49 protein-coding genes, 3 tRNA genes and 3 pseudogenes are annotated in these 50,813 nt (G+C 70.9%); 32 read left to right on the forward strand and 23 right to left on the reverse strand.

What is annotated here, in order from left to right; translation table 11 throughout:
* The first annotated feature begins 52 nt into the window (after nucleotides 1–52).
* From VQ03_RS22900 to trpC, 3 genes are all read left to right on the forward strand, one after another.
* Nucleotides 53–688: an anthranilate synthase component II gene (locus tag VQ03_RS22900; RefSeq protein ID WP_048453217.1), complete on the forward strand. Its 636-nt coding sequence runs from the start codon at nucleotides 53–55 to the stop codon at nucleotides 686–688.
* Between the two features lie 45 nt (nucleotides 689–733).
* Complete coding sequence (gene trpD / locus VQ03_RS22905) at nucleotides 734–1,747, forward strand: anthranilate phosphoribosyltransferase (RefSeq protein ID WP_048453218.1); 1,014 nt, start codon at nucleotides 734–736, stop codon at nucleotides 1,745–1,747.
* A gap of 204 nt (nucleotides 1,748–1,951) precedes the next feature.
* Nucleotides 1,952–2,743, forward strand: a complete 792-nt coding sequence (trpC, locus tag VQ03_RS22910) for an indole-3-glycerol phosphate synthase TrpC (protein ID WP_048453258.1) — start codon at nucleotides 1,952–1,954, stop codon at nucleotides 2,741–2,743.
* Here the strand turns inward: trpC and VQ03_RS22915 are convergent.
* Together VQ03_RS22915 and VQ03_RS22920 are read right to left on the reverse strand one after the other, a co-directional pair.
* Nucleotides 2,734–3,612, reverse strand: a complete 879-nt coding sequence (locus VQ03_RS22915) for an alpha/beta fold hydrolase (RefSeq protein ID WP_048453219.1) — start codon at nucleotides 3,610–3,612, stop codon at nucleotides 2,734–2,736. The two genes, trpC and VQ03_RS22915, sit on opposite strands and share 10 nt — an antisense overlap.
* A gap of 628 nt (nucleotides 3,613–4,240) precedes the next feature.
* A complete protein-coding gene (locus VQ03_RS22920; protein ID WP_048453220.1) occupies nucleotides 4,241–5,221 on the reverse strand; it encodes a PfkB family carbohydrate kinase in 981 nt (326 codons plus the stop codon).
* A gap of 56 nt (nucleotides 5,222–5,277) precedes the next feature.
* On the opposite strand from VQ03_RS22920, the gene VQ03_RS22925 reads away from it, so the two are divergent.
* Nucleotides 5,278–6,057 carry a GntR family transcriptional regulator gene (locus VQ03_RS22925; RefSeq protein ID WP_048453221.1) on the forward strand — a complete coding sequence of 260 codons (780 nt, stop codon included), beginning with the start codon at nucleotides 5,278–5,280 and terminating at the stop codon, nucleotides 6,055–6,057.
* On the opposite strand, the gene VQ03_RS22930 is transcribed toward VQ03_RS22925, so the two are convergent.
* The 7 genes from VQ03_RS22930 to VQ03_RS22960 form a co-directional block, all read right to left on the reverse strand.
* Entirely contained in the window at nucleotides 6,033–6,695 is a 663-nt protein-coding gene (locus tag VQ03_RS22930) for a helix-turn-helix transcriptional regulator (RefSeq protein WP_048453222.1), read from the reverse strand. The two genes, VQ03_RS22925 and VQ03_RS22930, sit on opposite strands and share 25 nt — an antisense overlap.
* A 558-nt stretch (nucleotides 6,696–7,253) precedes the next feature.
* Nucleotides 7,254–8,363 (reverse strand): hypothetical protein, encoded by a 1,110-nt coding sequence (locus VQ03_RS22935; protein WP_053078704.1) that lies wholly within the window; start codon nucleotides 8,361–8,363, stop codon nucleotides 7,254–7,256.
* Between the two features lie 118 nt (nucleotides 8,364–8,481).
* On the reverse strand, nucleotides 8,482–10,137 hold the full coding sequence (locus VQ03_RS22940; protein ID WP_048453223.1) for an acetolactate synthase large subunit: 1,656 nt from the start codon (nucleotides 10,135–10,137) through the stop codon (nucleotides 8,482–8,484).
* Between the two features lie 178 nt (nucleotides 10,138–10,315).
* On the reverse strand, nucleotides 10,316–10,936 hold the full coding sequence (locus tag VQ03_RS22945) for a hypothetical protein (protein ID WP_048453224.1): 621 nt from the start codon (nucleotides 10,934–10,936) through the stop codon (nucleotides 10,316–10,318).
* The gene (locus VQ03_RS22950; protein WP_048453225.1) at nucleotides 10,926–11,825 is read right to left on the reverse strand and encodes a ParA family protein; all 900 of its coding nucleotides are present in this window, start codon (nucleotides 11,823–11,825) and stop codon (nucleotides 10,926–10,928) included. The genes VQ03_RS22945 and VQ03_RS22950 overlap by 11 nt, the downstream gene beginning before the upstream one ends.
* A gap of 175 nt (nucleotides 11,826–12,000) precedes the next feature.
* Complete coding sequence (locus tag VQ03_RS22955; protein ID WP_048453226.1) at nucleotides 12,001–12,840, reverse strand: hypothetical protein; 840 nt, start codon at nucleotides 12,838–12,840, stop codon at nucleotides 12,001–12,003.
* A gap of 133 nt (nucleotides 12,841–12,973) precedes the next feature.
* Nucleotides 12,974–13,606 carry a 2OG-Fe(II) oxygenase gene (locus VQ03_RS22960; protein WP_048453227.1) on the reverse strand — a complete coding sequence of 211 codons (633 nt, stop codon included), beginning with the start codon at nucleotides 13,604–13,606 and terminating at the stop codon, nucleotides 12,974–12,976.
* Nucleotides 13,607–14,077: 471 nt separating this feature from the next.
* On the opposite strand from VQ03_RS22960, the gene VQ03_RS22965 reads away from it, so the two are divergent.
* The 3 genes from VQ03_RS22965 (at nucleotide 14,078) to VQ03_RS22975 (ending at nucleotide 16,217) form a co-directional block, all read left to right on the forward strand.
* Nucleotides 14,078–15,868, forward strand: coding sequence for an ABC transporter ATP-binding protein/permease (locus VQ03_RS22965; protein WP_048453228.1), 1,791 nt, complete (start codon nucleotides 14,078–14,080; stop codon nucleotides 15,866–15,868).
* 70 nt (nucleotides 15,869–15,938) lie between these two features.
* Nucleotides 15,939–16,013, forward strand: a tRNA-Val gene (locus tag VQ03_RS22970).
* Nucleotides 16,014–16,142: 129 nt separating this feature from the next.
* Nucleotides 16,143–16,217 (forward strand) — tRNA-Val (locus tag VQ03_RS22975).
* 157 nt (nucleotides 16,218–16,374) lie between these two features.
* On the opposite strand, the gene gph is transcribed toward VQ03_RS22975, so the two are convergent.
* On the reverse strand, nucleotides 16,375–17,079 hold the full coding sequence (gene gph / locus VQ03_RS22980) for a phosphoglycolate phosphatase (protein ID WP_048453229.1): 705 nt from the start codon (nucleotides 17,077–17,079) through the stop codon (nucleotides 16,375–16,377).
* A 197-nt stretch (nucleotides 17,080–17,276) separates the two neighbouring features.
* Between gph and VQ03_RS22985 the strand changes: the two genes are divergently transcribed.
* The 5 genes from VQ03_RS22985 (at nucleotide 17,277) to gor (ending at nucleotide 21,911) form a co-directional block, all read left to right on the forward strand.
* On the forward strand, nucleotides 17,277–17,699 hold the full coding sequence (locus VQ03_RS22985; protein WP_048453230.1) for a hypothetical protein: 423 nt from the start codon (nucleotides 17,277–17,279) through the stop codon (nucleotides 17,697–17,699).
* Nucleotides 17,700–17,958: 259 nt separating this feature from the next.
* Complete coding sequence (gene rpiA, locus VQ03_RS22990) at nucleotides 17,959–18,669, forward strand: ribose-5-phosphate isomerase RpiA (RefSeq protein WP_048453231.1); 711 nt, start codon at nucleotides 17,959–17,961, stop codon at nucleotides 18,667–18,669.
* A gap of 64 nt (nucleotides 18,670–18,733) precedes the next feature.
* Nucleotides 18,734–19,291: a DUF2059 domain-containing protein gene (locus VQ03_RS22995; RefSeq protein ID WP_048453232.1), complete on the forward strand. Its 558-nt coding sequence runs from the start codon at nucleotides 18,734–18,736 to the stop codon at nucleotides 19,289–19,291.
* Nucleotides 19,288–20,508: an O-antigen ligase family protein gene (locus tag VQ03_RS23000; RefSeq protein WP_048453233.1), complete on the forward strand. Its 1,221-nt coding sequence runs from the start codon at nucleotides 19,288–19,290 to the stop codon at nucleotides 20,506–20,508. The genes VQ03_RS22995 and VQ03_RS23000 overlap by 4 nt, the downstream gene beginning before the upstream one ends.
* A gap of 5 nt (nucleotides 20,509–20,513) precedes the next feature.
* The gene (gene gor, locus VQ03_RS23005; protein ID WP_048453234.1) at nucleotides 20,514–21,911 is read left to right on the forward strand and encodes a glutathione-disulfide reductase; all 1,398 of its coding nucleotides are present in this window, start codon (nucleotides 20,514–20,516) and stop codon (nucleotides 21,909–21,911) included.
* A gap of 93 nt (nucleotides 21,912–22,004) precedes the next feature.
* Here the strand turns inward: gor and VQ03_RS23010 are convergent, their stop codons facing one another.
* Complete coding sequence (locus VQ03_RS23010; RefSeq protein ID WP_048453235.1) at nucleotides 22,005–22,832, reverse strand: helix-turn-helix domain-containing protein; 828 nt, start codon at nucleotides 22,830–22,832, stop codon at nucleotides 22,005–22,007.
* 442 nt (nucleotides 22,833–23,274) lie between these two features.
* Here VQ03_RS23010 and VQ03_RS32165 point away from each other — a divergent pair, with 442 nt between their 5' ends.
* The 9 genes from VQ03_RS32165 (at nucleotide 23,275) to VQ03_RS23050 (ending at nucleotide 31,073) form a co-directional block, all read left to right on the forward strand.
* A complete protein-coding gene (locus tag VQ03_RS32165; protein WP_083468172.1) occupies nucleotides 23,275–24,006 on the forward strand; it encodes an AzlC family ABC transporter permease in 732 nt (243 codons plus the stop codon).
* Nucleotides 23,991–24,311, forward strand: coding sequence for an AzlD domain-containing protein (locus VQ03_RS23015; protein WP_048453236.1), 321 nt, complete (start codon nucleotides 23,991–23,993; stop codon nucleotides 24,309–24,311). Before VQ03_RS32165 ends, VQ03_RS23015 begins: the two co-directional genes overlap by 16 nt.
* Before the next feature lie 24 nt (nucleotides 24,312–24,335).
* Complete coding sequence (locus VQ03_RS23020) at nucleotides 24,336–25,094, forward strand: alanyl-tRNA editing protein (protein ID WP_048453237.1); 759 nt, start codon at nucleotides 24,336–24,338, stop codon at nucleotides 25,092–25,094.
* Nucleotides 25,095–25,261: 167 nt separating this feature from the next.
* Nucleotides 25,262–26,644: a class II 3-deoxy-7-phosphoheptulonate synthase gene (locus tag VQ03_RS23025; protein WP_048453238.1), complete on the forward strand. Its 1,383-nt coding sequence runs from the start codon at nucleotides 25,262–25,264 to the stop codon at nucleotides 26,642–26,644.
* Nucleotides 26,645–26,931: 287 nt separating this feature from the next.
* A tRNA-Glu gene (locus VQ03_RS23030) sits at nucleotides 26,932–27,007 on the forward strand.
* A 273-nt stretch (nucleotides 27,008–27,280) separates the two neighbouring features.
* Entirely contained in the window at nucleotides 27,281–29,407 is a 2,127-nt protein-coding gene (locus VQ03_RS23035) for an Ig-like domain-containing domain (RefSeq protein ID WP_280948503.1), read from the forward strand.
* A gap of 116 nt (nucleotides 29,408–29,523) precedes the next feature.
* Nucleotides 29,524–29,787: a hypothetical protein gene (locus VQ03_RS23040; RefSeq protein ID WP_048453239.1), complete on the forward strand. Its 264-nt coding sequence runs from the start codon at nucleotides 29,524–29,526 to the stop codon at nucleotides 29,785–29,787.
* Nucleotides 29,788–29,872: 85 nt separating this feature from the next.
* On the forward strand, nucleotides 29,873–30,544 hold the full coding sequence (gene deoC, locus VQ03_RS23045) for a deoxyribose-phosphate aldolase (RefSeq protein WP_157064215.1): 672 nt from the start codon (nucleotides 29,873–29,875) through the stop codon (nucleotides 30,542–30,544).
* Nucleotides 30,545–30,677: 133 nt separating this feature from the next.
* Nucleotides 30,678–31,073 (forward strand): hypothetical protein, encoded by a 396-nt coding sequence (locus tag VQ03_RS23050; RefSeq protein ID WP_048453241.1) that lies wholly within the window; start codon nucleotides 30,678–30,680, stop codon nucleotides 31,071–31,073.
* A gap of 75 nt (nucleotides 31,074–31,148) precedes the next feature.
* On the opposite strand, the gene VQ03_RS23055 is transcribed toward VQ03_RS23050, so the two are convergent.
* From VQ03_RS23055 to croR, 6 genes are all read right to left on the reverse strand, one after another.
* Entirely contained in the window at nucleotides 31,149–32,360 is a 1,212-nt protein-coding gene (locus VQ03_RS23055) for an ABC transporter permease (protein ID WP_048453242.1), read from the reverse strand.
* The gene (locus VQ03_RS23060) at nucleotides 32,357–33,340 is read right to left on the reverse strand and encodes an ABC transporter ATP-binding protein (RefSeq protein ID WP_048453261.1); all 984 of its coding nucleotides are present in this window, start codon (nucleotides 33,338–33,340) and stop codon (nucleotides 32,357–32,359) included. Before VQ03_RS23060 ends, VQ03_RS23055 begins: the two co-directional genes overlap by 4 nt.
* A 60-nt stretch (nucleotides 33,341–33,400) precedes the next feature.
* Complete coding sequence (locus VQ03_RS23065) at nucleotides 33,401–33,823, reverse strand: DUF2141 domain-containing protein (protein WP_048453243.1); 423 nt, start codon at nucleotides 33,821–33,823, stop codon at nucleotides 33,401–33,403.
* The gene (gene crtI, locus VQ03_RS23070) at nucleotides 33,820–35,391 is read right to left on the reverse strand and encodes a phytoene desaturase family protein (protein ID WP_048453244.1); all 1,572 of its coding nucleotides are present in this window, start codon (nucleotides 35,389–35,391) and stop codon (nucleotides 33,820–33,822) included. Before crtI ends, VQ03_RS23065 begins: the two co-directional genes overlap by 4 nt.
* A gap of 247 nt (nucleotides 35,392–35,638) precedes the next feature.
* A complete protein-coding gene (locus VQ03_RS23075) occupies nucleotides 35,639–36,439 on the reverse strand; it encodes a TrmH family RNA methyltransferase (RefSeq protein ID WP_048453245.1) in 801 nt (266 codons plus the stop codon).
* A 66-nt stretch (nucleotides 36,440–36,505) separates the two neighbouring features.
* Complete coding sequence (croR, locus tag VQ03_RS23080; RefSeq protein WP_048453246.1) at nucleotides 36,506–36,967, reverse strand: 3-hydroxybutyryl-CoA dehydratase; 462 nt, start codon at nucleotides 36,965–36,967, stop codon at nucleotides 36,506–36,508.
* Nucleotides 36,968–37,398: 431 nt separating this feature from the next.
* Here croR and VQ03_RS23085 point away from each other — a divergent pair, with 431 nt between their 5' ends.
* Complete coding sequence (locus tag VQ03_RS23085; protein ID WP_048453247.1) at nucleotides 37,399–39,069, forward strand: methyl-accepting chemotaxis protein; 1,671 nt, start codon at nucleotides 37,399–37,401, stop codon at nucleotides 39,067–39,069.
* A 3-nt stretch (nucleotides 39,070–39,072) separates the two neighbouring features.
* Here the strand turns inward: VQ03_RS23085 and VQ03_RS23090 are convergent, their stop codons facing one another.
* Complete coding sequence (locus VQ03_RS23090) at nucleotides 39,073–39,390, reverse strand: hypothetical protein (RefSeq protein WP_048453248.1); 318 nt, start codon at nucleotides 39,388–39,390, stop codon at nucleotides 39,073–39,075.
* A gap of 225 nt (nucleotides 39,391–39,615) precedes the next feature.
* Between VQ03_RS23090 and VQ03_RS23095 the strand changes: the two genes are divergently transcribed.
* Nucleotides 39,616–40,236 (forward strand): cation efflux transmembrane domain-containing protein, encoded by a 621-nt coding sequence (locus VQ03_RS23095; protein ID WP_425350085.1) that lies wholly within the window; start codon nucleotides 39,616–39,618, stop codon nucleotides 40,234–40,236.
* 1 nt (nucleotide 40,237) lies between these two features.
* Here VQ03_RS23095 and VQ03_RS23100 read toward each other — a convergent pair whose 3' ends face one another.
* Nucleotides 40,238–40,744 carry an RrF2 family transcriptional regulator gene (locus VQ03_RS23100; protein WP_053078708.1) on the reverse strand — a complete coding sequence of 169 codons (507 nt, stop codon included), beginning with the start codon at nucleotides 40,742–40,744 and terminating at the stop codon, nucleotides 40,238–40,240.
* A gap of 351 nt (nucleotides 40,745–41,095) precedes the next feature.
* On the opposite strand from VQ03_RS23100, the gene VQ03_RS23105 reads away from it, so the two are divergent.
* From VQ03_RS23105 to VQ03_RS23125, 5 genes are all read left to right on the forward strand, one after another.
* A complete protein-coding gene (locus VQ03_RS23105) occupies nucleotides 41,096–41,332 on the forward strand; it encodes a DUF6894 family protein (RefSeq protein ID WP_048453250.1) in 237 nt (78 codons plus the stop codon).
* A 147-nt stretch (nucleotides 41,333–41,479) separates the two neighbouring features.
* A complete protein-coding gene (locus VQ03_RS23110; protein WP_280948504.1) occupies nucleotides 41,480–43,363 on the forward strand; it encodes a glycoside hydrolase family 15 protein in 1,884 nt (627 codons plus the stop codon).
* A 127-nt stretch (nucleotides 43,364–43,490) separates the two neighbouring features.
* Nucleotides 43,491–45,053, forward strand: coding sequence for a methionine--tRNA ligase (gene metG, locus VQ03_RS23115; RefSeq protein ID WP_048453252.1), 1,563 nt, complete (start codon nucleotides 43,491–43,493; stop codon nucleotides 45,051–45,053).
* Nucleotides 45,050–45,862, forward strand: a complete 813-nt coding sequence (locus VQ03_RS23120; protein ID WP_245292176.1) for a TatD family hydrolase — start codon at nucleotides 45,050–45,052, stop codon at nucleotides 45,860–45,862. The genes metG and VQ03_RS23120 overlap by 4 nt, the downstream gene beginning before the upstream one ends.
* 13 nt (nucleotides 45,863–45,875) lie before the next feature.
* Complete coding sequence (locus VQ03_RS23125; RefSeq protein ID WP_048453253.1) at nucleotides 45,876–46,682, forward strand: MBL fold metallo-hydrolase; 807 nt, start codon at nucleotides 45,876–45,878, stop codon at nucleotides 46,680–46,682.
* A 109-nt stretch (nucleotides 46,683–46,791) separates the two neighbouring features.
* On the opposite strand, the gene VQ03_RS23130 is transcribed toward VQ03_RS23125, so the two are convergent.
* Nucleotides 46,792–47,172 carry a cupin domain-containing protein gene (locus VQ03_RS23130; RefSeq protein WP_048453254.1) on the reverse strand — a complete coding sequence of 127 codons (381 nt, stop codon included), beginning with the start codon at nucleotides 47,170–47,172 and terminating at the stop codon, nucleotides 46,792–46,794.
* Nucleotides 47,169–47,369, reverse strand: coding sequence for a hypothetical protein (locus tag VQ03_RS23135; RefSeq protein ID WP_048453255.1), 201 nt, complete (start codon nucleotides 47,367–47,369; stop codon nucleotides 47,169–47,171). Before VQ03_RS23135 ends, VQ03_RS23130 begins: the two co-directional genes overlap by 4 nt.
* Before the next feature lie 211 nt (nucleotides 47,370–47,580).
* On the opposite strand from VQ03_RS23135, the gene VQ03_RS23140 reads away from it, so the two are divergent.
* Nucleotides 47,581–47,778: a hypothetical protein gene (locus VQ03_RS23140; RefSeq protein ID WP_048453256.1), complete on the forward strand. Its 198-nt coding sequence runs from the start codon at nucleotides 47,581–47,583 to the stop codon at nucleotides 47,776–47,778.
* Between the two features lie 270 nt (nucleotides 47,779–48,048).
* On the opposite strand, the gene VQ03_RS32170 is transcribed toward VQ03_RS23140, so the two are convergent.
* Nucleotides 48,049–48,879 carry an FkbM family methyltransferase gene (locus VQ03_RS32170; protein WP_083468175.1) on the reverse strand — a complete coding sequence of 277 codons (831 nt, stop codon included), beginning with the start codon at nucleotides 48,877–48,879 and terminating at the stop codon, nucleotides 48,049–48,051.
* Between the two features lie 184 nt (nucleotides 48,880–49,063).
* Between VQ03_RS32170 and VQ03_RS23145 the strand changes: the two are divergent.
* Nucleotides 49,064–49,514: pseudogene (locus VQ03_RS23145) on the forward strand (helix-turn-helix domain-containing protein); the annotation flags it as partial.
* 5 nt (nucleotides 49,515–49,519) lie between these two features.
* Nucleotides 49,520–49,735 (forward strand): annotated as a pseudogene (locus VQ03_RS34745) (helix-turn-helix domain-containing protein); the annotation flags it as partial.
* Here VQ03_RS34745 and VQ03_RS23150 read toward each other — a convergent pair.
* On the reverse strand, nucleotides 49,730–50,641 hold the full coding sequence (locus VQ03_RS23150; RefSeq protein ID WP_053078707.1) for a YbdK family carboxylate-amine ligase: 912 nt from the start codon (nucleotides 50,639–50,641) through the stop codon (nucleotides 49,730–49,732). The pseudogene VQ03_RS34745 and the gene VQ03_RS23150 overlap by 6 nt on opposite strands.
* Here VQ03_RS23150 and VQ03_RS23155 point away from each other — a divergent pair.
* Nucleotides 50,589–50,813 (forward strand): annotated as a pseudogene (locus tag VQ03_RS23155) (glutamate-cysteine ligase family protein); the annotation flags it as partial. The gene VQ03_RS23150 and the pseudogene VQ03_RS23155 sit on opposite strands and share 53 nt — an antisense overlap.

Here is a 50,813-nt window from a genome sequence, read left to right on the forward strand (position 1 = left end):
CCCTTGACCTGCCGCCACCCCAAGCCCCACACCGCGCCCGCGAGAGGCGCCCATGTCCGACATCCTGGTCATCGACAACTACGATTCCTTCACCTGGAACCTCGTCCACCTGATCGGGCCGCTCGCCGGCTCGATCGAGGTGGTGCGCAACGACGCGATCACCGTCGAGGAGATCCGCCGCCGTGCGCCGGATGCCCTGGTGCTGTCGCCGGGCCCTTGCACTCCGAGCGAGGCGGGGGTCTGCCTCGACGTCGTGCGGGAGTTGAGCGACGAGATCCCGATGCTCGGCGTCTGCCTCGGCCTCCAGGCGATCGGCCAGGCCTTCGGCGGCGACGTGGTCCGGGCGCCCGCGCCGATGCACGGGAAGGTCTCGCAGGTGCAGCATCGGGCGACCGGGCTGTTCCGGGGCATCAACGGGCCCTTCGCGGCGACGCGCTACCACTCGTTGATCGTCGAGCGGGCGACCTGCCCGGCCAACCTCGTGGTGACCGCGGAAGCCGACGGGTTGATCATGGCCCTGGAGCATGCGGAGCGGCCGGTGCACGGGGTGCAGTTCCACCCCGAGAGCATCCTGTCGCAGCACGGTGCCACGATGGTGCGTAATTTCCTCGACCTCGCTTCGGCCTGGAACGCCGATACCCGGAATGTGAAGGCCCGGGGTGACAAGCACGGCCGAGATGTGCATTGACGGGACCGGCCCGACACCCGCGCTGAGATCAGGCTCGTTATCGTCATGGACTCGTTCAAGCCCTACCTGGCGAAGGTCGCCACGGGCGCCGCGCTGACGCGCGAGGAGGCGCGCCGCGCCTTCGACCATCTGCTCTCCGGCGAGGTGACGCACGCCCAGGCCGGTGCCTTCCTGATGGCCTTGCGCGTCCGCGGCGAGGCGGTGGATGAGATCGCCGGCGCCGCCGGCGCTCTGCGCGAGCGCATGACCCGCGTCGCGGCGCCCGACGGCGCGATCGACATCGTGGGGACCGGCGGCGACCATTCGGGCAGCTACAACGTCTCGACCCTGGCGGCGATCGTCACCGCCGCCTGCGGCGTGCCGGTGGCCAAGCACGGCAACCGCGCCGCCTCGTCCCGCTCCGGCGCCGCCGACGTGCTCGCGGCGCTGGGCGTCGGCATCGGCCTGACGCCGGAGCACCTCGCCCGCTGCCTCGCCGAGGCGGGCCTGTGCTTCATGTTCGCCCAGTCGCACCACGCCTCGATGCGCCACGTGGCGCCCGTGCGGGTGGAGATCGGCACCCGGACGCTGTTCAACGTGCTGGGACCGCTGTGCAACCCGGCCGGGGTGTCGGCGCAGCTGCTCGGCGTGTACGCCCCCTCCCTCGCCGAGCCGATGACCCGGGTGCTCTCCGAGCTCGGCAGCCGCCGGGTCTGGACCGTGCACGGCTCGGACGGGCTCGACGAGATCACCACCACGGGTCCCACCGCCGTGGTGGCCCTGGAGGACGGCGCATTCCGTCACTTCACCATCGATCCGCAGGAGCTCGGCCTGCGCCTCGCGCAACCGGAGGAACTGCGCGGCGGCGATCCGGCCCACAACGCGAGCGCCTTGCGCGAGGTGCTGGACGGCGCCCGCACGCCCTACCGCGACATCGGTGTGCTGAATGCCGCGGCGGCCCTGATGGTCGCCGGGCGCGTTGACAGCTTGCAGGACGGCGTCGCGCGCGCCGCCCAGGCGATCGACACCGGCGCGGCCAGGGCGGTCCTGGAGCGCCTGGCGACCGTCTCCAACGCGTGATCACCCCGCCTCGCGGCGGATTTCCGATACCCGAAGCGACCCCCGACACGCTCCCGAGGGGAGGACACGGCCTTGTCCGACACCGAAACGACCTCCCAGGATTCGACGTCCCAGGATTCGACCTGCCAGAGTTCGACCTCCCAGAGTTCGACCTCCCAGAGTTCGACCTCCGCCGGGGGCGAGGCCCGGCCGCGCCCGGCCGACGTGCTCGCCCATATCGAGGCCTATAAGCGGCGCGAGATCGCCTCGGCGAAGCTGCGCGTGCCGCTCGCCGAGCTGGAGAAGCGCGCTGCGAAGGCGGATCCGCCCCGCGGCTTCGCCGACGCGATCGCGGCCCATCTCGCGGAGGATCGCTTCGCGCTGATCGCCGAGATCAAGAAGGCCTCGCCCTCCCGCGGCCTGATCCGCGAGGATTTCGATCCGCCGGCTCTGGCCTGCGCCTACGAGGCGGGCGGCGCCACCTGTCTCTCGGTGCTCACCGACGAGCCCTCCTTCAAGGGCAAGCCCGAATACCTGACCGCGGCCCGCGCCGCCTGCTCCCTGCCGGTCCTGCGCAAGGACTTCCTGTTCGAGCCCTACCAGGTGGTCGAAGCCCGGGCCTGGGGCGCCGACTGCATCCTGGTCATCATGGCAAGCCTCGACGACGACGAGGCCGCCGCCCTGGTCGAGACCGCCCACGACCTCGGCATGGACGTCCTGGTCGAGGTGCATGACGAGGCGGAGCTGGCCCGCGCCCTCCCCCTCGGCACCCGGCTCATCGGCGTCAACAACCGCTCCCTACGCACCTTCGAGGTGTCCCTCGACAACGCCGTGCGCCTGAGCCCGCTTGTGCCGCCGGATCGGATCCTCGTCGGCGAGAGCGGCATCGGCGGCCATGCCGACGCGCAGGTCCTGGCCAAGGCCGGCATCCGCACGATGCTGGTCGGCGAGAGCCTGATGCGGCAGGACGACGTGACGGCGGCGACGAAGCGGCTGCTGTTCGGTGATCAGGCCTGAGCTTCGGCGGAGGCGGTCAGGAAGCCGATCAAGGCCGCGTTGACCGCTTCCGGCTCCTCGTGCTGGAGCCAGTGGGTGGCGTCGGGGAAGTACCGCACCGCACCCTGCGCGCAGAGGCGCAGGCTCTCGGCGGCGAGGCCGCGCTCCAGCGCCGTGTCCCGTTCGCCCCAGAGCACCAGGACCGGCGGCAGGATCGGCGCCGGCGCGGGCTGCCGGGGCAGGCGCAGCGCCCGGTACCAGTTCAGCATCGCGGTGATCGCCCCGGGGCGCCGCCAGGCGGCCGCGTAGAGATCGAGGTCGTCGGGCGAGAAGGCGCCGGTCCGGCTCGACGAGGTCAGGGCGCGGCGGAGCGCGGCGCAGTCGCCGGCCCGCAGCAGGGCTTCCGGCAGGCCGGGCAGCTGGAACAGCCCGACATAGAAGCTCCGCAGCGCCTGGCTCGGATGCCGGCGCGCATAGGCGCCGAAGACGTCCGGATGCGGCGCGTTGAGGATCGCCACGCGCTCGAGACGGTCCGGATGGTGCGATGCCACCCACCAGGCGACGAGGCCGCCCCAATCGTGCCCGACGAGGCGGATCCGCTCGTGCCCGAGGGCGTCGGCGAGGCCGATCACGTCGCCGGCGAGGCGGTCGAGGTGGTAGGCCTTGATTCCCTCCGGCCGGCTCGACAGGCCGTAGCCGCGCTGGTCCGGCGCCACGACCCGCAGGCCGGCCGCCGCGAGCGGCCCGATCTGGTGGCGCCAGCCCGACCAGGTCTCGGGAAAGCCGTGCAGCAGCACGGTGAGCGGCCCGTCCGCAGGGCCGGCCTCGGCGACGTTCAGGGTCAGGCCGCGGACCGGGATGCGCCGCGTGGCGGGCTCGATGGGCGTCATCGCGGCGGCTCCTGTGAGTCTGTCTCGACGGACGAGAGCGAAACGCGGTGGCCGTGAGCCGGGTCCGATCGACTGACGCAACGTGAACTGTTGCGCCACGGCATCACATGCGTCGTCGATGCCACAACAGGCGGGCGGGCCCTTGCCAGCTGAGCAGCCAGCGCGTAATTCTAGACCTGCAACGCGGCGATGGCGTCGCGGCGTTGCTGCCCTCTTTGGGCGTTTCCTCCCTAGACTTGGGCCACACCTCGCGTGTGGCCTTTTTTCTTCGGTGCGCGTGCATCTGTCAACGGCCAAGCCGGCCGGAACGGCAGCCGATTCACGCCGTTCTCGCATCCCGACAGGACCTTGCACCCTGCCCGGCGAGCGCGGGGCAGTCCCGGGACAGCAGCCTTTACGATCTATCAAGCAAAGGTGCGAATGCGCACTGCGCGGCGCCACCCCGAGCCCTACACGTCGCCCCGTCACGCGACGAAGGAGGTGCGGCGATGATCAGGGAAAAACTCGACGACATCCGCTTCATCGTGACCCTCGCGGCCGTCGCGATGCTGGGTAGCCTGCTCGCCGGGCTGTTCGGCTGAGCCGCCCCACCCGATTTCTTGCAGGAAGACTTGTGCCGGGGCGCCCGTCACGCGAGCAGGGCAGCGACGGCGTCGCGATCCGGGAGGGCGTCGAAGACGCCCTTGCGGCAAACCACGCAGGCACCGCAGGCCGCGGCCAGGCGCAGGCTCTCGGCGAGCGGGCGCCCCTCGGCAAGGCCGACCGCCAGGCCCGCCGTGAAGGCGTCGCCGGCGCCGAGGGTGTCGACGGCCGCGACCGGGAAGGCGGGCTGGACCAGGGCGGGATGACCGGCCTGGAAGGCGAGCGCCCCGCCCGCCCCGACCGTGACCACGACGAGGGCCGGCCCGCAGGCGAGCAGGGCCTCGGCGAGGGCGCCGAAGGCGTCCGGCTCCGTCCTGCCCTCCGGCGAGTCCAGGCCGAGGGCGGCGGCGAATGCCGCGGCCTCGACGGCGTTGACGACCAGGATCGTCGTCGCGGCCAGAATCTTCGAGGCCCGGATCTCCTGCCCCGGCATCCGGAACGGCGACGGATTGAGCAGGGTCCGCACGCCCGCCGCGCGGGCGATCCGAAACGTCTCCGCGATCGCGGCGTCGCCGACCTCGAACTGCGCCAGGACGAGGTCGGCCCGGGCGATCCGGTCCGCCACCCGCCCCACCTCGGCCGGCCCGAGCCGGGCATTCGCCCCCGGATGCACGGCGAGGCAGTTCTCCCCCGCCGCGTCGGTGAAGCCGATTCCCGCCCCGGTCGGCCCGGGAAATCCGTGCAGCATCGCGGCCGGCAGGCCCGCGCGGTCGAGCGCCGGCCCGGCGAGGGCCGCCAGGGCGTCGTCGCCAATCGCCAGGAGGCCGTCCACCGCGGCGCCAAGGCGCCGGGCCCCGACCGCGAGGTTGAGGCCCTTGCCGCCCGGCTCGACCAGGAAAGCCTGTGCTTCCAGGGATTCGCCCGCTCGCGGCAGGCGCGCAACCGTGGCAGAACAGGCCACCACGAAGCTGCCGAGAACGAAGAGAGCCGGATTGGCCGCCATGCTGACGCTCATCTCGACGCTCATGCCGCATCTCCGTCCCGCCTCGCCGGCACGCCTGTCCCGGACCGGCTGACGCGCCGATGCCCGAACACCCGCCCGGGCCCGGCCCAGGCCACCCTGCGCTCCCGAGCCTGGTCCGGCTGCGCCACGATACCGCGAAGCCGCTCTACCAGCAGCTGGAAGAACAGCTCCGCACGCTGATCGAGGACGGCACGGTGGCGGGCGGCACGACGCTGCCCGCCGAGCGGCCCTTCGCGGAGGCGCTCGGCGTCAGCCGCACGACGGTGCAGCGCTGCTACGATTCCTTGCGCCGGCAGCATTATCTCAGCGCCCATGGCCGTCACGGCTTCATCGTCGCGGCCGGGCGCACCCGGCTCAGCCCGGGCATGGACCGGCTCAAGGGCTTCACCGAGGAGATGCGCGAGCTCGGCCGCGTGCCCTCGACGCGGATCGTCGAGCGCCGCGTGGTCCAGGACCGCTCGATCGCCTCGCTGTTCGGCCTGCCCTCGACCGCGCCGTTCCTGAAGCTGGTCCGCATCCGCTGCGGCGACGGGATGCCGCTGTCGCGGGAGGTGGCGTGGTACGACCTCACGGCGGTGCCGGCCCTCGCGGAGGGCGATCTCGACGGTTCGGTCTACGCGTTCCTGGGCGCTCACGGGGCGGCCCTGGTGCGGTGCCGCCAGACCATCGAGGCCGCGACGCCGGACGAGACCGAGTGCGCGGTGTTCGGCTTCACGCAAGCCCTGCCCTGCCTCCTGATCAAGCGCCGCTCCTATGCCCGGGACGACCGGATGATCGAATATGTCGAGGGCCTCTTCCGTGGTGATGCCTACGCCTACCGGCTCGACCTGAGGGCGTGAGTCGGCGCCGCCTCTGCTTCGTAACCGGCCACCGGCAGCTGCACCGCCGCCACCAGGGCGACGAGCTGGCTCTGCTGGCGGGTGCCGGTCTTGAGGAAGATTCGGGCCACGTGGGTCCGCGCGGTGGTGACGCTGATGCCGAGCGCGGCCGCGATTTCGGCCAGGCAGCCGCCGCGGGCCAGCGCCGCGCCGACCTGCGCCTCGGCCCGGGTGAGGCCGAACAGGGTGCGCAACTGGACCTCGGTCCGCCCCTGCGCCCGCAGCAGGCGGGCGACCACCACCGCCCGGCCCGGCGCCGCGGCATCGATGAGCGGCGAGACGCAGACCGAAACGCCCGGCTCGTCCGGAGTGCCGCCTTCGAGCTGGAGGAAGCCTCCCGCCTCCCCGTGCCTGTCGTCGCACGCCGCCTGGATCAGGGCGAGGAGTCGCGCTCTGCCATCCGCGTGTCGGGCACCCAGATGCCGGGTGACCTGGCAGCCGCCGGTCGCAGGCCGGCCGGAGAGCGCCCCGTCGGGCCGCTCGATGAGGTCCGTCGCCTCCCGGTTCGCGTGGAGGATGTGACCCTGCCGGTCGACCACCAGCACCGCGAGGGCGAGTGCGTCGAGGGCGGCCGCCGCCGCCGGCTGCCAGGCGGTCACGGTGCCGTGGTCCCGGTCACGCGGCTGCGCCGCCGCCCGTCATCCGTCCGCGGGGTTCCGCGCCGGCCGCGCCCGCCCCACGGGAGCCTCCTCCATGAGCACGCATGCATCGTCTGCCCCCCGGCGACTCTCCGTGATTGAGCGGGCCGTGACCCGCCTGAGTCCATATAAGTACCAAAGCCTCATCCACACAAGACTGTTTTTGGACCGAGTGCCGCGCGGTCTAGATCTGTGATGATTGTTTCCTGGTGCCACAGATGCTTGTGTTCGGTATCGATCGTGGCCGCGCGGTCGGGATTGGCCTCATCCTTTCGGAGGGTGTGCGCGAGCGATGGGCGTCCGTCGCGGAGTATCGACGCAGGTCCGGTCGTGGAGGCTGGCGACGCGGCTCCCGTGTCGCGCCGATCCCTATGACATCCGAAGGACGAGCCGAGACGAAGGCGGGTGATCCATGAAGAGGATCCGCCATGAACCCAGCGGAAGGCGGCGATCGTCGTCGCGGCGGCGTCTGGCCGGGAGGTCCGGTCTTCGCTGCGCTGCAGCGAGGCGACAATGCGGTCAGGCGGCAGCGTCTGCCGGCCGCAGCACCGGTCGCCGGGGCCGGCGCCAGATCATCCGGCCGAGAGCGGTCCCGGCGCGGCGGCAGAACAGGGCGGCGGCCAGGAACCAGGCGAGGCCGAGCCACAGCCCTTGCAGCACCGCCAGGAGGCCGGATCCCAGCACCAGGGCGCCACGGCCGAGCAGCGCCAGGACCGCGCGGGTGCGCCCGCCCAGGCCTTCAGACAGGCGGGCGACGCGGCGCAGGTCGTCGGCGTTCTCCGCCACCGACAGCGCCTGCAGCGTGCCGCGGGCGCCGAGCCGCGCCTGGATCCGGGCCGATTGCTCGCCGACGCCGCGGATCTCCCGGAGGGCGCCCGGTCGCAGCACACCCTTCGCTCCCTGGCGCAGCGCCGCGAGGTCGAGCCGGCCGGCGGCCGCCGTGGCGAGGGCCAGGGCGTCCCGGTCCACGGCGGCGCCGACGCTGCGGGTGAGCCGCGCGGCCAGGGGCCGGGACAGCTTGCCGGTACGGGCGGCGAGCTTCAGGGTCGTGGTGCCGGCATGGACCGGTACACTACTGCCGAGGGAGACGATCGTGGCGCCGGTGAGCGCCAGCCCGGCGGTGGCCAGCCCGAGGAGCAGCGGGTCGTAGGCCTCGCCGCGAGCGAGCCGTCCGCCCTCGCGCCACAGGTCGCGCAGGTCGCCGTAGCCGACGAGGTCGCCCGCCACGGCGCCGGCGAGGCCCGCCATGCCGGCCCCCTCCCCGCTGACGAAGCCGGTGGCGGCCTCCGCCAGGGCCCGGCGCGGCGCGCCGTCGGCGAGCGCCGCCACGGCCGCTCGCCGCTCCGGCGAGACCGGCACGCCCCGCTCCCCGGCGAGCGCCAGGAAGCTCCGGGCCAAGTCCTCGTCGCCTGCCGCCACGGCCGCGTCGAGACCGGTGCCGATCCGCTCGGAATCGGCGACCGATGCCAGGCGCAAGGTGGCGAGCGCCGCCGGGTCGTCGGCGGCCGCGCGCAGGTGCCAGGCATGGGCCCACTCAGGCAGCACGACGGGCGCGGCCAAGGCGATGCCGGCAGCGCCGAGCAGCATCAGCATCCCGCCCGCGCGCCAGCGCCAGCGCGGATCCGGCACGGGAACCCTCACGGCCCGAAGCAGACTTGCGTCGGCAAGCCAACGCTTCGTCCGCTCAGGTTCTCGTTCGGTCGCAGGTTCTTGTCGCAAAACCGGCTGCCACTTTTGCGAAGTCTGCTTAGCCCGGCTCGACCTGCGGGGCCTGCCCGCCCAGCTCGTCGACCAGGACGCGGGTGTTCTCGGAATAGTCGATCGGGACCGCGACGAGGTGCACGCCGCCCGCCGCGAAGGCGGCCTCCAGGGTCGGCGCCAGCGCCTCCGTCGAGGTCACCCGGTGGCCCTTGGCACCGTAGGATTCGGCGTAGGCGACAAAATCCGGGTTGCCGAAAGTCATCCCGTAATCGGGGAAGTGGTCGACCGCCTGCTTCCAGCGGATCATGCCGAAGGCGCTGTCGTCGAGGACCAGCACCACGAGGTCGAGCTTGAGGCGCACCGCCGTCTCGAGCTCCTGGCTGTTCATCATGAAGCCGCCGTCGCCGCAGACCGACAGCACCCGGCGCTCCGGATGGACGAGCTTGGCCATCATCGCCGAGGGCAGCCCCGCGCCCATCGTGGCGAGCGCGTTGTCGAGGAGCAGCGTGTTGGCGACGTGGGTGCGGTAGTTGCGGGCGAACCAGATCTTGTACATGCCGTTGTCGAGGCAGACGATCCCGTCCTCCGGCATCACCGCGCGGACGTCGTGGACGAGTCGCTGCGGGGTGACCGGGAAGCGGTCCTCCTCGGCCCGGTCGTTGATGCGGGCGAGGATGTGCTGGCGCATCTTCAGGAGGCCCGGCTCCGGATCGAGCTTTCCGCCGAGCCGGTCGGCGAGGGCCGTGACGGTGGCGCCGATATCGCCCACCACCTCGGCGTCGGGATGGAAGACCTCCTCGACGCTGGCCGAGACGTAGCCGATATGGATCACCCGCGGCCCGCCCGCGACCCGGCCCATCAGGAAGGGCGGCTTCTCGACGGTGTCGTGGCCGACCGAGATGATCAGGTCGGCGCTGTCGATCGCCTCGTGGACGTAGTCGCGCTCCGAGAGGGCGGCGGTGCCGACATAGAGGTTCGAGCCGCCGGTGACCGCGCCCTTGCCCATCTGGGTGTTGAAGAACGGGATCTGCGTGCGGCGCACGAAATCCGACAGTGGTTCGACCAGGCGCGGCCGGTTGCCGGCGGCGCCGATCATGATCAGCGGGCGCCGGGCCTGCAGGATCATCGCGGCGGCGCGCTCGATGGCGGCGGGGTTCGCCACCGGCCGGTCGATCGGGTGCGACGGCACCAGGGCGACGTCGGCCTCCTCGGCCGCGACGTCCTCCGGCAGTTCGAGATGGACCGGGCCGGGCCGCTCCTCGGTGGCGACCCGAAAGGCGTCGCGCACGATGGTCGGGATCGAGGCGGCCGAGACGATCTGGCGCGTCATCTTGGTGAGCGGGCGCATCGCCGCGATCACGTCGACGATCTGGAACCGGGCCTGGCGGGCGCTCATGATCGGCTTCTGGCCGGTGATCATCAGCATCGGCATCGCGCCGAGATGGGCGTAGGCGGCGCCCGTCGTGAAGTTGAGGGCGCCGGGCCCGAGGGTCGAGATGCACACGCCGGGCCTGCCTGTGAGCCGCCCGTGGGTCGCCGCCATGAAGGCCGCCGCCTGCTCGTGCCGCGTCAGCACCAGCTCGATCTTCGAGGAGCGCAGGGACTCGACGACGTCGAGGTTCTCCTCGCCCGGGATGCCGAAGATCCGGTCCACGCCTTCGTTCTCGAGGGCGGCCACCAGCAGATCTGATCCTTTGGACATGTCATGCTCTCTCGGACATTGCTCGTCTTCTGAGACGTCGAAAAGCTCACGATGTGCCGAGCGGACCCTTGCGGGATCTCACCTGTGGCGTCATCGCCGCATTCCGTCACGACAGCCGCCCACGGTCACGATTGTTCACGCCGATCGGCCCTTCAGCCCCCTCATTCCTGCAACCCTCTCATTCCTGCTGGCGCGGGCGCCGCGGCGGGCGGGCCGCCATTGCGGCGGAGGCCAGGGCGTCGGCGGGCGCTGCCTGGCCGGCCGGCGGGCGCGCCTTGGCGGGGGCCGGATCCGGCACGGCCGCGACGGACGCCGGGGCGACCGGCTGCCGAGCCGATTCCTCGGTCGGTTCCTCAGTCGGTTCCTTGGCCGGCTCTTTGTTCGGCTCCGGCGCGATTCTGGGTGCGGCCTTGGCGGCGGGCTTCGCCTTCGGCGCCTTGGCCGGCTTCGGCTTGGCGGCCGGCGGCGCCACCGGGTCGAGCGCGGCGGCGAGCGCCATCAGGTGCCGGCGATGCGCGACGGCCGGCCCGTCCTTCAGGTCCGGGTGGTGCTTGTCGAGGCGGGTGACCAGGGCCTTGACCTCGGCGTCCTTGAGCCCGTCGACGATCAGCGCCAGGGGCTGGGGGCCGAGCGCCTCGCGCACCGCGCGCAGGCCGGCCAGGTCGAGGGTCTTGGCCTTCAGCTGCTTCGTCACCAGCGCGTGGGCGGCCTTGGTGACGTCGCTGCGGATCGCCGGGAAGGCCTCCGGCGCTTCGGCGATCGCGCACAGGACCGCGAGGCCGTCGATCTCAAGCGCCATCCAGGGCCTCCCTCAGCTCGGCCACCACCGGCGTGATCACCTCGCCGATCAGGTCGCGGCTGGCGTCACGATACTTGTTGGCAAAGGTCTGATACTCTAGGGTGAGCGCGTTCGCCAGGGCCGCCGATTGCGGGACCCGGGTCTTGAACAGTCGAAACCGCGCGTCTTCCGCTGCGGCGCTCTGCTGGAGGGTGGCGTAGGTCGTCGCCTGCTGCTTGGTGTTCTGCCAGCGGGTGATCAGCACGTGCGGCGGGCGCTTGGGCGCCAGCATGCTCTCCGAGGCGCTGCCGACGCCCCAGATCGTCTCGTAGAACGCCTTGAGCCCGTAGGTGGAGAGGAAGTCGGCAATGCAGGCGACCACCACGAGGTCGCTCGCCCGGATCGCCACTTCGGTCATCGGCGAGATGCCGGGCGCGCAATCAAACAGCACGTAATCGTACTGGTCGCGCAGGGGAGCAAAATCCTCCTGGAACAGCTTCCACAGGTGGCCCTCGATGGCGTGCATCGAGTAGTTGCGCTTGGTCAGCGCGTAGATGATCTCGCGCTCGACGATGCGCAGGGACGGGCCGGAGGCGATGAGCGAGATCGGCAGCGGCTCGCCGAGATGCGTGGTGCTGCTGACGTAGTCGCGGATGAAGTCCGGCAGGGAGGCCTTGTCGCGGTCGACGATGCGCAGGCCGAGATAATAGTCGAGGGTGCGCCCTCCGGTGATCATCTCGGCCAGGATGCCGTCGCCGGCGAAGCACACCGAGGCGCTGGCCTGGGGGTCGAGGTCGATCACCAGCACCGAGGCGCCGCCGGCGGCGAGGGCGTCGGCCAGCATCACCACGCTGGTGGTCTTGCCGACGCCGCCCTTCATGTTGGCGACCGCGACGAGCTTGCCGGTCATGCGCGCGATCCCGGTCGCGATCCGGCCCTCGGCCGCGGGGCGGGGATCCGCAGCGGCGACGCGGCGGGTGGGCGGAACGGGGCCATCAGGGCTCTCTTCACGGCGGGCTCCCTTTCCACCACCGCTGTTTGCGGCAAGTCAAGGCCGGTTGCAGCAGGCCGCTGCGCCCGCGGCCTCAGCCGTCGGAGCAGCGGATGTAGGTGGTGGCGCCGCGCCCGCTCGCCCAGGTCAGCCGGCTTCCCGTCACGGTCAGGCGAACCCGCGAGGTCCAGCGGCGGCCGGCGCTGTGGCAGGATGCGGTCACGGTCCAGGAACGTCCCTCGCGCCGCCTGTCCCGGAACTGGCACAGGGTCTTGCCGGCCCGGGCGCCGTCCGCCCGAATCACCGCCGGCAGGAAGCCGCGGCGCGCCGACCGGCTTTTGGCGCAGGCGGCGGCGCTCGGCCCCCACACGCCCGCATAGGCCGGCGCGGCCTCCTCGTCGCCGTCGCCCTCGGCCTGGCGCGGGGCCTCCCGCGCGGGCGCCTCCTGCCCGGCCTGGGACGCGCCGGCGCGAGTCTCTTGTCGGGTTTCCTGCCGTGTCGGCGGCGCCGCGGCCCGGGCCGGCCGGGGCGGGGCCGCCGGCCGCTCCTCCGGGTCGTCGTCGGGCGCGAGGTCGTGGGCGGGGGCGGCCTTCACCGGGCCGAAGCCGGAATCGCCCGGAGCCTCCTCGCGGGGGGCGCCGCGCAGGGAGGCGGTGCCACCGTCCTGCGGTGCGCCGTCGCGGGCGCCGACCCGGCCGGGCGGCTCGCGCCAGCCGCCCGCCGGCGGGCCGGCCTCCGGCGGCGCGGCGTCCGGCGGCGGCCGGCGGCGGAAGATCGGGATCGAGGAGCGGTAGGGCTTCGACAGCACCGGCGGGTCGGCGGGCATCTCGAGGTCCGACTGCGCGACGGCGCGGCCGGGCCCGACCGTGCAGGCCGCGCCGGCCAGCACGAACAGGCCGGCCATCAACAGGCCCGCGCGGTGAAACGCCCTCATGATGCCCCCAGCGTCCCCCGGTCGATGCCGGTGGTCAAGTCTTAGAGCGCACGGGCCGGTGTGGACACCGGTTCGCGGCCGATCCCGGGCCCGGGCGCGCTTCGCGGCGCCGGTGTCACCCAGCGGGCACGGCCTAACGGCCGAAGATCCCCTTCAGGAACTGCGCCGTGCGGTTGCGCTTGCGCTTGCGCTCCAGCTCGGCCGCGTCCTTCACCCAGGCGACCTGCACCACGCGGCGCTCGCCCTCGAACGGCCGGTGGCCGTGCCAGGAATTGTCGGCGCGCAGGAAGGCGAACATCGTCCCCATGGTCGGCGGCACCTCGACCGCGTAGGGCTCGAACCGCTCGCCGTCGTAGAGCACCCTCAGGCGCCCGGCCTCCGGCGCGTCCCACTCGTCGTTCATGTAGACGAGCAGCGTCATCACCTTCGACGGGCCGTCGGTGTGGATCGCGCCGTATTTCGGCTGCGAGCGGCGCATGATCGTGGTGAGCCGCGGGCAGGAGACCAGGTCGATGCCGAACTTCTCGCTCAGGACCTGCGAGAAGGCGTCGCTCTCGAGCTCGTCGATCAGGTCCTTGAACCGGCCGGTGAGCTGGACCTCGTCCACCGTGAGGTAGCCGGGCTTGGCGATGGCCGGGAAATCGCGCTTGAGCGCGTCGATGGCATCGGGCCGCAGAACCTGCCGACCCAGGAAGTAATGGTAGGGATCGTGCGCGAGCGGGGCGGCGCGTACGGCATCGACGTCGAGGATCGAGAGGGACGACATGGGCTGATCGCACTCGTCAAGTCTGGCGGCGGCAGGTCTCACGGCCGTCAACGGGTCCACGGGACATCGGCGGACCATCGGGGCGGATTGCGGCGGCGGCGGGGCACCGCGGCCCATGAGGCGTCGGCCTCCCGGCCGTTTCGGCCTGCGGCGCCGCGCGGCGCGACGGGATCGCGCGTTCACGTCTCGGCGAGCGTGCGGGGATCGCGCCTTGCCGCAGGTGAACGGGGTTTAACTTGCAACGGCAACGGCGCCATGGTCCTGCCACGGGACTGACCCATGGCGGGTGGGAAGGCCACGGGCTCCTGCCGCATCTCGCGAGGCTCCCGCCGCGCTGCAACAGCGTCGACCGGGCGTTTCGTGAGACGGCATGCCAAGCCCGGCGCGCACTCGACCGCCACCGAATCACCGGCCCGCCACGGACAGGCGGGCCCGCTTGAGGCCCGCCCGCCGGGCGGCCCGGAGACCGCGATGCACGGCTTGAAGCAGGCCCTCCTGCAGATCTGGCGCCTGGCCTATCCCTACTACACGACCCGCGAGGTCACGACGGTGCGGCTGTGGCCGCTGCCGGCGGTCCAGATGCAGGAGCGCTGGGTGGCCCTGACCATGGCCGCCCTGGTGATCGGCATCGAGTTCGCCCAGGTCGCCATCAACGTGCGCCTGTCGTACTTCAACCGCGACTGGTTCAACGCCATCCAGGGCAAGGACGCCGCGGCGTTCTGGTCGCTCCTGTTCTCGGTGTTCTGCCTCTGGGCGGCGGTCTACGTGGCGAGCGCGATCATCCAGTACGTGATCCAGTCGTTCCTTCGCATTCGCTGGCGGGCCTGGATGACGCGCCACTACGTCGACCGCTGGCTCGGCAACGACACCCATTACCGGATGGGCTTCTCCGGTGCCCAGGCCGACAACCCCGACCAGCGCATCGCCGACGACATCGACCAGTTCACCCAGACCACCCAGTCGCTGACCATCAGCTTCCTGTCGGCGGTCTCGAACCTGATCTCGTTCTCGGTCATCCTGTGGAACATCTCGTCCGCCTTCACGGTGCCGGGGACCGATTGGCACGTGCCGGGCTTCCTGGTCTGGGGCGCGCTGATCTATTCGGCCCTCGTCACCTGGATCACCCATCGCATCGGCCGGGCGCTGGTCGGGCTCAATTTCGAGCAGCAGCGCCGCGAGGCGGATTTCCGCTTCTCGCTGGCTCGCCTGCGCGAGTACGGCGAGCAGGTGGCGCTGCTGGGCGGCGCCCGGGCCGAGAGGGTCTCGCTCGGTGACCGCTTCGGCGCGCTGATCCAGAACTTCTACGCCATCGTCGACCGCCGCAAGAAGCTCGCCGCCTTCACGGTCAGCTACCAGCAGGTCAACGTGGTGATCCCCTACATCCTGGTCGCGCCCTACTACTTCACCGGCCAGATCCCGCTCGGGGTGATGACGCAGACTGCCGGCGCGTTCTCGCGGGTGGAGAGCACGATGTCGTTCTTCATCACGTTCTACGTGACGCTGGCCGACTACAAGGCGCAGGTCGACCGGCTCACCACCTTCGACGCCGCGATGAACCGGGCCGACGCGATGGCGGCATCGAGCGCGCTGGCGGTCGTGCCGGCGGCGGGGGGCGGCCTGCACCTCAAGGGTCTCGCCCTCGACCTGCCGGACGGACGGCGCATCGCCGAGGCGCCCGCCCTCTCCTTCCGCCCCGGCGAGACGACGCTGCTCACCGGCCCCTCGGGCTCGGGCAAGTCGACGTTGTTCCGCGCCATCGCGGGCATCTGGCCCTTCGGCGAGGGCTCGGTCACGACGCCGGAGGGCGCGCGCCTGATGCTGCTGCCGCAGCGGCCCTACCTGCCGATGGGGACCTTGCGCGCCGCCGCCACCTACCCGGAGCCTGCCGGGCGCCACGACGACGCGGCGGTCCGGGCGGCCCTGGAGGCGGCGCGCCTCCCCCACCTCGCCTCCCGCCTCGACGAGGAGGCGCCCTGGGCCCAGGCCCTGTCCCTCGGCGAGCAGCAGCGCCTCGCCGTCGCCCGGGCGCTGCTCGCCAAGCCCGACTGGCTGTTCCTCGACGAGGCCACCGCCGCCCTCGACGAGCCGACCGAGGCCGCGCTCTACCGCATGCTGCGCCAGGAACTGCCGGACACGACGATCGTCTCGATCGGCCACCGCTCGACGCTGACCGCCTTCCACGACCGGCGGATCGACATGACCCGCCGCGAGGATGGCCGCTTCGTGCCGACGGACCTCGTCGCGACCGTGCCGGCGCAGTAGCCGCCCACCTCCGCGGGAGCGACGAAGCGCCTTGACGCGCTGCGTCGCCCCGCCTAGAAGCCGGCTCACAGGGCGCGTAGCTCAGCGGGAGAGCATTCGCTTCACACGCGAAGGGTCACAGGTTCAATCCCTGTCGCGCCCACCACCCTTTTTGAGAGTTGGACGGTTCGAGTTCGTGGCTTCCCGGCGCCACGCAGCCTCGATCGTCGAGAGGTTCGGTCCGCGATGCGGTGGCCCAAGCGCCCCGCATCACCCCCGCACGGGACCGATCATCGGGCGCGTAGCTCAGCGGGAGAGCATTCGCTTCACACGCGAAGGGTCACAGGTTCAATCCCTGTCGCGCCCACCACTCCTTTCTACCTCAGATCGTCTCTGCCCAAGATCGTCGGCTGTCGTCGGAGAGTGTCTGTCGCTCACGACGCATCTGGCACGTTCCGGGCCATCCCGGGGCTGCAAGAGCGGAGCCCGGGATGACCCTGAGGGTGTCAGTGCCGTCGCGTCGACGGTCAGGCCGCGCCCGGATCCAGCCGGCGCACCGCCTCGTAGAGCGCATCGAAGTGCTGGATCACCACGTCGGGCTCCAACTCCTCCACCGGCACGTCGGTATAGCCGAACGGCACGGCCACCACCGGAATGCCGGCTGCCTTGGCGGTGGCGACGTCGGTGCGGGAATCGCCCACCATCACGGCCCGGGCCGGATCGCCGCCGGCCCGCGCGATCGTCTCGGTGAGGTGGCGCGGATCGGGCTTGAAGTACGGGAAGGTGTCCCGCCCGCAGATCGCCGCGAAGCGGTCCTTCACCCCGAGCAGCTCGAGGAGCCGGACCGAGTGGTCCTCCGGCTTGTTGGTGCAGACTGCGAGCCGGTAGCCCGCCTCCTCCAGCCGGTCGAGGGCGCCGGCGACGCCGGGAAAGAGGTGCGACACGTCGCACAGGTGCTGGCCGTAATGGGCGAGGAAGACCCGGAAGAGCACGTCGAGCCGGGCCGGCGTCAGCTCGCGCCCGCCGGCCGAAAAGCCGCGCTGGATCAGCGCGCGGGCGCCCGCCCCGATCAGCTCCCGGGCCTGCGAGACCGCCACCGGGGGCAGGCCCTCCTGCTCCAGGATGACGTTGAGCGTGCCGATGAGGTCGCCCGCGGTCTCCGCGAGGGTGCCGTCGAGGTCGAACACGACGATGGGCGGCAGGGCATCCGCGGCGGGCGTGGGGGTGGGCATGGGCTCTCGCTGGCTCGCATGGGGGAAAGTGCCTCCCATACAGGGGGGGGCCGCGCCGGGCCAAGCGCGGAGCCGCGCCTCCGACAGCAAGCCCCGGACAAGCGGCGCTGAGCTATAACACCGGGCGATGGGCGATTCGGCCGCCGCGCCGACGGCGCGCGGACCGTCGTCGCGATGGTTTCGAGGAGCGGCGCGCCATGCGTGCGAGAGCGGGTGTTCGGGTCAAGGGGGCCGGGCTGGCGGCCGGTGTCGCGGCGGGCCTGCTGGTCTCCGGCGCGGTGCAGGCCGCGTCCTACGAGTTCGTGCCGGCCCCCCAGGCCGACCTCAACCGGGTCTACCGGGTCGACAAGGCGACCGGCGAGGTCATCTCCTGCCAGTACGGCCTGCAGGAGAACACCATCGGCACCACCCTGTGCTTCGGTCCCGGCGAGGGCGCCGGGCCGCAGGCCCCCTCCGAGTACAGCCTGGTGGCCTCCCGCCACCTGCGCGAGGCCGGCGTCTTCCGGGTCAACCAGCGCACCGGCGCGATGAGCATCTGCTACGTGCTCGACGAGGCCGTGGTCTGCACGCCGCAGGGCAATGCCGGCAGCGTGGGGCCGGCGCCGGCGGGCAAGCCCTAAAGCCGGCAAGCTTCGAGGCCCCGGGCGGACGATCCTCCGTCACCGGGCCTGCCACCGGCCTGCCGCGACGCGGCGGCGTCTCGGGCGAGGCCGGATGGCCGCTTCCGCCTCCCCCGGCCGCGTGCTACGGGGCCTCTCGATCTGCGGGGCCGGCCGCCAGGACGCCCCGCCTGTCCGCATGTCGCCCGGCTGCGGGTGGACGAGAGAGACGAGACACCATGCCGATGTCCCAGATCCGTACGTCCCGCGGAGGCCGGCGTTGAGCCCCGCCGAGCTCAAGCGCGCCGCCGCCGCCCAGGCGGTCGGGCTGGTCGAGGACGGCATGCGCCTCGGCCTCGGCACCGGCTCGACGGCCACCCTGTTCGTCGATCTCCTCGGTGAGAAGGTCCGGGCCGGGCTCAAGGTCGTCGGCGTGCCGACCTCCGAGGCGACGCGCCGGGCCGCCGAGGCGGCGGGCATCCCGCTCACCACCCTCGACGAGACGCCCGACCTCGATCTCACCATCGACGGCGCCGACGAGATCGACCCGCAGCTGCGCCTGATCAAGGGCGGCGGCGGCGCGCTCCTTCGCGAAAAGATCGTGGCGGCGGCGAGCCGGCGCATGGTGGTGATCGTCGACGGCGCCAAGCGGGTCGATACCCTGGGGCGCTTCCCCCTGCCGATCGAGGTGGTGCCCTTCGGCCTCGTCGCCACCACCCTGGCGGTCGCCGCGGCGATCCGGTCCGCCGGCTGCGCCGGGCCGCTCTCCGTGCGCAAGGGCGCCGACGGCGCGCCCTACCTGACCGATGGCGGCCATCTGATCCTCGATGCCGGCCTGACCCGCATCCCCGATCCGGAGGCGCTGGCCCGCGCCCTCGTGGCGGTGCCGGGCGTGGTCGAGCACGGCCTGTTCATCGGGCTCGCCACCGGCGCGATCGTGGCGGAGGCGGCGGACGGCCAGCCCCGCATCGTCACCCTCGGGGCGGCCTGACGCGCCGCCTGCTTGTCCTCGTCCCGCCCGCCCCGCGCGGGCGCCGCCTTCCGGAGCCAACCGAATGTTCCCGCGCCGTCCCCGTGCCCTCCTGGCGGGCCTCCTCGCCGCGTCCCTCTCCGGCCCGTTCCTCGGCGGCCCGGCCCTCGCCCAGCCGAAGCCCGCCGCCCCCGCGGCGCCGGCCGCGCCGCAGCAGGCCGCGATCACCCCGAGCCACCTCGCGCTCGCCAAGGAGGTGATGCTCTCCTCCGGCATCGCCCGCTCGTTCGACTCGATCCTTCCGGCCTTCGGAGAGCAGATCAAGCAGGCGGCGGTCACCCGGCCCGAGCTGACCAAGGACCTCAACGAGGTTCTCGAGAAGATGCAGCCCGAGCTCGAGCTGCAGAAGCAGCGGATCATCGACACCGCCTCGCGCATCTACGCCACCAAGCTCACCGAGGCGGAGCTGCGCGACATCGCTACCTTCTTCCGCTCGCCCTCGGGCAAGCGCTACGTCGAGACCCAGCCCCAGGTGCTCGACGACATGGTGCAGGCGATGCAGACCTGGACCCAGGAGGTCTCGGAATACATGATGGTCCGGGTCCGGGCCGAGATGGGCAAGCGCGGCCACCAGCTGCAGTGACCGCCCGCACGGCCGGAAAGCGGGCAGCCGGGCTCGATCGTCTCGGCGCGATCGTCATCGCCGCCCTGCCGGCCTGCATGGCGGTGGCGAACCGGTCGAGCCCGGTGGTGGTCGGCCTCGCCGGGCTCCTGCTGCTCGCAGGAAGCGCGGCGGCCGGTCGCCCGCTGCGGGCGCTCCTCGTCGCGCCGCTGGCGACCCCGGTCGGGATGGCCGCCCTCGCCTTCCTGGCCTGGTGCTCGTTGAGCCTCGCCTGGAGCCCGCTGCCGGGCCTGTCGCTCCGTACGCTCTCCGAGTTCCTGCCGGCCCTCGCCGGCGCCTATCTGGTGGCGCGCCTCGCGCCGCCGCACCTGGCTTCCGTCGCCGGGCCGGCGGCGTGGATGCTGGTCGCGACCTGCGCCTACGTGGTGGCGGACCTCGCCTCCGGCCTCGTGATCCGCGAGGCCTTGGGGCAGCGCGTCGCCGCCTTCGCGTTCAACCGGCCGCTCCTCGTCATGATGCTGCTGGCCTTTCCCCTGGCGGCTTTCCTCGCGGCGAGCGGCCGGCGCGGCCTGGCGGCGCTCGTGGCGGCCTGCCTCGCGGTGGCGGCCTGGCGCTCGGTCAGCGGCGCGACGGTGCTGGGCCTCGCCACCGGCGCCCTCACCGTCTGCGCGTTGCGCTGGCTGCCGGCCCGGGCCGGGCTCGGGCTCACGGGGGCCGCCCTCCTCGGGGCCCTGGTCCTCGCGCCGGTCGAGGGCGATCTCCTGGCCCGGACCATGCCCGACGCCCTCCACCAGCGGCTCGCCGGCAGCTCCACCCGGGCCCGGGTCGCCATCGCCCGCAGCTTCGGCGCGGCGGTCGCCGCCGATCCCTGGCGCGGGGCCGGCTACGGCACCTCCGGGCGGTTCCAGGACGCACCGGTGGCCGAGCGCATCGAGCCCGAGATGCGCTTCATGCTGGCGGTCGGGCACCCGCATAACAGCTTCCTGCAGGTCTGGGCCGAGCTCGGGATCGTCGGCGCGACGCTCGCGGCCCTCGTCCTGGTCCTGACCCTGCGGACGCTCCTGGCCTGGAAGGCGGTGGCGCGCAGCGCGGCCCTGGCGCTCCTGGCGGCGGCCGGCATCGTCGCCTTCGTCGAGCACGGCGCCTGGCAGGCCTGGTGGACCGCCGGCCTCGGCGCGGCCATCGCCTGGCTGCGCGCCCTGCATTATCAATCGGAAGCCCCAAAGGACGAGCGGTGATTGCCATGACCGGGACCCAGCACGAGGCCTTCGACGTCGACCTGTTCGTGATCGGCGGCGGCTCCGGCGGGGTGCGGGCGGCGCGCATCGCCGCCGGCTACGGCGCCAAGGTGCAGCTCGCCGAGGAGTACCGGGTCGGCGGCACCTGCGTGATCCGCGGCTGCGTGCCCAAGAAGCTGATGGTCTATGCCGGCCGCTTTGCCGACGAGTTCGAGGACGCGGCCGGCTTCGGCTGGGAGGTCGGCACGCCGCGCTTCGACTGGGCGACCCTGAAGGCCCGGCGCGATGCCGAGGTGACGCGGCTGGAGGGCATCTACGCCACCAACCTGATGCGGGCCGGCGTCGAGGTGGTGGCCGACCGGGCGGTGATCGAGGACCCGCACACGGTGCGCCTGGTCCGCGCCGGCACGCGGGTGCGCGCCCGCCACATCCTGATCGCGGTCGGTGCCCATCCGGTCAAGGAGCCGCTGATCCCCGGCGCCGAACTCGCCATCACGTCGAACGAGGTGTTCGAGCTTGAGACCCAGCCGGAGCGGATCCTGGTTGTCGGCGGCGGCTACATCGCGGTCGAGTTCGCAGGTGTCTTCGCCTCCCTCGGCACCCGCACCACCCTGCTCCATCGCGGCGACCGGCTGCTGCGGGGCTTCGACGGCGAGATTCGCCAGGCCCTCGGCGAGGCCTACGCCAAGCGCATGGACCTCCGCCTGAACACGACGGTCCACCGCCTCGACCGGCGCGACGGCGCGATTTGCGCCACGCTGCACGACGGCAGCGAGATCCTGGTCGATCAGGTGCTGGTGGCGACCGGCCGGCGCCCCAACGTCGCCGGCCTCGGGCTGGAGAATGCGGGCATCACCCTCGACGCCGCCGGGGCGATTCCCGTCGACCGCTTCTCGCAGACCGCCGCGCCCTCGATCTACGCCGTCGGCGACGTCACCAACCGCGCCGCCCTCACCCCGATCGCGATCCGCGAGGGTCACGCCTTCGCCGACACGGTGTTCGGCCAGAAACCCTGGGCGGTGGACCACGACCTGATCCCGACCGCGGTGTTCTCGACGCCGGAGATCGGCGTCGTCGGCCATGGCGAAGAGGTGGCGCGGCGCCTCTGCGGCGAGATCGACGTCTACGAAGCCCGGTTCCGGCCGATGAAGGCGACCCTGTCGGGCCGCGACGAGCGGATCCTGATGAAGATCATCGTCGAGAAGGCGACCGACAAGGTGGTCGGCGTCCACGTGCTGGGCCACGATGCCGGCGAGATCATCCAGGCTGTCGGCATCGCGGTGACGATGGGGGCCAAGAAGGCCGATTTCGACCGCACCATCGCGGTCCACCCGACGGCCGGCGAGGAACTGGTGACGATGCGCACGCCCTCGGTGGTCAAGCAGCCGGTGGCGGTGGGGTGAGGCGGCGGGCGGGCGCTGCGGTGACGCGATGAAGGATCGGTCGGCGTCGGAACGGAATCTGGCCCAAATCTCTGGTCGAGACAGGTCGCGCTCCTAACGGCAGGCGTCGGCGTAGCGCCGCGGCGTCGTCCCGAAGGCCTTTTTGAAATGGCAGGTGAAATGGCTCTGGTCGTAAAATCCGGCATTCGCGGCCGCCAGCGCCGGTGATGTCCCTCTCGCCAACATGATCCGAGCCGCTTCGAGACGTCGGTGCACGACGTATTGATGGACGGTCATGTTGGTGTGGGCCTTGAACAGACGCATGAAGTGAAACGCACTCAAGCCGGCTTCCGCGGCGATGTCGTCGATCGTGAGCCGGCGGTCCAGATTGCTCATGATGTAATCGAGGCCACGCTGAATCGGAGCCTTTGACATCCGTCTGGGCGATGTCGGGCGCGAGCGCTGCCCGTAGCGGCGGACGAGCATCGCGAATGCCTGGTAGATCGCTTCCTGTCGGCGTGCGATGTCATCCGAACGGTACGCGGTGTCCGCGGCGGCCAGAAGCTTGTTCGACAGCTCCTTGTCCTCAATCAGACACGTCGTCCCGAAATCGAGCGACCCTCGGGAACATGCGAAAAGCTCATCCGACATTCGCTCGATGGTTGCGACACTCGGATAGAACGCCGAGTAATTCCAGCCCTCATGCCTCGCGGCGCTTTCCCCGGCATGCACTTCGCCGGGTGGGATGATCATAACCGTGCCCGGCAAGGCGATGCCGTGCGTTCCGCCGATGCAATGCTTCTGAGCGCCGGCACGGAAGGCCGCGACGACGAAGAAGTCATGGGCGTGCGCGTCATAGCGGTAAGTCCGACACTCTGCCCTTAGAATGTCCATCCCGCCCAGAACGTGGCTGTCATGCCAGAGCTCAATGACGTCGCCCATGCCTGCATCCTCCCGAGCGCTACGTGAACCATCGGATATGCGGTTGCGAGTTTCTTAAGGTCGCGACACCGCCGAGTCGACAGCAGGAATCTCCCAAGCGCAGCTTCTTCCTATAGACGCTCACGACCGCTGGATAACCCTTGCGGCCGGACGCAAGGAACCGTGGGAGAAAGGACTGCAATGGCGAGAGGGCTCATTTCTTGCACAGAATCTGCATACGACGCGGAAGCAGACCGCGAATCGATCCAAGTTTATTTTGGAAAATGAGCCGTGCTCGCCTCAGGTACATCTTGCTTCGGCATCGATGATCGCGATCGATACTGCATTATCGATCCGGCTCTGCAGCAGAAAGTTGACGGAAGAGAACATCTCCAAAAATTTCTATCAAAAATGACTCGTTCAGCGTTCCGATTGCAGCTTACGTCATATCTGCGAGGACGAAATGAGGCACATTGCAGCAACCCAGTTCAAGGAAGGCGTCATCGCCTGCCTGCCGACGGTCTTCGGGTATTGGAGCATCGGGTTTGCAGCCGGCAGCGTCGGATCTCTGTCGGGATACTCGATCATAGAGATCTCCATGCTCGCAGGACTGCTCTATGCGGGGTCCGCTCAGTTCCTGTTCTACGGAATGGCGGCGGCAGGCGCCGCCCCGCTCGCGATCGCTGCGGCGATCTTCCTCGTGAATGTCAGATATCTTTTGATGAGCTCTGCCTTGTCCCCCTTCTTCTACGGCCAGACATGGCTACAGAAACTTCTAGGCGGCGCGCTTCTCACCGATGAGACCTTCGGAGTCGCCTCCCAATATAGCAACAAGCACGACGCTCTCCCATTCTGGTGGCTTTTTGGCTTGAATTCGATGGCTTACTTGAATTGGATCGTTGCCAACGTCCTCGGCGCAACTCTGGCAGGAAGCATCCCGTCCAGCATTGCGGACGGATTGTCTTTCAGTCTAACAGCAATGTTCATCGGCACCCTTCTTCTGGCAAATTTTTCCAGCAAGAATAGAGTTAATGATTTATTCTGCATAATATTATCCGCCGCAATTTACGCTGCATTGTTGGGCAAAGTGGTTCCCAACATTGCCGTTCTTCTCGCGACGGTGGCTGGGGCGACAGCAGCGGTCGGCGTTGCGCTGTTCAGCCGGAAACGGGAGGTTTCATGCAGAATTCCGTAATCAGCGCCGTAGCCCTCGGTGCCGCAATTACCGTCTGCGCGCGTGCGTTGCCGATCGTCTTGTTATCGCAGATCAGGCTTCCCAAAATGGCGATGCTGTGGCTGAGCTTCGTGCCATCGTCCATCATGGCGTCGATCGTCGCGGCAGAACTCACCTCCGATCCGAGGATGACGGAAGCTGGCTGGAGCATCTCCGCACTCGCGGCAGCGGCGGCTCTGCTCGTGGGCATCCTCAGTCGCAGCCTGTTCTTCACCGTCTTCTCGGGAATGTCCACCTTCGTGCTTCTCAAGATGTTCCTTCCATAAATTCAAAGATCGGAATCTCAAGAAATGAATGTCATCGGTGACACAAATAATCCTTTCTCGGAGCGGGTGTATTGGACCGATCCATACTGCAAGGAGGGAGCCGCTCGCGTCGTGAGACATGTCGGACCAGATGGGATCGTCCTGGACAGGACCATCCAATATCCGGAGGGAGGCGGACAACCGGGCGACACTGGCATCTTGCGGTTCGATCAGACAGAATCGGCTGTCGTCGCGACGGAGGAGGCTCCAAGCGGAGACGTCGTGCTCCGTCTGGAGAGTACCGCCACGCGACCTTCCGTCGGCACGCTCGCCGAGCAGGGGATCGACTGGGAGAGACGCTATCGGCACATGCGGGTCCATACGGCGCTTCACCTGCTGACGGTCGTTCTTCCGTTCCCCGTCATCGGTGGCCAGGTCTCGGCCGAGAAGGGGCGGCTGGACTTCAGGATGCCCGCGCCGCCGGCCAGTCGGGAGGAACTTGAGGAGCGCCTGAACGCGATGGTGGCCCGGGATGCGATCATCGCGACCGAATGGATCCCTGCGGAGGTCGTCGATGCCAATCCCGGCCTCGTGAAGACGCAGATGGTCCAGCCACCGGCGATGGCCGGCCGGGTGCGCCTCGTCCGGATCGGTTCGGGAGAGACCCTGATCGATCTTCAACCCTGCGGCGGCACCCATGTCGCTCGCACGGGCGAAATCGGCGCCATCCGTCTCGGAAAGATCGAGAACAAGGGCGCCGGAAGTCGTCGCGTGACGATCATGGTCGAAGCCCGGACGGGATGACGCGAGCGGCCCATCGGTCCGTCAGAGGCGGTCGGCCAGGCGTTCGCCCCGGGCCTGGGCGGCAAGCCCCGCTCGCCCCCCCTCGCCCTGCGGCCCAAACCCCCCTATAAGCCCGGCTTCCGCAACCGACCTGACCGGTTATCGAAGAGGTGCGGTAGGAGAGGACGATGAGCGAGCGTTGGACCCCCACGAGCTGGCGGCAGCTGCCGATTCAGCAGGTCCCGGATTATCCGGATTCCGCTTCCCTTGCGGCGGTGGAGCGGCAGCTCGCGAGCTTTCCTCCGCTGGTCTTTGCCGGTGAGGCGCGCAAGCTGAAGCAGAACCTCGCCAAGGTCGCGGCCGGCGAGGCGTTCCTGCTTCAGGGCGGCGATTGTGCCGAGAGCTTCGACGAGCATTCCGCCGACAACATTCGCGATTTCTTCCGCGTCTTCCTGCAGATGGCGCTGGTGCTGACCTTCGCGGGCGGCTCGCCGGTGGTGAAGATCGGCCGCATCGCCGGGCAGTTCGCCAAGCCGCGCTCCTCGCCGACCGAGACCGTCGACGGCGTCTCGCTGCCGAGCTACCGGGGTGACATCGTCAACGGCATCGGCTTCACGGAAGCCGAGCGGGTTCCCGATCCGCGCCGGCAGGTCGAGGCGTACCGGCAATCGGCCGCGACGCTGAACCTCCTGCGCGCCTTCGCGACCGGCGGCTACGCCAATCTCGAGAACGCGCATCGCTGGATGCTCGGCTTCGTCAAGGACTCGCCCCAGTCCTCGGCCTATGCCGACCTGGCCCAGCGGATGACCGAGACCCTCGACTTCATGCGGGCGATCGGCATCAACCCGGAGACGCACCAGGAGGTGCGCCAGACCGATTTCTACACCAGCCACGAGGCCCTGCTGCTCGGCTACGAAGAGGCGCTGACCCGGGTCGATTCGACCAGCGGCGACTGGTACGCCACCTCGGGCCACATGCTGTGGATCGGCGACCGCACCCGCCAGGCCGACCACGCCCATATCGAGTTCGCCCGGGGCATCAAGAACCCGATCGGCCTCAAATGCGGCCCGTCGCTGAAGGCCGACGACCTGATCCGGCTCGTCGACCTGCTCAACCCGGGCAATGAGGCCGGCCGCCTGACCCTGATCTGCCGCTTCGGCGCCGACAAGGTCGGCGACCACCTCCCCGCCCTGGTCCGGGCGGTGGAACGCGAGGGCCGCAAGGTCGTGTGGTCCTGCGACCCGATGCACGGCAACACCGTGACGGCGAGCGGCTACAAGACCCGGCCGTTCGAGCGGGTGATGAAGGAGATCCAGGGCTTCTTCGACATCCACCAGGCGGAAGGGACGCATGCCGGCGGCATCCACCTCGAGATGACCGGCAAGAACGTCACCGAGTGCACCGGCGGCGCCCGGGCGCTGACGGCGGACGATCTGCGCGACCGCTACCACACCTATTGCGACCCGCGCCTCAACGCCGAGCAGGCGCTGGAAGTGGCCTTCCTGACCGCCGATCTCGTCAAGCGCGAGCGCCGGCAGCACGAGCATCCCCGGATCGAGGCGGCCGAGTAGGCTCATCCCCGCATCGGGTCATGACGAGGCCCGGGACAGGTGCCGCTCTCGCGCGGTGCCCGTCCCGGGCCTTTTTCATGTCGGGAGCAGATCCCGGGCCGTTCTTGGCAGATGAAGGAGCGATCGCACCCCCGCGTGCCGGCCGCATCGCTCCGAAGGTTCCACCAACCGCCGGGGGAGACCGATGCCCTCGGCGGCGCATCTCCCGGATCCGGGCCGAGATAGCCGACGAAGAGGCTTGCGCCCGGGCCGGACCGTCGCTATACCGCCGCCATCCCGCCGGGCCAGCTCCCATCGTCTAGCGGTCTAGGACGTCGCCCTCTCACGGCGAAAACAGGGGTTCGAGTCCCCTTGGGAGCGCCACCGGCCGGATCATCCCGACATCGCTGATTGTCATGATCGCGCCGCGCGCTGCATGGCGTATGTGCGCGCGTCTGCCGCGATCCGGCGACCCTCCACGAAAGCGGTAGCGGGCCTCGCCCATCCCCACCCAAGGGATGCGTGCTCCAGCATCGTCCCTGCTGTTCTCATGTCTATCGGCCTGCTAAGCATCGGCCATACCAATAACCGATGAAGACGAGAGACGTGATGCGGCGGACGATCATGCGCCTGCTGGGAGCGGCGGTAGTGTGCCTGATGTGTGCGGCGACGGCCGGTCTCTTGTTTGATCATCTATCACCACGTGTCCTGGCATTGATGCCGATCGACGGCGCTGCCGAAGTCTATCCCGGGTTGCCGATTGCGATCGAATTCTCACGCCCGATGGCACCGGAGACGATCGGCCCTGCCGCCCTGTCCTTGCACGAGGACGGAGGTGCGGCCGTGCCGGTCGCGGTCGCGCTCGATGCCGGCCATCGGGTCGCCCGGCTGACGCCGCAGGGGCCGCTCAAGCCGGGTGCATCCTACCGGATCGCGGTCGGGACCGGGATCCGTCCGGCCGGCGCCCTCGGCCTTCCCCTGCGGGCGCCCGCGGAGGGACGCTTCACCGTGGCGACGGCGCCGAAGCTGCCGGCGTCGTCCGGCGCGCCGGTCCTGGTCGCGGTCGGCGACAGGAATCCCCTCGGGCCCTACTACGCCGAGATCCTGCGGGCGGAGGGGCTGAACCTCTTCTCGGTGGTCGCCCTGGAGGACCTCACGCCCGAGCGCCTCGCCCGCGCCGCCCTGGTGCTGGTGACCGAATCGCCGGGCCAGGCCCTGGCCGAGCGGCTCTCCGCCTGGGTGCAGGAGGGCGGCAACCTGATCGCGTTCCGGCCGGAGGGTGCCTGGCTGCCGCTGTTCGGCCTCGCCCCGGCGGGGAAGGCCGCGGCCGAGCCCGTCGCCGACCGTTACCTGCAGGTCGACGCGGAGGCGCCGGCCGCCCGCGGCATCGTCCGTCAGGCGATGCAGTTCCACGGGGCCGCCAGCCGCTACGCCCTGGAGGACGCGACAATCCTCGCCCGTCTCTCGACCGGGACCGAAACCCTGCCCTGGCCGGCGGTGTCGGTGCGCCGGGCCGGCCAGGGCCAGGCGGCGGCCTTCGCCTTCGACCTCGCCACCTCGGTGGTGCGTCTGCGCCAGGGCAACCCGGCCTTCGCCGGGCAGGAGCGGGACGGCCTGCCGCCCCGGCGGCCGAACGACCTCTTCTTCCCCGACTATCTCGATCTCTCGCGGGTTGCGATCCCGCAGGCCGACGAACAGCAGCGGCTCCTCGCCAACCTGATCGTGACGATGAGCGCCGAGCGCCTGCCGCTGCCGCGGGTCTGGTACCTGCCGGACGAGCGCCGCGCCGCGCTCATCATGGCGGGTGACGACCACGCCACCCGCCACGGCACCCTCGACGCCTACAAGCGCCTCGTCGCCGAGAGCCCGCTCGATTGCCGGCCCGAGGCCTGGGACTGCGCCCGGGCGACCTCCTACGTCACGCCGGATACGCGCCTCGCGGTCGAGCAGGCGCAGGCCTACGCGGCCCTCGGCTTCGAGACGGCGATCCACGTCGATACCGGCTGTCGCGACGTCGATGCCGCCGCCCTGGGCCTGGCGCTGAGCCGTCAGGCCGGCGGCATCGGGCGGCAGCTCGGCCTGCCGGCCCAGACGACGCACCGCCTGCACTGCGTCGCCTGGAACGGCTGGGCCGACACCGCCAAGATCGAGCGCGCCGTGGGGATTCGCCTCGACCTCGGCTACTATTACTGGCCCGGCTCGTGGATCCGCCGGCGGCCGGGCTTCATGAACGGCTCCGGCTTTCCGATGCGCTTCGCCGACCTCGACGGCCGCATCCTCGACATCTACCAGGCCGCCAGCCACCTCGTGAACGAGAACGGCGTCGATCAGGCGCGCGGCATCGCCGCCATGCTCGACCGGGCCCTCGGCCCCGAGCAGTTCTTCGGCGCCTTCGGCACCCATTACGATTACACCGACGGCTATTTCGACCGCCTGGTCACCGCCGCCCGCGAGCGGGGCGTCGCGATGATCTCCTCGGCCCAGATGCTGCGCTGGCTCGACCGCCGGGAGGCGACCCGGTTCGAGGCCCTGGCCTGGAACGGGCACGACCTGACCTTTCGGGCCCGCCTGGAGGACGGGCCGGAGCGGGTGACCGGGATGCTGCCGGTCTCGGCCCTGTCCCACCGCCTCGCGGCGATCACCCGCGGCGGCCAGCGGGTGCCGTTCCGGATCGAGACCATCAAGGGTCTCGACTACGCCCTGTTCGAGCTGGAAGCGGGCAGCTACGCCGTGCTCTACGACGAGAAGACCTCGGCGATGCCGCTCCCGGCCCGGCTGCGCTGACGACGTGCGGCGCCCTGCGTCACCGGGAGGCGTGCACGATCCCGGGAGCCCGGGCGTTGGGCCGGGCACGCGTCCTCGCATCCCGCGGGGCCCGCCCTGGCCCGAGACCCGACCCGATGGCTGCCGAGACCCACGCCCTCTCCGACCGCGCCCTGTCGATCTTCGCCTTCGCGGCCTATCACCACCTGATCAGCGGACAACCGATCAGCTCCGTGGTGCGGCGGGACGGCAGCGGCCATCGCGCCGATCCGGACGGGGTGGCGGAGGTGGAGGCGCGCGGCCTCGCCACCTTGAGCGACGACGAGATCACCTTCACCGCGCCCGGCATCGCCTTCGTCGAGGCGGTGGTGGCGGCGATCCGTCAGGCGAGCGGGCGTTGAAGGCCCGCGGCCCGCTTGACGGCCCACGCGCCGCGATGGGAAGCCCTGCCGGGCGGCTGCAGGGCCGCCTCGGAGGATTCTCGCCTTGGACGCGCCCGGCCTCGCCGGCCTGATCGACCACACGCTCCTGCGCGCCGACGCGACCGCGGCCGAGGTGCGGCGCCTGTGCGAGGAGGCGTCGGCGCACCGCTTCAAGGCGGTCTGCGTCAACCCGGTCCATATCGGGCTGGTGGCGGAGATCCTGGCGGGTGGCGACGTCGCCCCCTGCTCGGTCGTCGGTTTCCCGCTCGGGGCCGTCCCGCCGGAGGACAAGGCCGTGGAGGCCGCCGGCGCGGTGCGCCGCGGCGCCGCCGAGATCGACATGGTGATCGCGCTGGGCGCCCTGAAGGACGGGGATCGCGCCGCTGTCCGGGCCGACATCGCGGCGGTCCGGGCGGCCTGCCGGGGGCGGATCCTGAAGGTCATCATCGAGACCTGCCTGCTCGACGAGGCGCAGAAGCGGCTCGCCTGCACCCTGGCGGTCGAGGCGGGAGCCGATTTCGTCAAGACCTCGACGGGCTTCTCGACCGGCGGCGCCACGGTGGCGGACGTCGCCCTGATGCGGGCGACCGTGGGCGACGCGGTCGGGGTCAAGGCGTCGGGCGGCGTGCGCAGCCTGGAGGCCGCCCGCGCCCTGATCGCTGCGGGTGCGAACCGGCTCGGGACGAGTTCGGGCGTGGCACTGGTGACCGCGGGGGTGGCGGGCGGGTCGTACTAAGCAGATTTCGCAACAATGGTCGCCGGTTTTGCGACAAAAATCTGCGACCGAACAAGAACCTGAGCGGACGAAGCGTTGGCTTGCCGACGCAAGTCCGCTTAGGCTGCGCTCATCCGAATCCGGACACCCGACGATGCGTCTCCCCCTCGCTTCCCTGCTGCTCCTCGGCGCGCTCGCCGCCCCGGCCCTCGCCCAGACGACCGCCCCGGCCCCGAACCCGTTCGGCCCCGGCGCGGCGAAGCCGACCCAGGCGCCGCCGCCGAACCCGCCCGCCATCCCGGCCAAGCCCGCGGCCCCGGCGCCGACCACCCAGGCGCCCGCCCCGCGCGCGCCGGCCGCCGGCGCGATCTATCCCACCGCCATCGCGCCGAAATACGCCAAGGAGCCGGCCGGCAGCGCCCGCCAGCATACCTGCCTCGACCAGTACAACGCCAACAAGGCGGCCGGCGGCGCCGGCAATGGCGGCCTGAACTGGATCGAGAAGGGCGGCGGCTACTATTCGGAGTGCAACAAGCGGCTGAAGGGCTGAGACCGCGCGGTGGAGCCGGAGGCTCCACATGCTCGAGCGGAGCCGATTTCCCGCGGGGAGGCGTCAGCCTCCCCCTCACGCCCGCGCCGGGCCGAGGGCCGGCCGCGCCGTCAGGGCGAGCGCCGTGCCCAGGCCGGCCGCGGCCAGCAGCCCCAGCACCAGCCAGGCCGGCCAGGCGGCCCCCGCCCCCTCGGCGAGCGCCGCCTGGTAGGCCTCGATCGCCCAGGCATTGGGGGTGAGCCAGCCGAGGCTCTGGAGCCAGGGCGGCATCAGGAAGCGCGGCACCATGCTGCCGCCGACCGCCGAGAGCAGCAGCACCCCGAAGGTCGAGACGAGGTGGGCCTGCTGGCGCGTCCGCGCCGCCGCGCAGGCGGCGAGGCCCAATCCCGCCGCCATGGCGGCGACCAGCACCCCGGTCACGAGCCAGGCCGCGGCATGCGGCCCGACCGAGACGCCGTAGAGGAGCGCCGCCGCGCCGAAGATCAGCGCGCCCTGCGCGGTGCCCTGGAGCACCAGGAACAGGAACTTGCCGAGCACCACCACCGGCAGGCCGCCGGGGGCGGCGGCGAGGCGGTCGGCGATGCCGGACTGGCGCTCCTCGACCAGGGAGAGGGCGCCCTGCATGGCGGCGAAGAGCAGGAACACCGCGGCGATCGCCCCGGCATAATAGGCGACCCGGGCGTTGCCGCCAGTCTGACCATCCCTGCCTTCCGGCGTCGAGGTCCGGGCGATCAGGGCGGCGAAGGAGAAGGCCTCGCGCTTCTCGCGGCTCTCCGCGAAGGCACGATCGAGGAAGGCGCGCTCGTCCGGCCCGATCTTGCCGGTGCGCTCGACATCGGCGACGACCCGCGACAGGACCACGTCGGGCAGGGCCTCGTTGAGCACCCGTTGCACCTGGCCGAGCGCGATCGGGGTGGCCAGCGCCCGGGCCGGGCTCTCGACGACGAGGATCGGCGCGTCGCCGGCGCCGCTCCCGGCCGCGAGGTCGCCGCGCAGCACCAGGGCGACATCGACCTCGCCCCGGCGCACCGCAGCCGCGGGATCGCCGTGCAGGAGCACCGTGCGCAGGGCCGGATCGGCCTCGAGAGCGGTCACGAGGCGCGCGGTCGTGGCGGTGCGGGCCTGGTCGAGGAGCCCGACCTGGATGCGGATCCGCTCGCCGACGGCGCCGGAGAAGATCGCCGCGAAGACGCAGAAGATCACCGTCGGCAGCACGAAGGCCATCACCAGGGCGGCGCGGTCACGCCACAGGGTGAGCAGCATCACCCGGAACGAAGCGACGATCATGCGGGGACCTCCGCGGCGGCGCGGACGGGACGTTCGGGAGGGTTCTCCGCCGTCACGTCGCGGTAGAGGACGTCGAGGCCCGGCTCGCGCACCCGGATCTCCCGCACCGGCACGCCATGGCGGCGCAGATGCGCGAGGAGCGCCGCGCCGTCGCGCCCGCCTGCCACCGCGTCGCCGGCCCGCCAGCTCGCCTGCCAGGTCAGGGGCGAGGCCGGGTGGAAGCCCGCCTGGCGCAAGGCGGCCGCGGCGGGCGGGCCGGCGGCCTCGGCGAGCGCCACCTCGTGCTCGGGGGGGCCGGCGCGCAGGCCGGCGAGCAGGGCGGCGAGGCGCCCGTCGAGGCGCAGCGACCCGCCCTGCAGCACCAGGACCCGATCGGCCAGGCGCTCGGCCTCGGCGAAATCGTGGGTGGCGATCAGGACCGCCGCCCCGGATTCGGGCAGCCGTTCGAGCACGGCGTGGATCGCCGCCCGGGCGGCCTGGTCGACGCCCTGCGTCGGCTCGTCGAGGAGGACGAGGGCGGGCTCGCAGAGGAGGGCCACCGCGATGTTGGCCCGGCGCTGGTAGCCGCCGGAGAGCACGCCGACGAGGCGGGACGCGACGTCGTCGAGGCCCCCCCGCGCCAGGGCCCGGACCACCGCCGGCTCCCGCGCCGCCCGGGGCAGGCCGGCCAGGCGCGCGAACACTTCGAGGTTCTCCCGCACGGTCAGGCGCGGGTAGAGGGCGATCTCCTGCGGCACCCAGGCGATGGCGCGCCGCACGCCCGGCTCGCGCCCCGGATCGCCCCCCGCCACGCGCACGCGGCCGCGGCTCGGGACGAGGCGGCCGGCCAGGAGCCGCATCAGCGAGGTCTTGCCCGCGCCGTTGGGGCCGAGCAGAGCCGCGGTCTCGCCCCGCGCCAGAGCCAGGTCGATCCCGTCGAGGACCCGCTGGTTCCGGTACGAGAAGGCGAGATCGCGGACTTCCGCTGCGGGATCGGGCATCATTCCGTCACCACAGCAGAGGTTTGCGGCATTCCGAGGGATGGCCACCGCCGGGATGCGCTACCGGGCCGGCAGGGCGCGGGTGAGCCGCACCCGCAAGTTCGCGCCCGGCTCAAGCAGGCGGAAGGCGGCGGCGGAAAAATCCGGCCGGCCGCGGCGGCCGGCGCCGTTCGAGAAGCCGTAGGGCTCGGTCGGCAGGCCCAAGGAGGTGCGGCCGAGGCGCCCGTCGCCGTCGAGATCCTGGAACGCCGCCACCGCATAGGTGCCCGGCGGGACGTCGGAGAAGCCGAAGCGCAGGCTCGGGCCCGCGGCAGGCCCGCTCTGGCCGATGCGGCAGGCTTCCTCGGCGAGCGATCCGGTGCAGAGCGCGACGAAGACCCGGCCGGCCCCCGGCTCGACCCCGTCGACCTCGACCGAGAGGTCCGCCGCTTCGGCCGGAGCCGCCAGGATCGCGAGGGCGGCGGCGAGAAGGACGCGCCTCACGAGGCTTCCCCGAGGCTCGGCGCCGCGGCGAGCGGCATCCCCCGGGCGGGAGCCGGCTGCAGCGCCAGATCCTCGGCCATCAGCCGCGCGGTGATGCGGGCGCCCTCGTAGATCACCGGCAGGCCGGAGCCCGGATGGGTGCCGCCGCCGACGAGGTAGAGCCCGGGCCCGAACCGGTTGTGCGGCCGGAAGTAGAGCATCTGCCCGAGATCGTGGGAGAGGTTGAAGGTCGCGCCCTCGTGCACCGCGAACTCGTCGCGCCATTGGGTCGGGTCGACCACGCGCTCGTAGCGGATGCGCGATTCGATGTCGGTGAGACCGAGCTTCTCCAGGCGCTTGAGCACCAGCGCCCGGTAGGACGGGCCGACGCTCGCCCAGTCGATCCCGGCGCGCAGGTTCGGCACCGGCACCAGCACGTAGAGGCTGGTATGGCCCGGAGGCGCCATGCCGCCGTCGGTGTAGCCGGCATGCTGGACGTAGATCGAGGGCTGCATCGGCAGCACCCCGTCGGAGACCTCGCGGATGTTGCGGGCGTAATCCTCCGACAGGAGGATCGTGTGGTGGCCGAGGCTCTCCGGCATCCGTCCCTCGATGCCGAGATAGAGCATGTAGGTCGAGCAGGAGAGGCGGGCCTTCGCGACCTTGGCGTTCCGCCAGCGCGGCCGGCGCGCCTCGGGCACGATCTCGGGCACCACCTTGGCGAAGTCGCCGTTGATGACGACCGCATCGGCGGCGATCCGCTCGCCCCCGGCCTCGACCCCGACGGCGCGTTGGCCCTCGAACAGCACCCGGTCGACGGAGGTGCCGAGCTTGATCTCGACGCCGAGGCGGCGGGCGAGCCCGGCCATCGCCTCCGACACCGCGCCGCAGCCGCCCACCGGGTGATAGACCCCGTGCTCGTATTCGAGGAAGCTCAGGATGGTGAACAGGCTCGGGCACCGGAACGGCGACATCCCGAGGTATTTCGTCTGGAACGAGAAGGCGAGGCGGACCCGCGGATCCTTGAAGTAGCGCTTCAGATCGCGGTCGACGGTGGCGTGCGGACGCAGGAGCGGCAGGGCCGCCAGCATCGCCGGGGAGACGAAGCTGCGGATCGAGTCGCAGGCCTGCTGCAGCACCGGAATGAAGGCCGCGAGCTTGCGGCGGTTGTCGTCGAGGAAGCGGCGGACGTTTTTCGCGTCGTCGGGCGCGATGCGGGCGATCTCGGCCTCGAGCCGCGCCACGTCCGGCGTCGCCCGGACCTCGCCGCCGCCCTCGAAGACGAGGTGGTACTGGGGATCGAGCCGCTCGAGGGTGAGATGGTCCTCCAGCCGCTCGCCGCAGGATTCGAAGATGTCGGCCAGGATGCGGGGATAGAGGAAGAAGGTCGGCCCGATGTCGAACTTGTAGCCGCCCGGCGCGGTCACCGTGCGGGTGCGCCCGCCGACGCTCTCCTCCTTCTCGATCACCGTCACCTGCACGCCGTCGCGGGCGAGCATCAGCGCCACCGCGAGGCCGCCCGGCCCCGCACCGACCACCACCGCCCGCCGCCCCGACAGGGTGCGGTACCCATCCCGCGGCTGCAACAACGCCCCACCTCCTGCCAGACCCGACGGTGTCCCGTGCGTACGGCCTAGTTGTGGTGCGCGGCGGTGAGCCGGCAATGGCTGCGCATTGTCGCGGTGGGCCGGGATTGGATATTTTCCCTGTGGTGTGGCGGGCCGGTTCGCCGTGACGGCGGGCGGCCTCGAGAGGAGCCTCTTGCCGGATGATCGTGCCGGACGATGCAGTACCGGCCGCGCGGGGAGGGCCCTTCGCTCCCTAAGGGAAGCGAGATCAGGCCTCCGCCAGCCGTCCCCCGCCGAGCCGGTGCAGGGCCACCGCTCCCGCCACCGCGACGTTGAGCGAATCGACCCCCGGCGCCATCGGGATCGCCACCCGGCGGGCGCGGGCCATCAGCGCCTCGGGCAGGCCGGGGCCCTCGGTGCCGAGCAGCAGCAGCGCCCGGGGCAGGGGCGGCAGGGTCGTGATGGCCTCGCCCCGGGGCGAGAGGGCGAGGGGCGTGAGGGCCTGGCGCGTGCAGAGGTCGAGGAGCGCGTCGCCGGTGGGGAGACGGGCGAAGGGCACGGTCAGGCTCGTGCCGGCCGAGACCCGGATCGCCTTGCGGTAGAGCGGATCGCAGGTCTCCGCATCGAGGAGCACCGCGTCGGCCCCGAAGGCGGCGGCGTTGCGAAAGATCCCGCCGACATTGTCGTGGTTGGCCAGCCCCACGAGGCCGACGAGCAGGGCCGGGCCCGGAGGCACCAGGGCGTCCGGCGACGGCTCCGCGCCGCGCAGGCCCAAAGCCAGCACGCCGCGATGGATGGGAAAGCCCGCCACCGCCCCCATCACCGCCCTGGAGGCGAGGTAGACCGGCGCGTCGAGGCCGGCCAGAGCCGGCGCCAGCCCGGGCAGGCGCTCGGGCGAGAGCAGCACCGACTCGACCCGGAACCGGGCGCGGCCCGAGAGCAGCACCCGCAGCACCACCTCGCCCTCGGCGATGAAGCGCCCCTCGCGGCCGACGAGGTCGCGCTCGCGCATCCGCGTATAGGCATCGAGGCGCGGGTCGCCGGGATCGTCGATCGGGATGGGGGTCATCTCGGGCCCGGGATACCCTCGACCCGAGATCCCCTCAACCCGGAATTCCCTCACCCCAGGATTCCCTCAGCCCTTGCGGGCGGCGAGGGGATCGGATTCGGCCTTCGTCGGCACCTTCACCAGGGCCTCGCCGTCGAGCACCGTCTCGCCGTTGACGGAGCAGGTGCAGGTGAGGCGGGCGCGGCGGCGCTCCGGCACCAGCTCCGCCACCTCGACGGTGACGTCCACCGTGTCGCCGATGCGGACGGGGGCGCGGAAGTTGAGGCTCTGGCTGATATAGACCGCGCCCGGGCCGGGCAGGCGGGTGCCGAGCACCGCCGAGATCAGCCCGGCGGTGTAGAGGCCGTGGGCGATGCGGGTGCCGAACGGCGTGCGGGCGGCGAAGTGCTCCGAGAGGTGGATCGGGTTGCGGTCGCCGGTGATCTCCGCGAAGCCGACCACGTCGGAGGCCGCGATGGTCTTCGACAGCGTCTCGGACAGGCCGACGCTCAGGTCCTCGAAGTACAGCACGCGCAGTTCGGGCATCATCGGCGTCGCTCCCGCTCCATTGGGTGCCGCGGCCGCAGGGGACGGCCGGGCGCTCGCGGCTCGGCGCCCCGGCCGGGATCATCGGGGTCGCACGGGACGGGGGCGGAAATCCAGTGGCGAAAGGTCGGAGGCGGCGGACCGGCAGCGGGCCGCCGCGGGGGCGGGGGCCCCATCGGTCTTTCGCATCCCGCTTCTCCCGGCACTTGCCCTAACGAAACAAGGTCGTTCCCTGAACTTCGGAATCTCGGCTGCGTCGTGCTTCATTGCGTCAATGAAAAGACATTCCGTCGTCCCGGTCGATCAAGCATCGCCGCGACTTGATGCGCCGGAGGTCGCCCCCCGATTGCGAAGCGGAAGGCGATTAATCGAATCTTAGCGATAATAGGCGACAAGGGCCGCCTTCTCACCGATCGAGACCGGCGGTCCTTGCCATGCGCCTATCCCTGAAGAGCGGCCTGACCGGCCTGTTCGGGATCCTCCTCCTGCTGACCCTGGCCCAGGGCGGCGTTTCCCTGTGGAAGCTCGACGCGATCGAGACCCGCATCGCCAAGCTCGCCGACGACGCGGTGCCCTCGATCAACGAGGCGCACGCCATCAACGCCCTGGTGATGCGCGCCCGGCTATGGCAGTTCCGCTTCATCACGGCCGAGGACGAGGCCGAGAAGTCGCTCTCGGCGAAGAACTTCGCCGAGATGGACGGCGCGCTCGACGGGCGGATGGCGCATTACCGGACGCTGGTCAGCTCCGCCGCCGAGCGGGAGACCTTCGACGAGCTGACGGCGAAGCTCGCCGCGTTCCGGGCCGATTGGGCCCGCCTCAAGGGGCTCCCGAGCCAGGCCGAGGTCGATGCCTTCTTCCGCGGGCCGATGAACAAGACCTACCGGGCGACGATCGACATCGCGGCCAAGCTCGTCGGCCTCAACGCCGCCGCCGGCACGGCCGCGGGCGAGGCCGCCCGGGCCGAGCGGGTGGAGGCGACCCGCACCACCGTGGCGATGTTTTCCGTCTCGGTCCTCGTCACCCTCGCGGCGGTGATGTTCTGCCTGCTGCGCATCGTCCGGCCGCTCGGCCGCATGACCGACGCCATGCGCCGCCTCGCCGAGGGCGACGCCGAGACCGCGATCCCCGGCGCCGGGCGCCGGGACGAGCTCGGCGCCATGGCGGGGGCGCTCGCGGTGTTCCGCGACAACATGATCCGCACCCGCCGCCTGGAGGAGGAGACCGCGCTCGCGCGGGCCGGGGCCGAGGCCCAGCGCCGGCAGGCGACGCGCGAGATGGCGGACGCCTTCGAGCGGGCGGTCGGCGGCATCGTCGGCGCCGTCACCGCCGCCGCCACCGAGCTGCAGGCCACCGCCCAGACCATGACCGCCACCGCGCAGGAGACCGCCGGCCAGTCGAGTGGCGTCGCCGCGGCGGCGGCGCAAGCCGCCGCGAATGTCGGCACCGTGGCGGCGGCCACCGAGGAGCTCGGCGCCTCGGTCCAGGAGATCGGCCGCCAGGTCGACGGCTCGGCGCGGCTCGCCGGCGCCGCCGTCCGCGAGGCCGGCGAGAGCGCGACCCAGGTCCGGGCGCTGACCGAGGCGACGGCGCGGATCGGCGACGTGGTCGGGCTGATCTCGTCGATCGCCGCCCAGACCAACCTCTTGGCGCTCAACGCCACGATCGAGGCGGCCCGGGCCGGGGCGGCGGGTCGCGGCTTCGCGGTCGTCGCCGCCGAGGTCAAGGAACTGGCCGGCCAGACCGCCAAGGCTACCGAGGAGATCACCGGCCAGATCGCGGCGATCCAGGCCTCGACCGGCCAGGCGGTCGGCGCGATCGGCGCGATCACGGCCCGGATCGAGGAGATCTCCGGCGTCGCCACCTCGATCGCGGCGGCGGTGGAGGAGCAGGGTGCGGCGACCCAGGAGATCGTCCGCAACGTCTCGCAGGCGGCTCACGGCACCGGCGAGGTGACGACGACCATCGCCGGCGTCGCCCGGGCGGCGGACGAGACCGGTGCGGCGGCGAGCCAGGTGCTGGGCGCCGCGAGCGAGCTGTCGCGCCAGTCCGAGCACCTCTCGGCGGAGGTGGCGCGCTTCCTCGATACGGTGCGGGCGGCGTGAGCGTCATCCGCCGAAGCGGCCACGCTCCGGCGGATGAGACTTGGTGCACCTCACAAAATTCCCGCTGCGCTGATCGTGCAACCGGCGCAGCGTCGCGCGCTCGGAGACGAACTGGCCGGCATCGAGGTGCGGGAACAGCTTCAGGACGGCGCGGCCGTCCAGGTCGACGACGAGATTCGTCCCGGTGCGGAAGGGAATCGGCTCGCCCGCCGGAACGTTCGCCGCCCGCGCGATATCGCGGACGACAGGACGCCAGAGATCGGGCGTCGCGCGCCACCGCGCGAAGGCCTGACTGTCGGCGATGAAGGGACGGTCGCTCATTCTCGCGCCGAACTCGTTCTCGCCCCGAAGCCGTGGTGCCCCGCTCTCAGCCGGCTTGCGATGGCAGGCCAACGCGTCGCCCGCTGAGGGTATCGGTGTGTCGCGGATGGTTGTCGCAAAACCGGCAACCACTCTCGCGAAATCTGCTGATCCGAGGGCGGTACCCCACCCGCGCCGGCCCTCTGGCCCGACGCTTCCGATCGGGGCATAGACGCCGGGCTCGTCCTGCCGCGAGGTCCGCCCGTGACCGTCTCCGACACCGATCCTGCCCTGCGCGACACCGTGGGCTGCGTCGCCCTGCTCAATCTCGGCTATTTCGGGGTCGAGGCGGCGGTGGCGGTGGCGATCGGCTCCGTCGCCCTGGTGGCCGACAGCGTCGATTTCCTGGAGGATGCGGCCCTCAACCTCCTGATCGTCGCCGGCCTCGGCTGGCGGCCCGCCGCCCGGGCGCGGCTCGGCACGGTGATGGCCGGCATCCTGCTGCTGCCGGGGCTCGCGGCGCTCTGGACCGCCTGGCAGAAGATCGGCGCCTTCGCGGCCCCGGCGCCGGTGCCGCTGACCCTGACGGGCCTCGGCGCGCTCGCCGTCAACCTCGCCTGCGCCATGATGCTGGCCCGCCACCGCGAGGGGCGCGGCAGCCTGACCCGGGCGGCCTTCCTGTCGGCCCGCAACGACGCGGTCGCCAACGTCGCCATCGTGGCGGCCGGGCTCGTCACAGCCGCGACCGTGTCGCCCTGGCCCGACCTGGTGGTCGGGCTCGGCATCGCGGCGATGAACGCCGACGCGGCGCGCGACATCTGGCAGGCCGCCGCCGCCGAACGCCGGGCCGCCCGGGACGCTGCCTGACTCAAGAGGCCGACCCCGACGGTTCCTGCGCGCCCGGATCCGTCTCGCGCCCGATCAGCTCCCGCAGGGCGGCCCCGGTCGGGCCGGCGAGCACGTCGGCGAGGGTGAAGCGGTCGAGCTCGCGCACGAAGCTCCGCTCGGCCGCGTCGAGGGCGTGCTTCAGCAGGCACCGGCCGGCGAGCGGGCAGGGGCCGCGGGCGCATTCGACGAGGCAGCCGAGCCCCTCAAGTTCCGCCACCACGGCGCCGAGCCGCACCTCCGCCGGCGGGCGGGCCAGGCGCACGCCGCCGGCGCGGCCCTGCCGCGCCTCGATGTAGCCGGCGCCCGTGAGCCCGCGCGCCACCTTCTGGAGATGGTGCAGCGACACCCCGAAGGCGCGGGCGACCGCCGGCGTCGTCGTCCAGGCGCCGGGCTCCACCGCCCCGAGATAGAGCAGCAGGCGCAGCGACAGGTCGGTGTGGAGCGAGAGCCGCAGGGCGCTGTCCTTCTCTCCGCGACGCGCCGTCACGGCACGCTCCCGGGCCGAGCCGCGGCGCTCCCGGCGCACCAGCCTACAGCATGGTGGGTCGTGCGAGAAAGACATGCGCACGGTTGCATCGCCGCCGAACGGACGCGACCGGGGCGAATCGCCGGGCCTGGTGGCGCAGCGACGCCGCGAGCGCCAATAGACGCCGCCGCAATCTGGTAAATCTTATACTTGTTTGTGCCGATAGGGAAATTCGCAATCGATAAACATTTGCGAGAGCGGCAATGGCCATTGCATCCTAGTGAACCATCACGGCGGCCCCGATCGGCAGGGCTGATCGGTGGGTTCCGGGGCATCCGGTCCGGTGGCCTTCTCACACCATTGGGGCAACCCGTGCCGCACTACTTCTTCGACATCAACGACCACGACCTGTCGCACCGCGACGAGGAAGGCAGCGAGTGGCCGAACCGCGACGCCGCCCGGGCGCATGCCATGCGGATCCTGGCCGACATCGCCCGCGACGAGGCCCGCCGCCAGGACCGGCTTCACCTGTTCGTGACCATCCGCGACCAACACCGGACCGTCCTCGCCATCGCGTCCCTGGCCGTCGCCTGCACTTGGCTAGATTAGCTGGCTGGCTTAGCCCCGCCGGCCGGACCGGACTCCGCGGCCGGGCTCCGGCCGCGTCCCGCCCGATCGATCGGGGCCGAGGATGCGGCGCATACCGTCGCGCCCCGAAACCGCCCTCCCGACGAACCGTTACCCCCGCGCTTTAACCTGTGTTGGCAGCGAGGCGACGTGACGGACCGGCCGATCGAGGACTACGCCATCATCGGCGATACCTGCACGACGGCGCTCGTCGCCCGCGACGGATCGATCGACTGGCTGTGCTGGCCCTGCCACGACAGCCCGGCCGTGTTCCTGCGCCTCCTCGACGAGGACAAGGGCGGGGCCTGCGAGATCCTGCTCGAGGATGTGCGCGAGACGCACCGGCGCTACCGGCCCGGCACCACCATCCTGGAGACTACCTTCGTCACCGCGACCGGCCGCCTGACGCTCACCGACTTCATGCCGCTGCACCCGCTCGACGCGGTGCCCGACGAGGGCCCGGACGGCGCCCCCCACGGCCGGATCGTGCGCCTCGCCACCTGCGAGGCCGGCACGGTGGCGGGCCGCTTCCGGGTGCGCCCGACCTTCGACTATGCTCGCGACGGCGCCGCCCTCGAGCCCGAGGCGGGCGGGACGGTGCTGTGCCGGCGCCTCTCGACGCCGGAGGGCGTGCGCGTCGCCGCGACGGTGCCGCTGACGGTCGCCGGCGACCGGGTCGAGGCGGCCTTCCGCCTGAGGGCCGGGGAGGGCGCGTCCCTGGTCCTCTCCCACCGCGAGGACGACGACGGCGATGCCGGGAGCGCCGCGGCGAGCCTCGCGGCGACGCAGGCCTACTGGGAGGAATGGTCCGGGCGCTGCACCTATGACGGACCCCACCGCGACGACGTGCTGCGCAGCGCGCTCGTGCTCAAGCTCCTGACCCACGCCCCTTCGGGCGGAATCATCGCGGCCGCCACCACCAGCCTGCCGGAGGCGGTGCCCGGCACCCGCAACTTCGATTACCGCTACGTCTGGATGCGGGATGCGAGCTTCACCGTCACGGCCTTCGTCAATCTCGGCTACGTGCGCGAGGCGGCGGAGTTCCTGCGCTTCCTGCGCGACGCCGACCGGACCCGCGGCCGCGACCTGAAGCTGATGTACGGCATCAACGGGCGCGTGCCGGAGGAGGAAATCCTCGATCACCTGCGCGGCTGGCGCGGGGTCGGGCCGGTGCGGATCGGCAACGCGGCCTCTAGCCAGCACCAGTACGACATCTACGGCGAGTTCCTGGTGGCGCTCCACGCCTTCCTCGACGCCGTGGATTACGACCCGCCGGTGAAGGTCAACGACCATTTGCCCGAGGCGCTGGGGCACCTGACCGACCACGTGATCCGCTGCCGCCACGCCCCCGACCACGGCATCTGGGAGATGCGCGACGAGACGCGCCAGATCCTGCACACCAAGGGCATGCTCTGGGTCGCCCTCGACCGGGCGGTGCAGATCGCGCAAGCCATCGACGTGGCGAGCCCGGAGCGGATCGCGGAATGGCGCCGGGTCGCCGCCGAGATCCGGGCCGAGTACCACGAGAAGGGCTGGAACAGCCAGGTCGGCGCCTACACCCAGGCCTACGGCTCGGACGACCTCGACGCCGCGGTCCTGCGCACGGTCCTGTTCGGGGCCTTCGACGCCCAGTCGCCCCGGGTCGCCGCGACCCTCGCGGCGGTGAGCGCCGGGCTGGGCGACGGCGACCTGGTCTACCGCTACCGCAACGCCGACGGCTTCGACCATCCGGAGGCGACCTTCGCGGCCTGCGCCTTCTGGCGCGTCGGCTGCCTGGCCCTGGCCGGGCGCACCCACGAGGCCGAGCCGCTCTTCGCCCGGCTGCTTCAACGCGGCAACGACCTCGGGCTCTTCGCCGAGGAGATCGACGCGAGGACGGGCGAGCAGCGCGGCAACGTCCCGCAGGGCTTCACCCACATGGCGATCATCAACCACGCGGTGCGCCTCGACCGGGCGGCGCGGCACGCGCAAGCCCGCACCGACGAGCCCTGCCAATGGGCGGTGGGCGCTTGAGAGCGGCGCGGAAACGCCGCCGGAGGGGTGGGCACCGCCGCCCGAATTTGCTCTAAGGCTCGGGAAGGGGGCGCTCCTCGCGGCGCTCCTCGCCGATTCCGAAGCCAACTATCCGGGAACCCAAGTCGTGGCGGGCGAGCCGTACTTCATCACCACCGCCATCTCGTACCCCAACGGGGTGCCGCATATCGGGCACGCCTACGAGGTGATCGCTGCGGACGCCATCGCGCGCTTCAAGCGCCTCGACGGCTACGACGTGTTCTTCACCACCGGCACCGACGAGCACGGCCTCAAGATCCAGCAGACCGCCACCAAGGCCGGGATCAGCCCGCGCGCCTTCGTGGACGACATGGCGCCGCGCTTCCGCGCCATGGCCGAGCGGCTCGACTGCTCCTTCGACCGCTTCATCCGCACCACCGACGCCGACCACATCGCCTCCGCCCAGGCCCTGTGGCGCCGGATGGAGGAGAACGGCGACATCTACCTCGCCAAGTATGCCGGCTGGTACTCGGTCCGCGACGAGGCCTATTACGACGAATCCGAGCTGGTCACGGCGCCGGACGGCAGCCGCCGGTCCGAGAAGACCGGGACCCCGGTCGAGTGGGTCGAGGAGGAGAGCTACTTCTTCCGGCTCTCGGCCTATGGCGAGCGGCTGCTCGCCCATTACGAGGCGAACCCGGACTTCATCGGCCCCGACAGCCGCCGCAACGAGGTCGTGAGCTTCGTCCGCTCCGGCCTGCAGGACCTGTCGGTCAGCCGCACCACCTTCGACTGGGGCGTGCCGGTGCCGGGCAAGCCCGGTCACGTGATGTATGTCTGGGTCGACGCGCTCACGAACTACATCACGTCCTGCGGCTTCCCGGACGAGGGCGACCCGCGCTGGCGCCACTGGCCGGCCGACCTCCACGTCATCGGCAAGGACATCATCCGCTTCCACGCGGTCTACTGGCCGGCCTTCCTGATGTCGGCCGGGCTGCCGGTTCCCAAGCGCGTCTTCGGCCACGGCTTCCTGCTCAACAAGGGCGAGAAGATGTCGAAGTCGGTCGGCAACGTCGTCGACCCGGTGGGCCTCGCCGACATCTACGGCGTGGACCCCTTGCGCTACTTCGTGCTGCGCGAGGTGCCGTTCGGCCAGGACGGCAGCTACTCGCACGAGGCGATCGTCAACCGGCTCAACGCCGACCTCGCCAACGACCTCGGCAACCTCGCCCAGCGCTCGCTGACCATGATCGCCCGCAATTGCGGCGGCCAGGTGCCCAAGTCTTCCTCGACGACGTCGGGCGAGCCCTCGACGGCCGACCGGGCGCTGCTCGCGCTCGCCGACGCGCTGCCGGAGAAGGCGAGGGCGGCCATGCAGGACCTCGCCCTGCACACGGTGCTCGCCGAGATCTGGGCCGTGGTGGCGGAGGCCAACCGGTACTTCGCCGGCCAGGAGCCCTGGACCCTGCGCAAGACCGACCCGGCCCGGATGGAGGCGGTTCTGTACACCACCGCCGAGGTGCTGCGGGCGGTCGGCATCCTGGTCCAGCCCTTCATCCCGAACGCGGCCGCCCGGCTCCTCGACCTGCTGGCGGTGGCGCCGGACGCGCGCCGTCTCGCCGATGTCGGAGCGGACAAGCGGCTCGTGCCCGGGACGGCGTTGCCGGCGCCGAGCCCGATCTTCCCGCGCTACGTGGAGCCCGAGGCGTGAGCCTGGTCGACAGCCCCCAAGGCGTGAGCCTGGTCGATAGCCATTGCCACCTCGATTCCCCCGGCCTCGCCGAGCGGCTGCCCGAGGTGCTGGCCCGCGCCAAGGCGGCCGGGATCGGCCGGATGGTGACGATCTCGACCCGGGTGCGCCGGTTCGAGACCTACCGGCACTTGAGCGAGGCGCATCCGGAAATCCTGTTCACGGTCGGCACCCACCCGCACCAGGCGGGCGAGGAGCCGGACGTGACGGCCGGCGAGATCGTCGCGCTGTCGCGCCACCCGCGCTGCGTCGGCATCGGCGAGGCCGGGCTCGACTACCATTACGACTACGCCCCGCGGGACGTGCAGCGGAACGTCTTCCGCACCCATATCGCGGCGGCGCGGGAGAGCGGGCTGCCGCTCGTCATCCACGCCCGCGAGGCCGACGAGGACATGGCGGCCATCCTCACCGAGGAGATGGCCAGCGGGCCCTTTCGCGCGGTGCTGCACTGCTTCTCGTCGGGCCGGCGCCTCGCCGAGGTAGGGGTGGAACTCGGCCTGTTCGTGTCGTTCTCCGGCATCGTCACCTTCCGCAACTCGGACGAGATCCGGGCCATCGCCAAGGCCGTGCCGCGCGAGCGCCTGCTCGTCGAGACCGACGCGCCCTACCTGGCGCCGGTGCCGCACCGGGGCCGGCCGAACGAGCCGGCCTTCGTCGCCGACACCGCCCGGGTGCTGGCCGAGACCGTGGGCCTGAGCGCCGACGACCTCGCCCGGCTCACCACCGACAACTTCTACCGCCTGTTCGACAAGGCCGCCGCGCACCGCTGAGGGCTCCTCATCCATGCCGACCCTGACCCTTCGCATCCTGGGCTGCGGCTCCTCGGGCGGCGTGCCGCGGGTCGGCTACGGCTGGGGCGCCTGCGACCCGGCCGAGTCCCGCAACCGGCGCCGGCGCTGCTCGCTCCTGGTCGAGCGCCGGGATGCCGAGAGCGACGCCACCACCGTGCTCGTCGACACCTCGCCGGACCTGCGCGAGCAGCTCCTCGACGCGAACGTGACGCGCCTCGACGGGATCCTGTTCACCCATTCGCATGCCGACCACACCCACGGCATCGACGACGTGCGCCCGCTGGTGATCCACATGCGCCGGCGCATCCCGGTCCATGCCGATGCCGAGACCTCGGAGCTGCTGCGGGCCCGCTTCGCCTATTGCTTCACCTCGCGGCCGGGCAGCCTCTACCCGCCGATCCTCGACCTGCATGCGCTGGAGACCGGCGCGCCGGTGACCGTCGAGGGCGCGGGCGGTCCCGTTACCGCCACGGCCTTCGCGATGGAGCACGGGCCCGAGAAGGCCTTGGGCTTCCGCTTCGCCGATGCGGCCTACGCGCCGGATGTCAGCACCATGCCGGAGGCCGCCAAGGCCCGCTTGCGCAACCTCGACCTCCTGATCATCGATGCGCTGCGCGACACGCCGCACCCGACCCATTTCTCGGTGCAGGACGCCCTGGCGCTGATCGAGGAGGTGGCGCCCCGCCGCGCCATCCTGACCAACCTCCACACCGACCTCGATTACGGCGACTTGAGCCGGCGCCTGCCGCCCGGGGTGGTGCCGGCCTATGACGGGCTGACGGTCGCGGTCGACGCCTGATCCGGTTTCCGGACGATCCGTCCGGAAACCGGATCGGCAACCCCGCACGGCGCCTGAGCGAAGCCGACTTCCGCATCGCGAAAGCGATCGCGCAGCCATCGCCGAGCGATCAATCGGAAACAGCATGATCGGGGGGCTGGAGATGGACCGCGAGCCAGACCGACGGCGCGTCGGGGCTCGTCCACGCGACCCGGTGGCGCAGATGCGCCGGGATGAACAGTTGGTCGCCGGGGGCGAGGCGCCGCGGCTCCGGCTCGCCGGCGATCTGCAGGCCGGCGCTGCCCGAGAGCAGCACCACCCACTCGTCCCAGGGCTGGTCGTACCAGAAGCCCGGCGGGCTGGCCTGGCCGGTGGAGACGATCCGCTCGATGCGGGCCTGCGGGGCTTGGGCCAGGAGGTCGATCATCTCGTCGGCCTGGGGCGTCGCGGGCAGGCCGGCGAGGAGGTTGGCGGTCGGCGGAGCCGCTCTTTGCCCGGGATCGCTCGTCATGGCGCATCGTCGCTCGCGAATTCGCCCCGGGCCGCTTGCGCGAGGGACTTGGCGAACGACGCCTTCTCCTCAGCGCTGGGAACGACGAGGCCCCGCTCGTCGCCCAGGACAGCCAGCATGGTGCGGGCAACCTCGTCCTGCGTTTCAGGCGAGAGGCTGCGGACGCGCTCGATTGCTTGTTCGAGGAGTTCGGTCATGACACCATCATGCACGCGATCCGCGTCGGCACGAAGGGAAACCCGTAGCGCCTTGGACCCGCTGGCACCCACCCCGGAGGTCCCCGATCCGGCTTCTCGTTCCATAATGCTAATTATGCGAATCACAGGTACAGGCGCCGGATTGAGATGTCCCACCTGAGCCAAGGTGGAATGGCACACTCCCCCGTTTTGCGGGACGCGGGAGGCCGCCATGGGGTGGGTCCTGATGAGCGAGCGCGAGTTGCACCGGGTCGGGGTGCTGCAGGCGGTGCGGGCGGGTCGCCAGACCGTCACCGCCGCGGCCCGGACCCTGGGGATCAGCCGGCGGCAGGCACTACGTTCCGCCACCAAGCAGTTAGGTTGGCTGATGGAGCGCGGCGTTACAGTACGGACAGCGCCGCAGGAGTGACCTGTTCAGGTTGTCGAGGATGGCTCGCCCAATCGCGGGCATTGTAGGATGAGGTGGTGGACTGGCGGTCCTTTTTTCCGCCCTACCGCGTGGAGGCGTGGAGATCGCCGGCCGCACGCCGCTGCAGCTCGGTCTCGCCCTCGTGGCTTGGAACCTCTGTTGCTTAAACGCCCGCGGCGACCGCCGTGGCATTTTCGAGGGTTAGTCTTGAGCGATTTTTATTTCGGAAAGGCCGAGCACATACAAGTATATGCTCGGCTAAAGCTTATATTATCGCTTATTTCCTACTCTCTCAAAATATTTTACCATCATTTGATTGAAGCCGTAATGATTCATGACGTGATTTTTGACAAATATTATATTATATTGATGTTCGAATTCAAAGTCGCGAGCGACGGGTACAAAACCGAATGTGTGCAAAAATTCCTCCACATCCTGCGCCAGCCACTGACCAGACCAGTTCGGCTTCTCCTCGACTTCGACAATGATACTATGCGTTTTTTTCAGCGTTTCGGTTGCGCCGCCCAGTGCCTGTTTCAATGCTCCTTCGACATCAACCCACGCAGAGAAATCATCCAGGGCAAATTGCGATTTATTGAGAAATGAATCGAGCGTTACCGTATCGACCGACACAGTTTCGTATTCTATGTTTTTGTAAACTTCATGGGCATCGCTGACATTTCTTTTTAGAATACTATCGTCGCCCTTGATGGGTGACGCTTCTGATCCGCCACGCTTTCGTTGGATTTGAAAATTCAATGATCCGTTATCAACATCGGAAACGGCAAGGTGATGATATTCGATATTGTTTGCCGCGAAATCATATTCTGAAGTAAAATGTTTGAAATTATAGGGGTTTGCCTCGAAAGCGATGACCTTCGATGCGGGATGCAAATGGCGAGCTGTTTTCGAGAACCATGCATCAAATGCCCCAAACTCCAGAAATGTTTTTGGCTTGATAAAAGATTGGAGATCAAAAAATAGATCTTTTAGTACATTGTGCGAATATCCGCGACCTTCTACGGTCGACAAGTCAAACAAGGCTGCCGTTTGCAGGAGATTGAATCTTGAAGTTTGCATATCGATTTCCCTGTAAGGCATGCCGTGTCCTCAAATAGCAATGATTTAGGGCTGGTTACTATCTGAGGCACCCTCCCGGCCATCTGTAGGTTCGCTGGGTCGGCTGCCAGAGCCTCTATGTGGATTTACACGCTTTGTATAGGTTCCAAGTGCATTGCCGCATTCGGAGGATTCACGGGAGGCCTGAGCCGTGAGACTCTGCGGCATGGCTCAGGCTGTCTGCGTGATCCCCCAGCGCCGCCGACCTGGCGCGCCTGTCGGGCATTGTCGCCGATCGGGCGCGGTCTCTCAAGCACATCCAGCGCGCCCGCATCGTCCTGCGCCCGGTCGAGCGCCTTTCCGTTCTGAAAGTCGACCAGCAGGCGGGCGTCAGCCGGCCAGCCGTCTGGCGCTGGCAGCAGCGCTACGCCGAAGCGGGCGTCGAGGGCCTCTTGCGCGACAAGACCCGCTCGCCCGGCAAGCCGCCCCATCCCACCGACACCGTCGCCAAGGTGCTGGCCCTCACCTGCTCCGAACCACCCGGTGAGGTCACCTACTGGACCGGCCGCGCCCTGGCGCAGGCCGTCGGGATCTCCCTGCGGTCGGTCCAGCACATCCGGGACACCCATCGCCTCCAGCCGCATCGGGTCCGCAGCGTCAAGCGCTCGAACGATCCTGGTCCTTGAGCGAGGCGATGCGCCGGCTGGAGGCGGGCTTCGGCGTCCGACTCCTCGACCGGACGACCCGCAGCGCCGCACCGACCGAGGCCGCGGCGCGGCTGGTCCTGCCCGGGATCGTCCCGCCCGTCCTCGCCGCCTATCCCGAGATCCACCTCGACATCGTCGCCGAGGACGGGTTCGTCGACGTCCTGGCGGCGGGGTGGCACCCTGCCCTACGCCGCCCGGCCCTCCGTCTCCCGCGCCAGCGCGTCCACCACCGCGGCGATGCCGGCCGCATCCTCGCCGTCGTCGCCCCGCGCCGCGGCGTAGGCGGCGCGCTGGCGGTCGGCGCTGGTGCCGTCCCGGGCGATGCGGCGGGCCTCGTCGAGGGCCTCGGAACAGCCCAGGGCCTCGGCGTCCTCGGCCACGAGCGCCAGCACCGTCTCCAGGGCCTCGCCATAGGGCAACGCGCGCGCCTCTCCCGCGTCGATCAGGGCGGCGCGCACGCCGTCGCGCTGGGCCCGCCACAGGTTCTCGCGGATCACCGCCCGGGCGACCCCGTCGAGGCCGGCATTCAGGTCGGGCCGGCGCTCGGCGGCGCGCACGAGGCAGCGATAGAGGCCCGCGATCGCCACCGCGTCGTCGACCCGGGTGCAGCTGTCGGCGATGCGCAATTCCAGCGTCGGATAGCGGATCGAGGGCCGCAGGTGCCACCACAGGAAGCTCGCATCCTCGATCGCCCCGGCCGCCTGCATCACCGCGACGTAGCGCTCGAACTCGGCGGCCGATGAGAACGGGTCGGGCAGGCCGGTGCGCGGCATCTCGCCGAACACGCTGAGGCGGTAGCCGCACAGGCCGGTGTCGCGCCCCTGCCAGAACGGCGAGGAGACCGAGAGCGCGAGCAGCGCCGGCAGGAAGGGCAGCAGCCGGTTCATCAGGTCGACCCGGTCGTCGGGCCGCGCCACCTCGACATGGACGTGCATGCCGCTGACCAGCGTGCGCTGCCCGACCATCCGCACCTCGTCGAGGATGCCGTGGTAGCGCGCCCCGTCGGTCGGGCGCTGCGCGTCCCAGGCGGCGCCCGGATGGGTGCCGGCGCTGCTCGCGCTCTCGGTCTCCTCGCCGTTCTGGCAGGGGCGCGACACCGGCCTGTGCGGCTACCGCCTCAGCGTGTTCGGCGAGATGCCGCGCACCGGCCTGCCCGACCCGTTCTCATCGGCCGCCGAGTTCGAGCGCTACGTCGCGGTGATGCAGGCGGCCGGGGCGATCGAGGATGCGAGCTTCCTGTGGTGGCACCTGCGGCCCTCGATCCGCTAT

This window comes from Methylobacterium tarhaniae, assembly GCF_001043955.1.
GTDB classification, from domain to species: Bacteria; Pseudomonadota; Alphaproteobacteria; order Rhizobiales; family Beijerinckiaceae; genus Methylobacterium; species Methylobacterium tarhaniae.

Bases quoted from the DNA above. Each gene is read 5' to 3' on its own strand.
- gor (WP_048453234.1), top strand. From the start codon at position 20,514: ATGACCGGGACCCAGCACGAGGCCTTCGACGTCGACCTGTTCGTGATC.
- VQ03_RS22995 (WP_048453232.1), top strand. From the start codon at position 18,734: ATGTTCCCGCGCCGTCCCCGTGCCCTCCTGGCGGGCCTCCTCGCCGCG.
- VQ03_RS23050 (WP_048453241.1), top strand. From the start codon at position 30,678: ATGCGTCTCCCCCTCGCTTCCCTGCTGCTCCTCGGCGCGCTCGCCGCC.
- VQ03_RS23055 (WP_048453242.1), bottom strand. From the start codon at position 32,360: ATGATCGTCGCTTCGTTCCGGGTGATGCTGCTCACCCTGTGGCGTGAC.
- VQ03_RS22900 (WP_048453217.1), top strand. From the start codon at position 53: ATGTCCGACATCCTGGTCATCGACAACTACGATTCCTTCACCTGGAAC.
- VQ03_RS22950 (WP_048453225.1), bottom strand. From the start codon at position 11,825: ATGACCGGCAAGCTCGTCGCGGTCGCCAACATGAAGGGCGGCGTCGGC.
- VQ03_RS22985 (WP_048453230.1), top strand. From the start codon at position 17,277: ATGCGTGCGAGAGCGGGTGTTCGGGTCAAGGGGGCCGGGCTGGCGGCC.
- VQ03_RS23090 (WP_048453248.1), bottom strand. From the start codon at position 39,390: ATGAGCGACCGTCCCTTCATCGCCGACAGTCAGGCCTTCGCGCGGTGG.
- VQ03_RS22945 (WP_048453224.1), bottom strand. From the start codon at position 10,936: ATGGCGCTTGAGATCGACGGCCTCGCGGTCCTGTGCGCGATCGCCGAA.
- VQ03_RS32165 (WP_083468172.1), top strand. From the start codon at position 23,275: ATGAGGCACATTGCAGCAACCCAGTTCAAGGAAGGCGTCATCGCCTGC.
- VQ03_RS23025 (WP_048453238.1), top strand. From the start codon at position 25,262: ATGAGCGAGCGTTGGACCCCCACGAGCTGGCGGCAGCTGCCGATTCAG.
- VQ03_RS22965 (WP_048453228.1), top strand. From the start codon at position 14,078: ATGCACGGCTTGAAGCAGGCCCTCCTGCAGATCTGGCGCCTGGCCTAT.
- trpD (WP_048453218.1), top strand. From the start codon at position 734: ATGGACTCGTTCAAGCCCTACCTGGCGAAGGTCGCCACGGGCGCCGCG.
- VQ03_RS23140 (WP_048453256.1), top strand. From the start codon at position 47,581: ATGGGGTGGGTCCTGATGAGCGAGCGCGAGTTGCACCGGGTCGGGGTG.
- VQ03_RS23010 (WP_048453235.1), bottom strand. From the start codon at position 22,832: ATGGGCGACGTCATTGAGCTCTGGCATGACAGCCACGTTCTGGGCGGG.
- VQ03_RS23035 (WP_280948503.1), top strand. From the start codon at position 27,281: ATGTGTGCGGCGACGGCCGGTCTCTTGTTTGATCATCTATCACCACGT.
- VQ03_RS22920 (WP_048453220.1), bottom strand. From the start codon at position 5,221: ATGAGCGTCGAGATGAGCGTCAGCATGGCGGCCAATCCGGCTCTCTTC.
- VQ03_RS23085 (WP_048453247.1), top strand. From the start codon at position 37,399: ATGCGCCTATCCCTGAAGAGCGGCCTGACCGGCCTGTTCGGGATCCTC.
- VQ03_RS23020 (WP_048453237.1), top strand. From the start codon at position 24,336: ATGAATGTCATCGGTGACACAAATAATCCTTTCTCGGAGCGGGTGTAT.
- VQ03_RS22915 (WP_048453219.1), bottom strand. From the start codon at position 3,612: ATGACGCCCATCGAGCCCGCCACGCGGCGCATCCCGGTCCGCGGCCTG.
- gph (WP_048453229.1), bottom strand. From the start codon at position 17,079: ATGCCCACCCCCACGCCCGCCGCGGATGCCCTGCCGCCCATCGTCGTG.
- VQ03_RS22955 (WP_048453226.1), bottom strand. From the start codon at position 12,840: ATGAGGGCGTTTCACCGCGCGGGCCTGTTGATGGCCGGCCTGTTCGTG.
- VQ03_RS23015 (WP_048453236.1), top strand. From the start codon at position 23,991: ATGCAGAATTCCGTAATCAGCGCCGTAGCCCTCGGTGCCGCAATTACC.
- croR (WP_048453246.1), bottom strand. From the start codon at position 36,967: ATGATGCCCGAACTGCGCGTGCTGTACTTCGAGGACCTGAGCGTCGGC.
- VQ03_RS23125 (WP_048453253.1), top strand. From the start codon at position 45,876: ATGCCGACCCTGACCCTTCGCATCCTGGGCTGCGGCTCCTCGGGCGGC.
- VQ03_RS22960 (WP_048453227.1), bottom strand. From the start codon at position 13,606: ATGTCGTCCCTCTCGATCCTCGACGTCGATGCCGTACGCGCCGCCCCG.
- VQ03_RS22940 (WP_048453223.1), bottom strand. From the start codon at position 10,137: ATGTCCAAAGGATCAGATCTGCTGGTGGCCGCCCTCGAGAACGAAGGC.
- VQ03_RS23040 (WP_048453239.1), top strand. From the start codon at position 29,524: ATGGCTGCCGAGACCCACGCCCTCTCCGACCGCGCCCTGTCGATCTTC.
- VQ03_RS23130 (WP_048453254.1), bottom strand. From the start codon at position 47,172: ATGACGAGCGATCCCGGGCAAAGAGCGGCTCCGCCGACCGCCAACCTC.
- VQ03_RS22925 (WP_048453221.1), top strand. From the start codon at position 5,278: ATGCCCGAACACCCGCCCGGGCCCGGCCCAGGCCACCCTGCGCTCCCG.
- VQ03_RS23075 (WP_048453245.1), bottom strand. From the start codon at position 36,439: ATGACCCCCATCCCGATCGACGATCCCGGCGACCCGCGCCTCGATGCC.
- VQ03_RS23135 (WP_048453255.1), bottom strand. From the start codon at position 47,369: ATGACCGAACTCCTCGAACAAGCAATCGAGCGCGTCCGCAGCCTCTCG.
- VQ03_RS32170 (WP_083468175.1), bottom strand. From the start codon at position 48,879: ATGCCTTACAGGGAAATCGATATGCAAACTTCAAGATTCAATCTCCTG.
- VQ03_RS23060 (WP_048453261.1), bottom strand. From the start codon at position 33,340: ATGCCCGATCCCGCAGCGGAAGTCCGCGATCTCGCCTTCTCGTACCGG.